This is a genomic window from Bacteroidales bacterium (assembly GCA_022647615.1).
Classification (GTDB): domain Bacteria; phylum Bacteroidota; class Bacteroidia; order Bacteroidales; family UBA932; genus Egerieousia.
In genome coordinates this window covers 1,787,818-1,845,488 of record JALCKZ010000001.1, presented here as the reverse complement: position 1 = coordinate 1,845,488, position 57,671 = coordinate 1,787,818, and the positions used below count along the sequence as shown (strand labels likewise).

General features: G+C 39.8%; 45 protein-coding genes and 1 pseudogene (1 of these 46 running past the window's edge). 24 read left to right on the top strand and 22 right to left on the bottom strand.

Annotated features, from left to right (window positions below):
- Positions 1-90 precede the first annotated feature (90 nt).
- Entirely contained in the window at positions 91-1,662 is a 1,572-nt protein-coding gene (gene mnmE / locus LKM37_08015; GenBank protein MCI1720930.1) for a tRNA uridine-5-carboxymethylaminomethyl(34) synthesis GTPase MnmE, read from the bottom strand.
- Between the two features lie 15 nt (positions 1,663-1,677).
- Positions 1,678-3,246: a 23S rRNA (uracil(1939)-C(5))-methyltransferase RlmD gene (gene rlmD / locus LKM37_08010; protein ID MCI1720929.1), complete on the bottom strand. Its 1,569-nt coding sequence runs from the start codon at positions 3,244-3,246 to the stop codon at positions 1,678-1,680.
- 83 nt (positions 3,247-3,329) lie between these two features.
- Here rlmD and LKM37_08005 point away from each other — a divergent pair, with 83 nt between their 5' ends.
- From LKM37_08005 to LKM37_07995, 3 genes are all read left to right on the top strand, one after another.
- Positions 3,330-4,883, top strand: a complete 1,554-nt coding sequence (locus LKM37_08005) for a glycosyltransferase family 39 protein (GenBank protein ID MCI1720928.1) — start codon at positions 3,330-3,332, stop codon at positions 4,881-4,883.
- Positions 4,884-4,926: 43 nt separating this feature from the next.
- A complete protein-coding gene (locus tag LKM37_08000; protein MCI1720927.1) occupies positions 4,927-5,313 on the top strand; it encodes a hypothetical protein in 387 nt (128 codons plus the stop codon).
- A 117-nt stretch (positions 5,314-5,430) separates the two neighbouring features.
- Entirely contained in the window at positions 5,431-6,705 is a 1,275-nt protein-coding gene (locus tag LKM37_07995; protein MCI1720926.1) for a carboxypeptidase-like regulatory domain-containing protein, read from the top strand.
- 149 nt (positions 6,706-6,854) lie between these two features.
- On the opposite strand, the gene LKM37_07990 is transcribed toward LKM37_07995, so the two are convergent.
- From LKM37_07990 to LKM37_07945, 10 genes are all read right to left on the bottom strand, one after another.
- Positions 6,855-7,958, bottom strand: a complete 1,104-nt coding sequence (locus LKM37_07990; GenBank protein ID MCI1720925.1) for a WYL domain-containing protein — start codon at positions 7,956-7,958, stop codon at positions 6,855-6,857.
- Between the two features lie 96 nt (positions 7,959-8,054).
- Complete coding sequence (locus LKM37_07985; protein MCI1720924.1) at positions 8,055-8,540, bottom strand: hypothetical protein; 486 nt, start codon at positions 8,538-8,540, stop codon at positions 8,055-8,057.
- A gap of 6 nt (positions 8,541-8,546) precedes the next feature.
- A complete protein-coding gene (locus LKM37_07980; GenBank protein ID MCI1720923.1) occupies positions 8,547-9,020 on the bottom strand; it encodes a hypothetical protein in 474 nt (157 codons plus the stop codon).
- Positions 9,021-9,120: 100 nt separating this feature from the next.
- A complete protein-coding gene (locus LKM37_07975) occupies positions 9,121-9,531 on the bottom strand; it encodes a hypothetical protein (protein ID MCI1720922.1) in 411 nt (136 codons plus the stop codon).
- A 279-nt stretch (positions 9,532-9,810) separates the two neighbouring features.
- Positions 9,811-12,132, bottom strand: coding sequence for a DUF262 domain-containing protein (locus LKM37_07970; protein MCI1720921.1), 2,322 nt, complete (start codon positions 12,130-12,132; stop codon positions 9,811-9,813).
- Entirely contained in the window at positions 12,122-13,915 is a 1,794-nt protein-coding gene (locus LKM37_07965) for a DUF262 domain-containing protein (GenBank protein ID MCI1720920.1), read from the bottom strand. The genes LKM37_07970 and LKM37_07965 overlap by 11 nt, the downstream gene beginning before the upstream one ends.
- Positions 13,916-14,582: 667 nt before the next feature.
- Positions 14,583-15,149 carry a hypothetical protein gene (locus LKM37_07960; GenBank protein ID MCI1720919.1) on the bottom strand — a complete coding sequence of 189 codons (567 nt, stop codon included), beginning with the start codon at positions 15,147-15,149 and terminating at the stop codon, positions 14,583-14,585.
- A 134-nt stretch (positions 15,150-15,283) separates the two neighbouring features.
- Positions 15,284-15,910 carry a porin family protein gene (locus LKM37_07955; GenBank protein MCI1720918.1) on the bottom strand — a complete coding sequence of 209 codons (627 nt, stop codon included), beginning with the start codon at positions 15,908-15,910 and terminating at the stop codon, positions 15,284-15,286.
- A gap of 191 nt (positions 15,911-16,101) precedes the next feature.
- Entirely contained in the window at positions 16,102-16,743 is a 642-nt protein-coding gene (locus LKM37_07950; protein ID MCI1720917.1) for a PorT family protein, read from the bottom strand.
- 92 nt (positions 16,744-16,835) lie between these two features.
- On the bottom strand, positions 16,836-17,432 hold the full coding sequence (locus LKM37_07945) for a porin family protein (protein ID MCI1720916.1): 597 nt from the start codon (positions 17,430-17,432) through the stop codon (positions 16,836-16,838).
- 631 nt (positions 17,433-18,063) lie between these two features.
- Here LKM37_07945 and LKM37_07940 point away from each other — a divergent pair.
- The 8 genes from LKM37_07940 to LKM37_07905 all read left to right on the top strand — a co-directional run bounded on the left by LKM37_07940 (position 18,064) and on the right by LKM37_07905 (position 27,779).
- On the top strand, positions 18,064-18,642 hold the full coding sequence (locus LKM37_07940; GenBank protein MCI1720915.1) for a hypothetical protein: 579 nt from the start codon (positions 18,064-18,066) through the stop codon (positions 18,640-18,642).
- Between the two features lie 41 nt (positions 18,643-18,683).
- Positions 18,684-20,369, top strand: coding sequence for a bifunctional serine/threonine-protein kinase/formylglycine-generating enzyme family protein (locus LKM37_07935; protein ID MCI1720914.1), 1,686 nt, complete (start codon positions 18,684-18,686; stop codon positions 20,367-20,369).
- Positions 20,370-20,375: 6 nt separating this feature from the next.
- Positions 20,376-21,821 (top strand): formylglycine-generating enzyme family protein, encoded by a 1,446-nt coding sequence (locus LKM37_07930; protein MCI1720913.1) that lies wholly within the window; start codon positions 20,376-20,378, stop codon positions 21,819-21,821.
- Between the two features lie 93 nt (positions 21,822-21,914).
- The gene (locus LKM37_07925) at positions 21,915-22,526 is read left to right on the top strand and encodes a nitroreductase family protein (protein ID MCI1720912.1); all 612 of its coding nucleotides are present in this window, start codon (positions 21,915-21,917) and stop codon (positions 22,524-22,526) included.
- Positions 22,527-22,578: 52 nt separating this feature from the next.
- Positions 22,579-23,919: a replication-associated recombination protein A gene (locus LKM37_07920; protein ID MCI1720911.1), complete on the top strand. Its 1,341-nt coding sequence runs from the start codon at positions 22,579-22,581 to the stop codon at positions 23,917-23,919.
- Positions 23,920-24,048: 129 nt separating this feature from the next.
- Positions 24,049-24,852 carry a 3-deoxy-8-phosphooctulonate synthase gene (gene kdsA, locus LKM37_07915; protein MCI1720910.1) on the top strand — a complete coding sequence of 268 codons (804 nt, stop codon included), beginning with the start codon at positions 24,049-24,051 and terminating at the stop codon, positions 24,850-24,852.
- Positions 24,853-24,935: 83 nt separating this feature from the next.
- A complete protein-coding gene (locus tag LKM37_07910) occupies positions 24,936-26,831 on the top strand; it encodes a PIG-L family deacetylase (GenBank protein ID MCI1720909.1) in 1,896 nt (631 codons plus the stop codon).
- Between the two features lie 39 nt (positions 26,832-26,870).
- Entirely contained in the window at positions 26,871-27,779 is a 909-nt protein-coding gene (locus LKM37_07905; GenBank protein MCI1720908.1) for a carbohydrate-binding family 9-like protein, read from the top strand.
- A gap of 28 nt (positions 27,780-27,807) precedes the next feature.
- Here the strand turns inward: LKM37_07905 and LKM37_07900 are convergent, their stop codons facing one another.
- Both LKM37_07900 and LKM37_07895 read right to left on the bottom strand, forming a co-directional pair.
- On the bottom strand, positions 27,808-29,055 hold the full coding sequence (locus LKM37_07900; protein MCI1720907.1) for a BamA/TamA family outer membrane protein: 1,248 nt from the start codon (positions 29,053-29,055) through the stop codon (positions 27,808-27,810).
- On the bottom strand, positions 29,055-30,191 hold the full coding sequence (locus tag LKM37_07895) for a hypothetical protein (GenBank protein ID MCI1720906.1): 1,137 nt from the start codon (positions 30,189-30,191) through the stop codon (positions 29,055-29,057). The genes LKM37_07900 and LKM37_07895 overlap by 1 nt, the downstream gene beginning before the upstream one ends.
- Before the next feature lie 199 nt (positions 30,192-30,390).
- Here LKM37_07895 and LKM37_07890 point away from each other — a divergent pair, with 199 nt between their 5' ends.
- From LKM37_07890 to LKM37_07865, 6 genes are all read left to right on the top strand, one after another.
- Positions 30,391-31,791, top strand: a complete 1,401-nt coding sequence (locus LKM37_07890; GenBank protein MCI1720905.1) for an arginine decarboxylase — start codon at positions 30,391-30,393, stop codon at positions 31,789-31,791.
- Positions 31,792-31,821: 30 nt separating this feature from the next.
- Positions 31,822-32,637 carry an RNA methyltransferase gene (locus LKM37_07885; GenBank protein MCI1720904.1) on the top strand — a complete coding sequence of 272 codons (816 nt, stop codon included), beginning with the start codon at positions 31,822-31,824 and terminating at the stop codon, positions 32,635-32,637.
- 105 nt (positions 32,638-32,742) lie between these two features.
- Positions 32,743-33,444, top strand: a complete 702-nt coding sequence (locus LKM37_07880; GenBank protein ID MCI1720903.1) for a response regulator transcription factor — start codon at positions 32,743-32,745, stop codon at positions 33,442-33,444.
- Positions 33,445-33,471: 27 nt separating this feature from the next.
- Complete coding sequence (locus tag LKM37_07875; GenBank protein MCI1720902.1) at positions 33,472-34,935, top strand: ATP-binding protein; 1,464 nt, start codon at positions 33,472-33,474, stop codon at positions 34,933-34,935.
- Between the two features lie 147 nt (positions 34,936-35,082).
- On the top strand, positions 35,083-37,857 hold the full coding sequence (locus tag LKM37_07870; protein ID MCI1720901.1) for a TonB-dependent receptor: 2,775 nt from the start codon (positions 35,083-35,085) through the stop codon (positions 37,855-37,857).
- Positions 37,858-37,928: 71 nt separating this feature from the next.
- Positions 37,929-39,407 (top strand): hypothetical protein, encoded by a 1,479-nt coding sequence (locus LKM37_07865; GenBank protein ID MCI1720900.1) that lies wholly within the window; start codon positions 37,929-37,931, stop codon positions 39,405-39,407.
- A 6-nt stretch (positions 39,408-39,413) separates the two neighbouring features.
- Here the strand turns inward: LKM37_07865 and LKM37_07860 are convergent, their stop codons facing one another.
- From LKM37_07860 to LKM37_07835, 6 genes and pseudogenes are all read right to left on the bottom strand, one after another.
- Positions 39,414-41,318, bottom strand: a complete 1,905-nt coding sequence (locus tag LKM37_07860; protein ID MCI1720899.1) for an ABC-F family ATP-binding cassette domain-containing protein — start codon at positions 41,316-41,318, stop codon at positions 39,414-39,416.
- 22 nt (positions 41,319-41,340) lie between these two features.
- On the bottom strand, positions 41,341-42,198 hold the full coding sequence (gene tatC, locus LKM37_07855) for a twin-arginine translocase subunit TatC (GenBank protein ID MCI1720898.1): 858 nt from the start codon (positions 42,196-42,198) through the stop codon (positions 41,341-41,343).
- Positions 42,199-42,360: 162 nt separating this feature from the next.
- Positions 42,361-42,546 (bottom strand): annotated as a pseudogene (gene tatA / locus LKM37_07850) (twin-arginine translocase TatA/TatE family subunit).
- Positions 42,547-42,613: 67 nt separating this feature from the next.
- Complete coding sequence (locus LKM37_07845; protein MCI1720897.1) at positions 42,614-43,045, bottom strand: acyl-CoA thioesterase; 432 nt, start codon at positions 43,043-43,045, stop codon at positions 42,614-42,616.
- A gap of 5 nt (positions 43,046-43,050) precedes the next feature.
- Positions 43,051-45,732, bottom strand: coding sequence for a calcium-translocating P-type ATPase, PMCA-type (locus tag LKM37_07840; GenBank protein ID MCI1720896.1), 2,682 nt, complete (start codon positions 45,730-45,732; stop codon positions 43,051-43,053).
- A complete protein-coding gene (locus LKM37_07835; protein MCI1720895.1) occupies positions 45,707-48,346 on the bottom strand; it encodes a valine--tRNA ligase in 2,640 nt (879 codons plus the stop codon). Before LKM37_07835 ends, LKM37_07840 begins: the two co-directional genes overlap by 26 nt.
- A gap of 128 nt (positions 48,347-48,474) precedes the next feature.
- On the opposite strand from LKM37_07835, the gene LKM37_07830 reads away from it, so the two are divergent.
- The 6 genes from LKM37_07830 to LKM37_07805 are packed head-to-tail and all read left to right on the top strand — an operon-like array spanning position 48,475 to position 53,812.
- Positions 48,475-48,789: a DUF3467 domain-containing protein gene (locus tag LKM37_07830; GenBank protein MCI1720894.1), complete on the top strand. Its 315-nt coding sequence runs from the start codon at positions 48,475-48,477 to the stop codon at positions 48,787-48,789.
- 14 nt (positions 48,790-48,803) lie between these two features.
- The gene (locus tag LKM37_07825; GenBank protein MCI1720893.1) at positions 48,804-49,685 is read left to right on the top strand and encodes an electron transfer flavoprotein subunit beta/FixA family protein; all 882 of its coding nucleotides are present in this window, start codon (positions 48,804-48,806) and stop codon (positions 49,683-49,685) included.
- 37 nt (positions 49,686-49,722) lie between these two features.
- Positions 49,723-50,742 carry an electron transfer flavoprotein subunit alpha/FixB family protein gene (locus LKM37_07820; protein ID MCI1720892.1) on the top strand — a complete coding sequence of 340 codons (1,020 nt, stop codon included), beginning with the start codon at positions 49,723-49,725 and terminating at the stop codon, positions 50,740-50,742.
- Between the two features lie 46 nt (positions 50,743-50,788).
- Complete coding sequence (locus LKM37_07815) at positions 50,789-52,567, top strand: acyl-CoA dehydrogenase family protein (protein MCI1720891.1); 1,779 nt, start codon at positions 50,789-50,791, stop codon at positions 52,565-52,567.
- 24 nt (positions 52,568-52,591) lie between these two features.
- Positions 52,592-53,176, top strand: coding sequence for an HAD hydrolase family protein (locus LKM37_07810; protein MCI1720890.1), 585 nt, complete (start codon positions 52,592-52,594; stop codon positions 53,174-53,176).
- Positions 53,177-53,221: 45 nt separating this feature from the next.
- A complete protein-coding gene (locus tag LKM37_07805) occupies positions 53,222-53,812 on the top strand; it encodes a Maf family nucleotide pyrophosphatase (GenBank protein MCI1720889.1) in 591 nt (196 codons plus the stop codon).
- A 12-nt stretch (positions 53,813-53,824) separates the two neighbouring features.
- Here the strand turns inward: LKM37_07805 and LKM37_07800 are convergent, their stop codons facing one another.
- Positions 53,825-55,807 carry a RecQ family ATP-dependent DNA helicase gene (locus LKM37_07800; GenBank protein MCI1720888.1) on the bottom strand — a complete coding sequence of 661 codons (1,983 nt, stop codon included), beginning with the start codon at positions 55,805-55,807 and terminating at the stop codon, positions 53,825-53,827.
- Positions 55,808-56,017: 210 nt separating this feature from the next.
- On the opposite strand from LKM37_07800, the gene pckA reads away from it, so the two are divergent.
- A complete protein-coding gene (gene pckA / locus LKM37_07795) occupies positions 56,018-57,622 on the top strand; it encodes a phosphoenolpyruvate carboxykinase (ATP) (protein MCI1720887.1) in 1,605 nt (534 codons plus the stop codon).
- Between the two features lie 32 nt (positions 57,623-57,654).
- Here the strand turns inward: pckA and LKM37_07790 are convergent, their stop codons facing one another.
- Positions 57,655-57,671: the 3' portion of an MBL fold metallo-hydrolase gene (locus LKM37_07790; protein MCI1720886.1), read on the bottom strand. 790 nt of this gene lie beyond the right edge of the window; the window shows 17 of its 807 coding nt (coding positions 791-807); its start codon lies beyond the right edge, outside the window — the gene reads right to left on this strand; its stop codon occupies positions 57,655-57,657.

Sequence of the window (57,671 nt, the reverse complement as noted above, 5' to 3'; positions counted from 1 at the left end):
CAAACGGTTTTATCCGAGAGTGACCAGTAAAAAGAACAGTACTCATTGTGAGTACTTTAACTATAGAATGTGATTGTTGTTAATCGGCAATTATTTCCCGATGCAAAAATTCTTAAAGATGTTGTTCAAAACATCTTGTGAGCTGACCTCGCCAACAATGGAGCCAAGGTGATAAACTGCTTCTCTAACTTCCTGAGCTATAAGTTCTGTGGAGATTTTGTCTTTTAACGCTGCGGCGGCTTTGTTTAGAGATTCTTTGGCTGCAAGCAGTGCCTGATAGTGGCGGGCGTTGGTGACAAGTGTCTGGGTACCCGTGTTTTGTGAGATTTTATTTCCTATTCCCGACAGATTTTTTTTGAGCTCTGCTAGACCTTGTATAGCTGTATTTATTTGATGCTCAGACTGCTGTGGCCTAAGAATTGTGCAGAGAACTTTAGCTTTTACTTTTTCCGATTTGCAGATAGAGGTAACTTCTTTTACAATAGTACTTTCTGACTTTATCAAATCACACTTATTAACCACAATCACAAGCTTTTGCCTCTTTGTATCTATGCGCCCGGCAATTGAGTGAATGCTCTGTTTGAAGTCATTTTCCCTTCCGCAGTCAAGCATAAGGATGACAACAGATGCCTCTTTAATCTTTTGCCAGGTTCTCTCAATTCCCATTATTTCAATGGTTTCCTGGGTATTGCGTATGCCGGCCGTGTCAATAAATCTGAAAACGGTTCCGTTGATATTCACGGTATCTTCTATTGTGTCCCTTGTTGTCCCTTGAATTTCAGACACAATTGCACGTTCCTCTCCCACAAGCGCATTCAGCAGGGTGCTTTTTCCTGTGTTAACAGCTCCTACAATTGCAACCGGAATACCGTTCTTTATCACATTGCCAAGCGAGAATGAATCTATTAAAGATGAGACCTTTACAGTGGTATCTTTAAGAAGTTGCGCAAAGTGTTTGCGGTTGGCGAATTCAACATCTTCCTCTCCAAAATCCAACTCAAGTTCCATCAAAGAAGTTAGGTTCAAAAGCGATTCTCTCATTTGCTTTAGCTCCTTTGAATAACCGCCTCTCATTTGCTGCATTGCAATATTGTGAGCCGCTTCAGTTTCTGATGCAATCAAGTCTGCAACAGCTTCTGACTGAGCAAGGTCCATCTTTCCGTTTAGGAAAGCGCGCTTTGTGAATTCTCCGGGTTCAGCCATCCTTGCACCAGCGGCAATAAGCATCATAATGATTTTATTCATTATGTAAGGTGATGCGTGGCAGTAAAATTCAACGCTGTTCTCTCCTGTGTATGAGTGAGGTGCGCGGAAAACGGTAACAAGTACTTCATCTAAAACTTGTTTGACTTTTTGTTGAGAACTCTTGTTCTTGAGTGGTGAAGTGTACTCTTTCTTATTAAGTTTTGCACTCTCATAAATAACGCCGTAGCGCATCACATAAGACTCTGAGCGTAAAAGCGATAGGGGCTTGCGTTTAGGATCGGTAGTAGGCGTGAAAATGCTGTCCGCAATTTTAATTACGTCAGGACCGCTCATTCTTATAATCCCGATAGCTCCTCTTCCTGAGGCTGTTGCGGGAGCACAGATGTTATCTGTATACCCAATAGCTTTTTCGTTATTTGCATTTATCGGTTTTATAGATTTTTTATTTACCCTCATATCAAACCTCTTTTATTATAAATCCTTCTTAATCCTCAGATTAACAACATTCTCCACGTGCTGTGTATGCGGAAACATATCCACAGGCTGAACTGCAATAATTTCATACTTTGCTGTAAGAATCTGTAAATCACGTGCCTGGCTGGCAGGGTTGCAGCTAACATAAACTATTTTTTCAGGCGCGGTGTCCAAAATTACCTGGGCAACTGACGGATGAATTCCTGCTCTTGGCGGATCCAATACAATTATTTGAGGCTGACCGTTTTGCCTTATGAATTCTGCGTTTAAAACATCCTTCATATCGCCGGCATAAAACGCGCTGTTTGTTATTCCATTAGCTTGAGCATTTATTTTTGCATCGGCGATGGCTTCTTCAACATATTCAATACCAACAACTTTCTTAACCTGTCGGGATAAAAACAGAGCAATTGTTCCGGTGCCTGTATATAAGTCATAGAGAATCTCATCTCCTTTAAGGTCAGCAAATTGGCGCACTACGCTGTAAAGTTTGTAGGCCTGTTCTGAATTTGTCTGATAGAATGATTTTGGCCCGATGCGAAACTTGATTCCCTCCATCTCCTCTGTAATAAACTCTTTTCCAGAGAAATGGATGCATGGAGTGTCACCAATAGCGTCATTCCCTTTGTCATTAAGGACATAATACATAGAGGTAATCTCCGGAAACTTCTTGCACGTAGCAGTCATAAGGTCTTCAAGGGCAGATTGTTCCTGTGATGATAGAGTGGGGGGCTGCGGGTTCTTCTTGCCTGGATTGCTGCCAGTTGCAGAGACGGCTGCTGAAGAAGAGCTGTCTGAGGCAGAGGCGGTTGCTGTATGGTCGTTTTTGCATGCTCCGGCAACAATAATCGTCATCAGCTCTCCAGTGCTGGATGTCCTGATAATCAGATTTCTCAGCAGCCCTGTATGTTCCCGTATATCAAAAAAGCTCATGTTATGTTCTATGGCATAAGCTTTTACAAATAATCTTATGGCGTTGCTTGGCTCACGCTGCAGCTTGCACTCTTTAATATCCAGCACTTTGCTGAACATCTGAGGAATGTGAAAGCCAAGGGCCAGACGCTCAACATCACTTAAAGTATTTACATCTTCTCCCTCCAGAATCCAACGCTTGTTGGAGAATGTATATTCCAGTTTGTTCCTGTAACACTGCGTTTTAGCAGAACCTATAATAGGCATTATGCTCCCCTTCTGAGAGGGTAGGGCGGGGGCTGTCGGGAGCTTCAAATGTCCTATCCTTATTAACTGGTCCTCCACCTGCTGTTGCTTGAATTCCAGCTGTTTATCATAAGGGAGTGCTTGCCAAGTACAGCCCCCGCAAATTCCGTAGTGCGGACAGAAAGGTTCTACGCGCATTGGGGATGGCTTAATCATTTTCACGACAAAGCCCTGCATGAAAGATTTTCTTTTGCGCGTAAGCTGCACATCTACAACGTCCCCAGGAATACACTTTGGCACAAAAAGCACTTTGCCGTCCACGTGCGCCAACGCATTCCCCTCTGCAGCAACTGCTTCCAATGTGACATTTGGTATAATTATTTGTTCATTATTTCTTTTCCTGCTCATAACGCACAAATTTAGTAAAAACTATTCTTGAGGGCTTTTTCTGATTGTGTATATTTGCGCACGCAAAATGATTATCAAATCCAATGATTTTCAAATCCAACATAAACAATTTCCTTGAGCCCAGAGTTCATTACGACAAGTTCAACATTTTTGTTCTTGCCGTAGTTGCTTTCTTTGCGTTTTTTGTCAATAGCAATGCAATACAACCGGACATCATGGAATGCCGCAACATTGTGACAGCCAGGGAAATGGTGCATGATGGCCATTGGATTAGGACTACGCTTAACGGGGAACCCCGCTTTGAGAAGCCACCGCTGCCTACATGGCTAGCCGCTGTGGCAGAGGTAGTTGCACCTGACAGCGTGCCGGCTCAGAGGGCAATGTCTGGGCTTGCCGCCACAATGATGATACTGTTTTTTTATCTTTTATGGCGTGATTATACTCGCGACAGAATGTTGGCATTTGTCTCATCCTTAGTGCTTTTGACCTGTTATAGCGTCATACTTATGGGACGCACGGCCACTTGGGATATTTATTGTCACGCTTTTGCAATGGGCGGTATTTACTTCTTGTTCAAGGGATTATATCTTAAACCTAACTGGCGCAGTTCCTTTGACGGACCTAAGATAGTTGAGAATACATATTATGTCTCTGCAGACGATGATGCTGCTAATCAGCAAGATAATTCTGAAAACAAAAGCTCTTATAAGTTCCTATATAGAAACATGTTACTTGCTGGACTTTTCTTTGGACTCTCTTTTTTGAGCAAAGGCCCAACCTCATATTATGGTCTGCTTCTGCCATTTGTAGCCGCGGTGCTTATTGTTAATTGCAAGCTGAAACGCAGCGGTGCAGATGATAATGTTAAAGTGTCTGATGGAGTGATTGATGTCCAGCCAGTTGAAGTTAAGAAAATAAAAATTTGGCCTGCAATTCTGATGATGATATTGGTTTGCGTTGTCATTGGAGGCAGCTGGTATTTCTATTTGTATTTATCTGATAAGCAGGAGCTTCTGAATGTTGCTGGAAAAGAGACAAGTGCCTGGACCGGTTATCACACAAGACCTTGGTGGTTCTATTATAAGTTCACATTTGAGACCGGTATATGGGGAGTGATGCTGATATGTGCGCTATTTTTTACTTATTGGAAGCATCGCGCAAAGGATATTTCGGTTTCCGGAGTACAAATTGGTAATGTAGATTCAAATAAATTTGCTTATAAAGAGTTCTGCAAGAAGTACTTAATGCCTCTGCTTTGGATGATAATAAGCCTTGTTCTGCTATCAGCCATGCCTGAAAAAAAGAAGCGATATCTTTTGCCGCTTCTTATACCAGCTTCATATCTAATTGGTTACTTGTTTATCTATTGGCAGGCATGTGCAAAAAGCGGCTTGTGGAGAGCAAAAGAAAATGTTGTTGGTCGCGACGGCGAAGTCTTGAGCAGCAGCAAGATGGCTTGGAGAAGCGGAAAGTTCTTTTTCAAATTTAATACAATTCTTATTGCAGCTGTTGTAGCTATTATCCCAATTGCCTGCTACATACTACTTTACAGCAAAGGATACAATATCAGGCGGCCTAATGGCAAAAATAGCTATCGGGATATATATAATATTTGCCTTTTTAGTCCGCTACATTAGACGTCAGCAACCCCTTAGGTTTCTTTATTTTACAGTTGTGCTGATGGCATTTGTGGAGATTTCCGTTTTACCTTATATCGGAAAAATCGTTGGGTATCAAGGCAATATAACAATGACCGCACTTCATACAATTCCTGAAGTGAAAGATATGCCGCTATACTACAATGCAGACACTCTTGCGCCGCGCGTAGAGGTAATTTACGACGTTCACCGCCCTGTAAGGCCACTAAATCTGCAAGATTCCTCCGCAGTACGCGCCGCTGCCCCTTGTGCTGTCCTGACACACAATGACTTCTGCAAAGAAGCATCTGCAGCCGCCATCCATGCCGTTGACACCTCCCGCATTGGCATCTTTGACAACAACCGCTGGCTCAAAACAAACCGCAACTACCGTCCGGAATTCGTCTACGTTGTCACGTTGCTTAAATAGCACGCCGTACTATTGATTAATACAGCGTAATACCGTGTAATACGACGTACTTTTGGGTAATACGCCGTTATTTTGGTTGAAAAAAAAGTGTATATTCGCATTAGGAGGAACAACACTATGAAATTTTTTAAGAGTACATCAATGTTATTGCTTGCACTCTTGGTGACTGCAGGCAATCTTTTTGCGCAGAATTATATACAGGTTATAGGCAAGGTGGAGGACGCAAACACCGCAAAGCCATTACATTATGCTTCTATAACTCTCATTGGTTCAAGTATTTCTAATGTTACAAATGCAGATGGCGTCTTTGTTTTGAAAATCCCGACAGCTAATTTTCATGCTTTGGATTCTGTTAAAGTGAGTTTTTTAGGTTATAACAGTGTTAAAATGTGCGTGTCTGATTTTCCGGAGGGAAAGACAAAGACCATTAAGTTGACTGAGTCATATATCAATCTTTCAACTATTTACATCCATCCTAATGATCCGCTCAGTCTGTTCAATCTGGTCTTTTCTCCGTCCAGCATAAAAAAGAATTACCCAAACGAGCCCTACGGCATGTTGGGATTCTATCGTGAGCTAGTAAAAAGAGGAAATAAGTATGCCTCTATGAATGAGGCAGTTCTGGACATCAAGAAGGCATCTTATACAAATGATTTTGTCTCTGATAATGCGGCAATTTACAAGGGTAGGGGAAGTGAAAATTCCAACATAAATGATACTATTATCATGAAATTGCAGGGCGGCCCTCTTTCTGCAATGTACACAGACATAATTAAATACCCGTTTATTGGAACGGATGTTTCATCTGCGCCTGACTATTATGATTTTGCTTTTGGCAATCCTATAATTGAGAATAATCATAAAATTTATGTCCTAAAATTTAATCAGAAAGACAGCGTCAAGAATGATTGCCTTTATAAAGGTGAGCTTTTCATTGATAGTGAGACGTTTGCGTTGTTAAAGGCGACTTTTTCAATGAATGTTGATGTCAAGGAAGATTCCTGGAAAAACTTTATTCGCAAGAAACCTGTAGATGCTACGCTTAAAGTTGAGGATGCTACTTATGAGGTTAATTTTAAGAAAGTTAAGGACAAATATATTTTTGATTATTCCAGAATGGAATTAAGATTCAGCGCCAAATACAAGCATCATTTGCTGAAAAACAAATATTCAATTGTAGGTGAGCTAGCTATAACTGATACTGATAATCCGGCAGGTCTTAATCTTAATCCCGACAGGAAAATCCGCATGAAGGATATTTTGTCAAAACGTGTCAATGATTTTTCAGATCCAAATTTCTGGGGACAGTACAACATCATACAGCCAGAAGAAAACATTCAGAGCATCATAAACAAAATCATCCGCCAGATGAAGCGGCAAGAAAACGATTAAACTTTTGCACGCCGTATTATTGGTTATTACGTTGTGATATCCGATAATACGACGTAATATTGGTTAATACGCTGTAATACCGTGTATAACGGCGTGCAGATTTATCACACAATTTATATTATGTTAAATAGTATTTAGCTCCCGACAGCCTATTGTTTAAGATATAAATCACTCAGCTCCTTCACCCACACTTTGACTTTATCTCTGATGTACGCCGGGGAGATTACTTCAACGTCTGCGCCGTGAGAAATTATTTCCTGCATTAGTTCATAAGAATTTGCCAGGCAATACTCGTAAATAGAAAAACTGTCGTGAGTCTCAATTTTCTTCTGAGAAAAATGCAGAGGCAATGTGTCAAAGTATTTGCATTGGTCCGCACTAACCTTTAAATGAATAATTTGAGGCTTTTCATCCGGAAGTACGGAAACTCCTATCGTGTTTGCAAAATATGCTTGGGCATCAAAACCAACTGGAACAGAGAACTTTATCTTAGTGTACTTTACATCTTTAATCCTATCCAGAGCATAAAGCCTGTTCCCGTTTACATATGGATTATACGCAAGCATATACCATCTTTGTTTGAATACTTTAATACACAATGGATTAACTGTTGCAGAAAACTCTTCCTCATTATCAAAACTCTGATACTTCATTTCAAGGGCGGTGTTTTTGTTCATGGAATTCATAATCACAGGCATATATTCCTGACCTCCCGGGACATCCTCAAACAAAATTCTATCCCTTATTTTCTGATTCTTGTTAATCAAATGATTGACGGTCAAAGACGTAAGTAGCCAAGATTTAAGGCCAGGCTTCATTATTTCATCACTATCTTCTATAGAATAAGTGTTATCCCGTCTGTTGCATTTAACAGAAACTCCAAACATTCTCTCTATTGCAATACGGTGATTATTAAACGTTCTCAGCGGCATCGTGTCATGCTTAGGGTTCAAATCATACTCTTCCCGCCACTCCTTGTCAATATCTTCAAACGTTATACATCCTTTATCCATAAGAAGTTGCACAAGCCAAACATACTTAAGAAACAACTCTGCGGCCGGAGTCTTGCTGGTCTCCTGCCCAACACGGTTCTCCGCTTTGTTTGCCGCGCTAATTCCACGATTATGCGCCATCCTTTTCCCATTACCTGCTTTTTTGTTTTCGCTCTCTCCGAAATTATCTCCCCCATTCAGCTCAGAAATCATTTTACGCAGCGCTTTGCCGTCAATCATTTCTCTATCAGACTTTTTCATAACTAAATTTTTAACTTTTGATATCACAAAGGTAGAAAATGCTTTTGCCAAATAAAAGCAAAAGGTATTTATTTACGCAGGCTGGATTTTGCAAAACTAACTGATTCCAAACATCTCCCGTTTAGCCGTATCAGTAAGATGTAAGACACCTGATCCATTCTGCTGCCCAGCACCCACATTCTTCTCTTCAATGCTCTTAATCTCAACAATTCCCCTCTTAAACAGAGTATGTGTCTCATTCCTAAGCGGCCCTTCAACAAGATTCCGCACAATATCATCCTCCTTCATAAATAGATTCATTATCTCAAAAATGCTCGTGCAATCGTCGTTATAATTAACAAACTTATTTGCCATAAACATCAGAATAACAAGAGGATAATTCTTACCAACATCACATAAAGTCAGTAACTCCACCGGCGGATTATGATATATCTCACCATAGATTTTTTTATTCACGTACTTGCATATTGGTTTATCTTTATATCTGTAAACCAGGTAGTTCAAGTTGTCACACATTTTTCTGACATGAATGCTTTTCTTAAAACATTTTTTTAGCTCCCGATAGAATTCCTTTGTTTTCATCTCATTCTATTTTACACTAACTAGTACCGCAACATTCATCATATCCCCTGCGCTCTCATCCTTCACCAGGCAAAATTTAAAATTGAAGTTGCACGGAAAATGTGAAGTGACAATCTCTTTAACTTCTTTGATTTTATTCACAGGCGTTTGTTCAGCAGAACATCTGACACACAGAACAATACCGCAAATATCAGAATTCTGCACATCCATCAGCTGATTGCTCAGCGCGTTGCAAGCTGCAATTGTAGCCTTGTTGTTCCCGATAGAACTTCCAACTCCTGCCCCTATTAGCCTGCCTTTGCTCAGAATGGTATAGATATCATTTGCTTCAGCGTCCATTATGGCCGGACACTTAATGTAGATAGAAATCAGCTTCTTTATAAAGCTGTAATTATTAAGCGGTTTCGGGATTGTAATAAACGTAATCTCCGCCGCTTCCGCCAATGTGGCGAGGATTTTATTTGCCGTTTTTCTTTTCATACTATCCATATATACGGCAAAGATGTCATTCGCTTACACCAAATCAAGGCAAAAAATAATCTCCGCATATTTTGCGGAGATTAGAACATTTATTCGCCGCTTATTTTTCTCCTAGCTGTTTTAGTTCCTCTGGCGAAAGTTCCTTTGAACCAATAGCTTTACCATCTTTACCATATCCTGTAATAGTACTTCCTTTCAGCAACACAAAAGCATCTGTTTGTACTCCAACAGGACGGCCAGCATTAACCGGCAAAGAAGTAATAAACTCTCCTGCATCATTGTAAATACGATACTCTGTGTTTGTGCCAATAACAAAGAAGTCGCTGCATGAAAGAGTACCCTGGTACGTGTTGTATAACACATCAAATAGATAGCATGTTTTTTTCTTTTTGATGCCAATATATGATATTTCAACTCGGCAGTAATACACATTTTTGTTAACTGCGCCTTCCGGATTGCTGAAATGCATTCCAATTTTTGTCTTTCCGACTTTAACTGATTCTATTTCCATAATATTTTTGTTTAAAATTTTTAGCCTGCTGTGTATAGTTTTCGGCTGTTCTGTAATAAATTCAAAGCAAAAATATTGTGTGCTTATGCTAAAGAAAAGCGCAAGCTAAAATGTTTCAAAAAAATTATTTCTGATTAAAATGGATGTTTTTTATATCGAAGATTTTTTGACCAGAGAATTTGGATGATTAGTTGGGTCACGACAGTGCATGAAAAAAGCGCCTCAGTGGAGGCGCTTTTGAAAAAATATTTAAATGATTAAAAGTCAGAATAATATGTGTTATAAAAAAACAGTTTTCAATAAACATTCAATCTTTTGATATACAGTATCTTTTTCTAAGATTTCTATTGTATAATGACACGTATTGTCATTCCAAATTAAATTATTTTCAACTGCGATTTTTTTTAGCGATTCGAGAGTGCGTTTTGCAAGTACATCTTGTTTTTCGCTTTCATCCTTTGCTTTCAAAAACAGATCAATGGTGTAATTATTAGAGTTAAAATATACTTTAATCACAATAATTTTGTCATTACTTATTTTTTTTTCAAACAATACGCATGTATGTTCATCTTCTTTTGAAGCCGGAGGGTAGGAAGTATTCCATCCATTAATAGGTATTAAGCTATTATTTGTTTTGTAATGCAAGAATAGTATGTACGAATAAAGTTCTGCATGGGGACTACTAAGACGTTGTTGTGATATGAGAATGAATGAATTTTGCCATTTTTGAATGTTTTTCTGTTTGCAATAATCCAATAATCCTGGCATACTAACAAAGTAATACCATACATCTGATTTATTTTTATAATTATTAATCATTGTTTCACATTTCACGCCATCTATCAAATTGTCAAAGAAATCTTTGAATTTATCCACATTATCATTTATCAGCGTATGCCAGTCTGTCAAATCCCATCCAAAAGAAAAGTTTGTATATCCCTTGAAAATACGAGGATAATCTTTTAAACCTATTGTGAGCAGCGCTCGTCTGAGAATATCGCTGCCATGACCATTATTAGTGAAAATCTCTCTAAACTTACTGTCATATTGCAGGAAATTATCGAGATTGAAGCCACCATTGGAAGATGACCATCTTATTATTGGCATAATCTCACCATTCCAAATAGGATGTTCCTGAACATTCCAAAATGCCTCCTCTACTTTAGTGCGATTATCTAGGTGCTTTAGTAGTATATCGAATTTATGCTTTTCTTCTTCGGTGAGAATCTGTTTTGAGACGTCGTTGGCATGTTTTAAAAGTGAAACGATATCTCCTTTTTCAAGTAAATCAATGATTCTTATTGCTTCCCTAGTTAAAGCGTTAACTGCCTTGGAAACATCAGATATCCTGATAAGATTTTTAAAGAATTCATATATGCGGCGGGCATTACGATGAAAGTCTAATCCAGTAACTTTATTAATATTCAGATAGACAAACTTCAATAAAGGCAAAAGTACAAAGCATTGATTCTGACCAATTGCATATAGTTTGTTTACGTCATTGTTAATAGACGGGGAAAGTAAATCATTGACAAATATAAACTCGCTGCTTCGCTCATCAATCCATTTCAGTGCCTTCCAATACGTGTAAATTGTTTCAAAAGAAGTAGTCTTATATGGAAACCCAGATTTGTTTTTTCCCTGAAGGATTGTTTGCGCAAGCCATTTGGTGTCTTTGGACTGCATATTTTTCGGCAGTTCAACATTGACTTGTTCTATGACTGATATCCATCTCATAAATTCAGCTAACCCTGCATCAGCAGTATCGTTGGATCCCTGACGTCTACGCCAGAACCATGTTTCTATCTCTTCCCATTTTTCAGCTACATCATTGAAAGATTTGTTTATCTCAGCGTTTATAACTAGAGGTTTCAGATTCTGAGTTGCCGAAAGTGACTCGCCAGTAGTATTGATAACTACAAATGTTTCTTCACCGTTCTTACGGTTTTCCATGTTGAAATAGAGAAATGTAACATTGTTGAGTAGCCATTTGCCAAAAGAGCAACACCATGTTTCATTTTTATTTTTGAGCAGCGATTCGATGATACTAAGAGCCCTTAACATACTCTTTATGCTTGGATCAAGATTGTAGTCGCTGAAATACCAGTCGCAGTCCTTGATGCTTTCAACCGTGTCTTTGTTTCCGATAAAAAACTTGAGAACAAGGTCACTCATAAAATAGTGTGAGGTTTCGCGGATGTAGTAATTCAGATATGGTCCCTTGTCATCTTGTTTATTCTCAAAGTCATAGATGAGATTGTAACATAACTTATTATTCATTTTTTTATTGAGCATTCCTAACAAAAGGTATAGCGTTGTAAGACGTTGTTGACCATCACAGAGTTGGATATGATTTGTTGGCACCTCGTAGCCGTAAAACAATCCGAGGTTTAATGTTCCCTGTGTGTTCTGGGAATCGGAATCGTATTGCTCTATCAGATTATTCACAAAATCAGTTACTAACTCACCTTTTTCCGTGGAAGCATCATCTCCCCAACAATAGTCCCGCTGCAAATCGGGAATGATAACTTTTTTATCGCCCGAGAACAAATAAGAAAGAGTGTAGGTCTCTCCTGTTTTTAAGTTTATCTTATTTGCCATAATAAGTTTTAAATTTTACTAATGTCTCGTATTTGTTCATTGCAATAGATTTTCCGTCCCATGAGGAATTGGCAAATTTATAGATAGTATGAAGCATTTGGCGGCTTTTAAAAATTTCTTTTATTCTTTTGTCCACAATATTGCCATTTTTATCGTATTGGGGATATTTAAAGAACATAGATTTTTTATCATCAAACGAACAATTCTTGAAAGAGGAATTATCATCCATGTACAACAGTACCAAGTTGCCAATACTATGTTCACTTGCCGTAATTACTTTATCATTAATATTACAAGTACAATCGGAACGGCTTAAATATGAAGGACCAGTAATGATGTTCTGCGGTAATTCAACTTCATTGCCATCAAAATATTTATTCTTGCCGTCGTTCTGCTTTTCCTCATGATATACTTTTGATTTGGGATAAATATGCTCAAGCGAACGGCCACGGCTATCTTTCCTATCCCAAATAGAGAAGTCAAAAGGCCTTCCTTTACCTTCATCTTGTAGGTTGTCTTCATCTATATTTAGCCTTAGTAATAAGCGGAATGCTTGTTCTGCATTTTCATTATAGAGATTATTGCTTTCAAGAATCTGATAAATCTCTTCGAACTTTTCATCAAATTTATCGTTACAGTTATCGATAATCATTTTGTGGGATAAACCGAGGAACGAGTATTTGTAATACTGCCTTAGTTTCTCATCTGTGACCTTGGTTCCTATTGAATAGATATCTGTCGAAGATGTCTTATCACCGAAGAAATACCATTTTATAAAATTATTTATGTCATCGTTACCAATGACTCTCATTATGGCACCAGTCAGATTGTATGTTATTGGATTATTGAAAGTATCCTCAAAACGCTTTTGTAAGCGTCTTAAACCATCGAATGTCTTTTTTGCACATGCAGGTTTCTGCAGATTAAAGAATTTGTGCTTAAAACTATTAAATGTCAATACATCGTTTCTCCAACTCTGATATGTGGATATTAGTAGCCCCATCGCATTATCTACTTTAAAGAATGCTTTTACATCTTCTCTATTCCACCATTGAAGCCATTTATCCCACTCTCGGGCATATCGGCCTCGGAGTACATTGTTATCCCATTCAATAGCATGTTTTTCATTATCTTCTTTCTTCTCGAAATCATCACAGTTGAGTGATGCTAGGCGCAATAATTCTGCCTTAATTAATTCTTCTGATTTCATTTCAGCTTTATTGCCATTCATCATTGAAAATACCTTGGTGGCTTTATCTTCCGGAATATTGATATAAAGAAATTTTACTTTATCGAGAAGGTAATTTAAAAATTTTGATTTTTTATCGGTATTAAATCCATTCAGTTGTGTTGATATTATTCGCAGGGTTTTCTTAAAATAATAAATGTCTTGGAAATCTTCATGATCATTTTCATCTATTTGGGATAAGTCTAAATTTTCCAAGAATTTATTTGACTCTTCGCGAATCTTGTAGCTTATTTTGAAATCATTATTATTATTGTATCCTAAATATTTTAACATGAGATAAAAGAGGATGGTTCGTTGTTGTCCGTCAATCAATACGATGTGCTCATTATTTTCTGATACCGTTATCCCTTGAATGAAAATATCCGAATCAGTGTTAAAGCCTGGAATTAATGTATCTTTAAGCATATAGGTTACGGAGTCTACATCAGAGCCTTTCTTGCTCTTCCCCCAGACATAGCCTCGCTGGTACTTCGGAATGACAAACGTCTTTCCCTTTTTTATATACTCCCTCATTGTAATTGTTGCATCATCCATCGTTTTCTATATAATATTTTTGTTTATGTTCCTCAAATTTACCCAAAAATTTCCTACCCTATTCAACCAACTGCAAACCTATCAAAGAGATATGCCAAACAAAGGTTTTAAGGGATACCACATTATTCGGCAGAAGAAAAAACAAATTGAAAAAGTGTAATTATGAACCAAAGAAAACACTTTCTTCAATATCAAGCATGAATTTATATACTTGAGAATGCTAATGTGATTGTGATTGCAGTTGCGATTGTGGTCATATAGTATTGCTGGGGCGTTGCGGATGTTATGTGTCAATATGTTGCAAAAGTTGTGTTTTTATAAAAACACAACTTTCATAACTTGCTTATTATTAAGTTATCCAGAGCTCCAGTAACTTGCAGCTTATGTACTCTCTGCGCCTTGAAGAAAAATCATTTCGCCAGAAGCTGCATATTCGCTATGCTCGCATGCAGAACATGCCGCCAAGTTTGCATGTGCCGCTTTGCGTCACATGCGTACGGCCCGGCACAAAGCACCGTGCCGTTTTGGGGTTTAACGCGCTGTCGCGCGGAGATGCACGCTCCCTACGGTCGCGGGCCTTCGGCCTTGGGAATATCCGGTCGCGGCTACGCGGCTTTGCCGCTCCGCTTGGAAACATCAGGTCGCGGGCCTTGTGCCGAGTCATGTTTTACCTCACAAAAACTGTCGGGAAAAAAGTACAAATCACCAGCCAAGCTGTGCTAATGGTGATAGATGCGTTAATGTTTGTGAATCTGTCTATCAGATACTTAGCCTTCATGGTGTAAATTTCTGTGTTGCTGCTTTTGAAGAGAACGCGGACAGAAAGGACTTCATCAAAATGAGAACTAGCAAATTTTGTGAGGCGTGAGGCAAGAATATTTGAAACTATAAAGGTCGCGATAGTAACTACTATTAGCTTTGTAATCAGATTTGATTCAGAGCCATCACCGTTTGAAAGGAGATAGAAGCCGGCTCCAATGCAAATCAAAATCCCGATATATTTGGCAATGCCAACTAAATGGTTGCGCTCTTTTATTTGTGCCGTTATTACTGCTAACAGAATAAATTCCCCTATTCCAAATGAGTCCCAGAATTTTTCTGCATGGAAGATTGTTTCTGATTGAAAGGCACTTGAGAATGCCATTAAAATAAGGCCTGCAATTGAAGCGGCGGCAAATGCGCAAATTTCAAAGTTGGCTATCAACCAGCTTTTTGTGGTTACTTGTTGTTGCATAATTTTGTGATGTTAAGTTGTTATTGTGAGCAAAATTATGCTTCGCTTTTGCCAAATGATGGTTGCTGAAAAACAAAAAAATAACAGGCTGTTGGCCTGTTATTTTAACCTATTTTATTTCTAATAAATATTCCCTAGAAGTTATAACCTAGTGAAATAGTAAATGTCTGGTTCTTGGCTTTGACATCATCCCTTGCAATGTTGATTAGGCTTCTTTCAAATCCGGCACCAAGATAGAAATTGGAATAGACTACGCCGGCTCCTACTCTAAAACCAAAGTCTGAACGTTTTAAATTATCATCGCTGAAAGTGTCTGTTTCATCAGATGCCCCTGCAATGGTTACTTTAGATTTTCCTCCAACGCCCAATCCGTAGTATAAACCTGCAAATGGCTGAATTGCAAAGCCGTCATTAAGTTCAAGATTGTAACCTAGAAGTGCGGGTACTTGTAAATAATACTCATTAACGTTAACTTTTCCCTTAACGCCAGTTGTTGCAGTAGCAGTTTCTTTTCCGCCTTTCAGATTACACATTAAGCCTGTCTCAATAAATAATGGAACTGATTTAGAAAAATTAATCTGATCTACAACTCCAACGTTGAAGCCTGTTTTGTTATCTGATGTATTAGACTTGCCATCACTTTTAGTAGATAATTTTGAAAAGTTAACTCCGGCTCTGACTCCAAAGTGGTTGGAAACCTGTGCATTTGAAAATGTTACGCTTGCCATTAGAGCAATTGCAATGATTAATAATTTTTTCATTTTTAATTCTTTAAAGTTTTTAATTCAATAATTTGTACAATTATTTTGAGGCGCAAAAGTACAAAAAACAAGGAAAAATGTCTAACATGACGCCATGTTTTAGTACATGTGCCGCTCTTTTTGGAGATGTGGAACAAAAAAAATAACAGGCTTTTTTGACCTGTTATTTTTTATTACCTATTTATTATCTTCTAGAAGTTATAACCTAGATTGAAAGTGAATGACTGATTTTTCACCTTTCCTTCATCTCTGTTGATTTTCAAAAAGCCTCTTTCAAATCCGACACCAAGGTAGAAGTTTGATATAACCACACCTGCGCCAACTCTAAGTCCAAAGTCAGAACGTTTAAAACCATCATCTCCAAATGAATCAACTTTTTCCTCAATAGTTACGCCATGACTTGTTCCGGAAAGTTTTGTTTTTCCTGCTATTCCCAAACCGTAATATAGACCTGCGAATGGCTGAAGTGTAATATTATCACCGGCAGGAATATCATATCCCAAAAGTGCAGGGACTTCCAGATAAAATTCATTGATTTTTACAGACATGTCAACGGCAGGCGTGCTAACGCTAACATCACATTTTCCGCCTTTCTGTTGGAACATTAAACCAGTTTCAACAAACAATGGAGTTGATTCAGAAAAACGAATCTGATCAACAACTCCTACTTGAAAACCAGCTTTGTACTTATAATCGGGATCATAGCCGCCATAATCTCCAGTAATTCTGGAAATATTTACACCCGCTCTTACTCCAAAGTTGTTAACTTTTTGAGCGTTAGACATGGTTACACTTGCCAACAAGGCAATTGCGATGATAAATAATTTTTTCATAAAATTTGTTTTAGGTTGTTTGATATATCAAATATAATTAAAAATGAGACAATTAGCAAATATAATCCCGCTAAAATTCTGATTGGTAGTGTTTAGAAGTTGTAGCCAAGAGAAATAGTAAACACCTGGTTTCTACCTGTGCCCTCATCATTGTTGATTTTTATTAGGCTGTTTTCATAGCCTGTGCCGATGTAATAACATTTAATTGCAACGCCAACACCAACTCTTAAACCAAAATCAGAGCGTTTTAGTCCATCAGCTCCAAATGTGTCAACTTTATAGCCTGAGCTGTCTTTAACTTTTCCGCCAATGCCTAATCCATAGTATAGGCCCGCAAATGGCTGAACTTTTACCAAATCACTGGCAGGAATGCTATATCCCAAGACTACAGGGATTTGCAGATAGAATGAATTCACAGTAAGCTTTTCATCCTTAACCTTGAAGCCTTTTTGTTCAAACATCAAACCTGTCTCAACATACAATGGAACATTCTCAGAGAAATAAATTTGATCAATAACTCCTGCGTTAAAACCAACTTTTGAATCAGTATTTGCGAATATAACGTCATAGTGTCCTGTAAGCTTGGAAATGTCCATACCTGCTCTAATCCCAAAATGATTAGAAACCTGTGCATTTGAAAACGTTACACTTGCCATTAAAGCAATTGCAATGAATAGTACTTTCTTCATTTTTAATTCTTTAAAGTTTTTTATTCAATACTTTGTACAAAAATTTTTGTGGAACAAAAGTACAAAAAATAAGGAAATTTGACCAATAAGCATGTATGCTTGGATAGTGAAACCGAACTAGCCCTATAACTTGTTAATTTATAGATTATCCTCAAAAGTCTCTGTTTTAAAACTGAGACTTTTAGGGGTATTCTGATAATCAGATAATTAGATGAATAGCTCATTTAAATAGAAATAAAAAAAATAACAGGCCCAATGACCTGATATTTTTTACTATGCAATCAAATTATTTCATAAATTTGCAAAGAAATATATAAATAGCGTTAGCTATTGTTGTGTGAAAACGAAATTGCCAAATTGTTCTTAACGATGCACAAAACAATAGGAACGTCTTGCGTTTATGGCGCAGGCGTACTTATTTGCATCTTGGCGTTTGGCAATGCCAGTTTTTAGATAAGTTTGCTTGCGCCATTTTTCATGTTTCACGGCTCCAAATATAAATTTTTAATTATTGGAATTCATGCAAACTTCCGGCAATTTTCCTGTCCATTTGTTCCATCCTTTTTATCCAAACAGTCAACGAATATGTTTAGGTTGTATCTTTGTAAGAGACAATCTAAACTTAAAAATCATGATACTTTCACAAATTACACGCAGCAAGATGGAAAAAGTCTTTGGCAGGGAAATTAGGTATTCATCTGATTATGAATGCTTGGCAATGGACATTGAAGAGAGAATTCATGAGCACATAGGTGTGAATACTCTTAAGAGATTACTTGGGGATATTCCTGCATCAAATGAACCACGCCTTGCAACTTTGGATATTATTGCTCAATATTTAGGTTTTCCTAATTGGGATATTTACAGTATGGAATTCAACAAGGGGGGTAATTCAGAGTTTAGCAAGAAACTTAATGTGAAGGGAGGAACCGTTTTTGAACTTCATTCATCAGAGTTAAAGAAGTTACAAAAAATAGAGATTCAATATTATCCTGACAGGCAACTTATCCTTGAGTATTTGGGAGATGATACTTTTAAGGTACACAAGAGCGTAAACAGTAAACTTGCCATGGATGATACGTTCAAAGTATCAGTGTTTTACAAGGACTATCCGCTTTTCTTGCCATCTGTAAAGAATAAAAACGGACAAGAGAGAGGCAATTTTACAGCTGGAAAAATTTCCGGACTAACATATATTAATATTTTGTAAAACAGGCTGTCGTTATTTGTTATGCTGAAATTAGTGTGGTTATGCTCAATGGTAATAAGAAGTTTAAGGATAGCAGTTATATAGTTGAGCCCTCTGGGTTCGGCCACAGTGTTATTGAGGGAATCCCGGTTGGTAAAACAAGCGGGGTTTCTCTTAACGGAATGCAGAGCTCTCTTATCTCAACAGGCTCTACATCAGATTCTTGGAAGATTTGCATTTCCGGAAGGTGGTATTTTCTCAAAAGACCAAAGAAGCAATATGCGGATAATCCAAAGTATTTGGAATGTTTTGAAAGAGAGTTCCAGATAGGATATCAGCTTAATAATAAGCATATTGTAAGGTACATTACTAAGGGACATGATGAGGATGGCGTTTATATCCTGACAGATTTTATTGACGGAGTTACCCTCACAAAGTACATTGCGGATAATCCTAACATGCCTCAAAAGGAGATGCGGAGAATAATCATGCAAATTGCTGAAGGTCTTGAATATATGCATGAACACCAGGTTGTGCATTTTGACCTTAAGCCGGAAAATATCATGATTACCTCAATGGACCATAGCGTCAAAATCATTGACCTTGGCTTTTCATATTCAAATTGTTACAAGGCCATTGGCTGCGGAAGCAAACTTTATAGTTCTCCTGAACAATTTTTGAATCCGGAAACTGCAGACCTTAGAAGCGATATATATTCTTTTGGTGCAATTATAAGGTTTCTAGAGAGTTATGGACATTTCAATGCCGGCGCAAAATATACCGGCAGATACAGTGCGGTTGTACGCAAGGCAATGCAGCGTGATAAAGAACGTCGCTATAACTCCATAAATGAAATGGTTGCTGCTATCAAAGGCACTGTACGCAAAAGTCTTCTCTCTATCTGCGCGCTCATGCTGATTTTCATTGTCTTATGCATGGCGTTTCCAAGAATTTCTGCGCTTACAATTTCTAACAAACATGCACTGTCGGGAATAAAAAAAGGGGCGGAAAAGGTTACTTTCAGAATAAAAGGAGTGCCATTTACTTTTGTAAAAGTGGAAGCGGGCACGTTTGCGATGGGCAGTCCCTTAACTGAGGCACATAGATACCCTATTGAATCTCAGCATTATGTGAAGCTTACTAAAAACTTTTATATTAGTACAACAGAGATAACGCAAAGACAATGGAGCGCCGTTATGGGCTATAATCCATCTTATGTTAAAGGGAGAAGTTTCCCTGTTGAGTATGTCAGCTGGGATGATGTTTGCGGAAGAGGAGGCTTTTTGGAGAGAATAAATGCCGCTTTTGTAGGTGTTGGAACTTTTAAGCTCCCGACAGAAAGTCAATGGGAGTTTGCGGCGCGAGGCGGTGTAAAAAGCAAAGGGTATATTTATAGCGGCAGCAATGATTCTAATGAAGTTGCCTGGCATGCAGACAATTCAGGAGGCAAGACTCACCGCGTTGCAGGCAAGATGCCAAATGAACTTGGCATTTATGATATGAGCGGAAATGTGAGCGAGTTATGCTCAGATAAATTTGCTCATAATTATCCCGCAGGTACAAAAGAGAATCCGGTGGTAGATCCGACAGGTCCTGATAAATCATTGGCTGTTATAGGAAGAGGAGGAGATTTTAATAAAATAGATAATCTGTCAAAATATGATTGCAGAGTTGCAGACAGAGGATATGTGGAAACGTCATATAAGGCAAAAACATTGGGTTTCAGGATAATATATGTTATCAAATAAAGGACTTTGGGAGAGAAAGTAAACATATCAGGAAAGTGGTATTGGCTAAGACGCCCACGCAAGTCCGGCGGTGATGTTGGCTCAGATTTAAAGCATTTTGAGGAAGAATTCAAAAATGGCTACATCATTAATTCTCCTTACGTTGTAAGGTATATTTGCAAGTGCAAAGATGAGACGGGAGATTACATTCTGGAGGATTTTGTTGATGGAGACCATTTGATAGATTTTCTTGCTAAACAAAGGTTTACATCTGCCGAACGCAAGAAAGTTACGGAGCAAGTTGCAAGTGCAATGGAGGTACTTGAAGGGTGCGGAATCCCCTGCTCTTCTGTCTCTGCAAATGACGTAATTATTACTTCTATTTACCATGATGCTGTTGTGGTTAGCTGCAACGGACGTGATGAAAAAAGATCCGGCGTAAATGAAATTGCTTTTAAAATCATTAAAGCTGCGCGTGCAAAGTGCCGCAAAAATTTGAAAAAGAATAAGGCTGGCTGTAATGAAGATGACAAGCCTGCAAACACATCTGTAGTTAACTTTTGGTCAAAGTACCGCTCTGCTATTCTGACAATTGCCTCGTCATTTGTCATTGCAGCATGCTGCTTCCTGTTCTTTGTTTTACCTGTTATCAGGCCAAAAGCAGTTTCCTATATAAACGGTAAAAAACTATCGGGAATAATAAATGGAGCAGAAAAAATTTCTTTAAGAGTGCATGGACAATATTATGATTTTGTGTTAGTTAAAGCCGGAACATTTTTGATGGGCGGCTTGTTTGAACAGCACTTGGGAAATGTGAACGGAACAATGATGACCAAAATTGCAAACGCTCCTCACTGGGTAAAAATAACTAGAGATTTTTATATTGGGACAACGGAAGTTACTCAGAAACAGTGGATTTCCGTGATGGGCAATAATCCCTCTTATGACAAAGGGAAAAACTTGCCTGTGGAAAACATCTCATGGCTAGAGGTATGCGGCAGCAAGGGATTTCTTAAAAAGTTGAATAACCTCCATTCCGGAAGAGGCTATTTTAGGCTCCCGACAGAGAGTGAATGGGAATTTGCAGCACGCGGCGGCATTAAGAGCCGCGGATATATTTTCAGCGGCAGCAATAATCTTGATTCCGTTGCATGGAACTCAGGAAATTCAGGAGAGAAAGCCCATCCTGTTGCTCTATTAAAGCCCAATGAGTTAGGTGTTTATGACATGAGCGGGAACGTTTGCGAATGGTGCAGTGATAATGTTTGGCTGTATTCCCCAAATACAAAAGAAAATCCATACGTAGACCCGCAAGGCTCTCCCAACCTGAGCCTCAAGGTATTGCGCGGTGGCAGCTCTTTTCATGTAACTTATGATTCAAAAGATAAAGGGTGTCTGGTCTCATTCAGACACGTAGACTCCCCCATTGAGCACAAAACTTACTTTGGAGTTCGGCTGGTTTTTATTCCCTAATCTTTAAATTTTTGGAATAAATTTTGAGTTATATTTACTCCAGATTTTGAAGCATACGTGTTTCAACTACCAGAATTTAAATACACAAAAAATATGAAAAAAATTACAATTCTAACACTGCTAATAGCTGGTTTCCTTGGTGTTATGCCTATTGCTGCAAATGCGCAGAGTGCGCAAAAATGCAATAATTCAGAAGCTGTCCTTAACAATATCATGACCCGCACAAGCATTAGAGCGTACCAGGATAAAACAGTTGAAAAAGAAAAGGTTGAGAAGATTTTGAGAGCAGGAATGGCTGCTCCTTCTGCAATGAATAAACAACCTTGGGCATTTGTGGTTGTAACCAATAAAGAGCTGCTTACAAAGATTGGTTCAGAACTGCGCAATGCCGGCATGACCGCTAAAGCACCAATGGCAATTGTGGTCTGCGGAGATAAAAACAAGATGATTCCCGGCAACGGAAAAGATTTTTGGATTGACGATTGTTCAGCTGCAACAGAAAACATTCTGCTAGCTGCTCATGCGCTTGGACTTGGAGCCGTTTGGACAGGTTTCTATCCTGATCTTGAGCGCTGCGGTAAGTTGAGCACTATTTTAGGACTATCAGATAATCTGATACCTCTTAATGTAATCCCGATGGGTTATCCTGCGCAGAATCCTGCCCCAAAGGATAAGTGGAAACCGGAGAATATTATAGAGAAGTAAGTTTGGAGCTTTGTGCCGCAAATGACTGACAAAAAAGATTAACTTTGCGGAGATGAGTGATGAGAATGTAAATATTGCAAGCGGTAACCGCATTCCGCTGGCGGAGCGCATAAGGCCCAAGAGCTTAGAGGACTATGTGGGCCAGGAGCATCTTGTAGGCAAGGGCGCCATCCTGCGGAATATGATTGATACCGGGAATATTTCGTCCTTCATTTTGTGGGGCCCTCCTGGAGTTGGAAAGACAACGCTGGCCTATATTATTTCCAAGCAGCTCAACCGTCCGTTTTTTTCTTTATCTGCGGTAAGCTCTGGAGTTAAGGAAGTTAGGGATGTAATAGCAAAAGCTAAGGATAAAAATTTATTCTCCCGACAGACCCCTATTCTTTTCATTGACGAAATTCATCGTTTTAGCAAATCTCAGCAAGATGCGCTGCTTGGCGCTGTAGAAGACGGTACTATTATTCTGATTGGTGCAACAACGGAAAATCCTTCATTTGAAGTGATTAGCCCATTATTGAGCCGCTGCCAGGTATACGTGCTGAAAGAGTTAACTGTCGGGAACTTAGACACTTTGCTTACCCGCGCCCTTGAAAAAGACGAATACCTTAAAACTCTCAATATTAAGGTAAAAGAGAAAGAGGCTCTGTTCAGATATAGCGGCGGTGATGCACGCAAGTTGCTGAATGTCTTGGAGATAATCACAAGCACTTATGAAACGTCACAGACGGACAGTGCAAAATCAGGCAAAAAGAAAACTGTGCTCGTCATTGACAATGAACTTGTAACCAATAGGTTGCAGGAGAACATGGCTATGTATGACAAGAACGGAGAGCAACATTATGATATAATTTCCGCTTTCATAAAAAGCATGCGCGGTTCCGATCCTAATGCTGCAGTTTATTGGATTGCAAGGATGTTGAAAGGCGGAGAAGATCCTCTGTTCATTGCGCGACGGATGGTAATACTTGCCGCAGAGGATATTGGCCTGGCAAATCCAAACGCGCTTCTTCTTGCGCAATCAACGTTCGCAGCTGTTCAGCAAATTGGGCTTCCGGAGGGACGCATTCCACTTACGGAGTGTGCTATCTATCTGGCAACCAGCCCAAAGAGCAACTCTGTCATTACTGCTATTGACGGTGCTACAGCTTATGTAGAACAAACTGGTGATTTGTCTGTTCCGCTGCATCTAAGGAATGCCCCTACCAAACTCATGAAAGAACTTGGGTACTCAGACGGTTACAAATACGCGCATGAATACGCGGGCAATTTTGCAGACCTTGAGTTCTTGCCCGATGAGATGAGCGGTACCAAAATCTATGATCCGGGGGAGAATAAGAAGGAAGATGAGATTCGTCAGAGAATGAGGCGTTTCTGGCCTAAGTATAAATATTAAGCACTACACTCTCATTTCAGGCAATAGCATTAATTGACTCTAATTTGGCATATTTCGCCATAATGCTTTTTACGCTGTTTTTATAAAGTATATTTTGTAACTTTGCGGCGTATGGAAAAATCTTTAAAAATCGGCAATGTAAAGGATTACAAAAACGGAATGTTTTTTCTTATTGCCGGCCCTTGCGTAGTTGAGGGTGAGGAGATTACATTTGAGATTGCTAAAAAGCTAAAGGAAATCACTGAGAAATATAAGGTGCCTTTCATATTCAAAGCATCTTATAAAAAAGCAAACCGTTCCAGCATATCTTCATTTACAGGGATTGGTGATAAAGAGGCGCTTACAATACTTCAAAATATTAAGAAAGAATTGGGCGTTGCAATAGTTACAGATATTCACAGTGTGCAGGAGGCTGATATGGCAGCCTCTTATGATGTTGATATGTTGCAGATTCCAGCATTTTTGTGCAGACAGACTGAATTGCTTGAGGCTGCTGCAAAGACGGGGAAATATGTGAATATTAAAAAGGGACAGTTCTTATCCCCTGAATCAATGCAGTTTGCAGCAAAGAAAGTTACAGATTCCGGCAACATGAAAGTTGTTCTTACTGAGAGAGGAACGACATTTGGATATAATGATTTGGTTGTAGACTTCAAGAGCATTCCAAAAATGCAGAAGTTTGGATTTCCTGTAGTTCTGGATGTTACGCACTCTTTGCAAAAGCCCAATCAGACTAGCGGAATAACGGGCGGAGAGCCTTGGCTTATTCCACATATTGCAAAGGCGGGACTTGCCGTTGGTGCGGACGGATTGTTTATGGAAACTCATCCTTGCCCCGAGCATGCAAAGTCAGATGGTGCAAATATGCTGAAACTAAGTTTAATGGAACCTCTTATTGAACAGCTGGTTACATTAAGGAAAGCTCTTAAGTAAATTGCGGTAAAGTAAAGTGAAGTGAAAAAACTATCTGGATAAATCAATATATAATCTGGATAAAAATATAAACACAATATAAAATGTTTCTAACATCAAGTTTTTCAAAGAGGTATGAAAAATTACCTGTAACCATCTTCAATGAGGCCACTGATGCGGCCAAAATTGTTGTGGAGGATATTATTAAAAAATCACAAGAGAAGGCAAAGAAAGGAGAGAATCTGGTTCTTGCTTTAGCATCTACATCTGCGTGTCTATCAGTTTATGATGAGATGATTAAGGCCGTTAAGGCTAAGAAATTAAGCTTCAAGAATATTGAAGTGTTTGACATGGATGATTATTACCCTTTGGACCGCAATGAGTTGCAAAGTCATTACAGATTTATCAAAGAGTGTTTGGTTGATGAGGTTGACATACCCGCAAAGAACGTCCATTATATTAAGAGCAATAAGATGGATGATGTCCAGAAATATTGCAAAGGTTTTGAGGATGAAATAGCAAAGGCCGGAGGCATAGACGTTTTGATTACCAGCAACATGGGAATGAATGAGCCTGCTTCTGCATACAACTCTGAAACCAGAATGATTGCGCTTAACTACTCTTCCAGAGTGGCTGCAGCAAGTGATTTCTTTGGCGTAGAGGATGTTCCCTATTATGCTATTACAATGGGAATTGCAACAATTCTTAAGTCAAAGGAAATTTATTTTCTAGCTTGGGGAGAAGGTTCCGGAAATGCAGTAAAGTCTTTGGTAGAGGGTGAAGTTGACAGCATGAATCCATCATCTTACCTGCAGGAACATAAGAACATACACGTTTTCATAGATAACTCTGCATCAGTCAAGCTTACAAGAATTGATACTCCTTGGCTTACAGATAAAGTTGAGTGGACTCCTTATCTTATTAGAAAGGCCGTGTTCTGGCTTTGCAGAAAATTGAACAAGCCTATTCTTAAACTTACAGATAGAGATTACAATGATAATTTGATGTCAAATCTTGTCACCACAAAAGGTCCTGCAAGCCAGATTAACATTAAGGTGTTCAATGATTTGCAGCACACGATCAGCGGCTGGCCTGGTGGAAAACCAAATGCAGATGATTCTACCCGTCCCGAGCGCGCCAAACCTTATCCAAAGAGAGTTGTTGTATTCAGTCCGCACCCTGATGATGATGTAATTTCCATGGGCGGTACTCTTGCCAGACTTTCTGAACAAGGACATGACATTTACATGGCTTATGAAACAAGCGGCAACATTGCTGTTTTTGATCATGATGTTGTAAGATATTTGGATTTCATTAGAGAGAGCGCCGGCCTTTTTGGATTCTCAGATGAGAAAGCAAAGAAGCTTTTCACGGACATTAAAGCTGCCCTTGCAAAGAAACATCCCGGTGAGGCTGACCCAATGATTGTCAGACAGATAAAGACGGTTATCCGCCGCGGTGAAGCACGTTCTGCCTGCCGTTACCTTGGAATTCCTGAGAGCCACGTTAACTTCCTTGCATTGCCTTTCTATGAGACCGGCGGTGTCAAGAAAAATCCTCTTAGCAGAAAAGATATAGATATTGTAAAGAAACTTTTGGAGAAAGTAAAGCCTCATCAGATTTTTGCTGCTGGTGATTTATCAGATCCACATGGAACACATAGAGTTTGTTTCCAGGCAGTTATAGCTGCATGTAATGAGCTTAAGAAGGAGTCATGGTTTAAAGATTGCCGTCTTTGGATGTACAGAGGCGCATGGCAGGAGTGGGATGTTGCAGAGGAGGAGATGGCTGTTCCATTGAGCCCGGAAGAGGTTAAGATTAAGAGAGATGCAATCTACCGTCACCAGTCTCAGAAGGACTATCCATTGTTCCCCGGTTCAGATGCACGTGAATTTTGGCTGAGAGCGGAAGAGAGAAACCACAATACGGCGGTAATATTTGACAAGCTGGGAATGGCTGAGTACCAGGCCATTGAGCTTTTTGTTAAATACAAATTTTAATCCCGACAGGTTTACTTTAGTTAGATAAAGAGTTCTTTTATGAACAAAATAGTTAAATCATTAATGCTCCTTGCGGCGCTGCTTTCTTTTGGAAGCGTAAATGCAAGGGGCATTTATGTTCTTAATAACCAAATAGATATGAATACTAAAAAAATCAAGGCTGCTGACAAAACATTGAATACAAATAAAGAAGTTGTGCGCAAAACCTATAAAGTTAAACATGTGAAATTTGCTGCGGCTTCCCCTACTTTTTTGCAGATTAATAAAAAGTTTGAGAGTGAAAAAATAGAGTCCGCCGCAGTAGATGTTGTCAACTGGCCAAAGGCTAACGGAGATTACAAACCTGTCGCGAGCTTTAAGATAATGTACACGGATACAGACATTTATATCCAATACAACGTTAAAGAGAAAGCACTTAAAGCTGTATTTGATAAGGATGAGGGTGCGCAGCCTTGGACTGATGACTGTATGGAATTTTTTATTAAGCCGTCTGATAATTTAGAGGATTCTCTCTATTTTAATCTGGAAATGAACTGCATAGGTCATGGTTTGCTTGGCATGGGCGAAGGGAGAAAAGATAGGCATAATGCGCAGCCGGAAGTAATGAAAATGATTCGCAGATTCTCAACTTTGGGAGATAGCGCCTTTGGTATCAAAGAGATAGAGAAGGAGAACGCACTTGCATCTAATAGAGTTAAAGATAATGATGTGTGCATTACGGGAGATAAATTAGATGAGTATGAATGGACTATGGTGATAGTTCTCCCTATCAAATTAATATGCGAGGATGGCGTTAAAGCTCTGAAAGGCAAGAAGGTAATGGGCAACGTATATAAGTGCGGGGATAAAATGCCTCAGGCTCACTATCTTACATGGAATCCGATTGGAACTCCCAAACCGGATTATCACAGACCTGAATATTTCGGGTATTTTAAATTTGAAAAATAATCTTTGAAAAGGCTTTTGCATCAGGCTATTAGAATGGATAGCCGATGCCAAAGCTGAATTCAAAATTGTTGTGTTTGAACCAGCTGCCTGGCCCTTTCCAAGCAGATGCCGCAGGGTCAAATGTCTTAAATCCAAGGTCCAAGCGCAGCAGCGCAAAGCTCAAATCCAACCTCAGACCTATTCCGCAATCTAGTGCGATATGCTTGTAAAAGTCTTTGCCTCTGAATATTCCGGCGTAGTCTGTTTTCTCGCCTGTGGCTGAATCTGTGCCGCGGTCAAACGTCCAAATATTTCCGGCATCAGCAAACAGTGCGCCCCTCAAAATCCAAAACATTGGAAATCTATATTCAACGTTAGCCTCTAGTTTAATATCTCCAGTCTGGTTTGAAATTCTCCAAGCCGTATCTATTTGCGCATAACCTGGGCCTAAAGTCCTTGGCTGCCAGCCTCTTAAATCATAAGCTCCGCCGCCCCAGAATAATTTCTCAAAAGGAAGAACGGATGAATTTCCATAGCCTCTGCCAACTCCGCCAAGCAATCTCATTGCAACCATGTGGCTCTTGTTCTGTCCCAATTTGATTGTATATACTCCCGACAGTTCCATCTTGTAATATTGAGAATAAGGTGAGTGCCATATCAGTTTTTCTCCATATTCATTATGAGCAAAGTTCTTGTCAAACAGGCTGATTAAGTTGCCGCTCAAATCCAGCGCATATCTGAAATAAAAGAAACTGTGTGCAGGATTTGTAGATGCGTCCGTAGTAAAGTAGACATTGCCACCTACTCCAAGGTCAAAATGGTCTTTATATGAGTTCCTTAGGAATGGGTCATTGAGCTTGTTATAAAATGTTGAGTCCAGGTTATACAGTTTTACAATGTTGGCCTGAATCAGATTTGCTTTGAAAAACCACTTGCCGTACGCAGTCCAAGTGTAACCGTAACTTGCAGATATAATGTTTCTTGTGTACTCCGGACGTTTTTGGTAGCTATATGCGGTTATTATTTCCGTACGAGGAATTGTTTTAGACTGAAACCAGCTGTCGGGAGCTAAAAGGAAATTCGGGACACTCAGAGAGGTGCTGATTCCCAGCTCAGTAGAGTGAACATTGCTGTTAGGTTTAAACTGAAAATCACCCATCACGCTGACTGAGAATAACTCGCCTCCTCTAAATAAATTCTTGTGATAATAAGAGAGTGTCGGGGAAATACCAAACAACCCGTTTGAATTTGTGGAGCCTTGCAGATTAACTTTATAACCCTGTAAAGTATTTGCCATCAGTTTATGTCTGTTTTTACCTTTGATGAATCTATCTCTGTAAGTCCTACGTTTACGCTGGAGAACAGCCCCATTGAACTGAATCTCTGATAAGTAGAGGATACATTGTCTACATTGTATTTTTCTCCGGGCCTTATCATGTTCATTCTGTTAAGCACTTTGCGCCTCAAAAGCAGCGTGCTGCCGGTCTTTTTGTTAAGGCCTATTACATTGATGCGCCTGTACTTGATAGTATCAATTTGAGAACGTATAACTGAAATCATGCTGTCTCTTCTTGCAATCTCAACAGAATCAGTAGATTTTGGCATCCTCATTCTGCGCTGGAAATTTCTCATTGGAGCTATGTAGACATCTCCGAAAGTGTAAACCCTATGCGGCTTTGCCTCTTTAGGCGTTTCATTGCGGGTAAAGTCTTCTATTGCTATATTCAAGTGAGCCAGACCATCATGAGATAATGTATCACCCTTGTAAAAGAAGTAATTTTTTGTAAAACCATAATAGCCTCTATTTCTGTACACAAGCGACATCCTTGCCGATTCTTGTTCCAGCAAATCTTCAGATAGGATTTTTCCCCTCTTTATCAGACTATTACAAGTGTCGGCGAGCATGATTTTTAAAAGAGCAGTATCCTTAATTGAGTATAAAATGCTGTCAATTATATAGCGCCTGCCGGGATAGACAAAATATGTTACGTGAGTCTTTTTATTTTGCGTCTCTATGGAATCTCTTATTTTAGAGTTGTAATATCCCTTGAACTGCAAGTGGTTAACCATGTTAGTCTTGGAACTTTCCACAAGGTCAGGATCAAAAATTACAGGTGCCTGTCCAATTTTCTTGACAAACTTGTCCCACCCTTTGCCGCTGCCGTTGCCTGAATTATAGATATTAATAAAGGGGTTAATTCCAAGAACAGATGAGTTAGGTGTCTGCTTGATATATTTCTGCAGGTCAGATATGCTCTCCTTCTGCCCAAGCCTGCTTAACAAGGCTCCTGAATAAGAAGGAGTATTCATTATCTCTATCTTATTGCTCCTAAGCAGACTCTGGTCATTGGGTATCACCCTGGTCATGCTGCAAGATGCCAGCAGCATGCTGCCCGCAGCCAAAACTACGTATATAGATTTTCTAATCTCCATTTACCGCTCCAAATTTAGATAAAAAAGATGAAAATACCCTGTCGGGAGAATAAATAGAGAGGGTTTGTAAAATATGCATCAGAAATTTGCGCATTCCTGTACAAATGCCTGCTATTATAAATATATTTGTCACCGATTTTAAATCCGAGTGATTTAGATTGCTGAATTTTTATAAAAGTAACTCACTTACATTTTCAAAATGAAAAACAAGTACATAGATTTGGTTGAGCAGTCTTTTGACTGGCCGCAGGATGAATTTAGAGTAGAAGATGACAATCTTTTGTTCCATGAAATTCCAATGATGGATATCATTGAACAATATGGAACTCCTTTGAAACTCACCTATTTGCCAAAGATATCCAGCCAGATTCAGAGGGCAAAAAGAATGTTTAACGTTGCCATGGCCAAGGTCGATTACAAAGGCTCTTACAACTATTGCTACTGCACAAAAAGCTCTCATTTTTCATTTATTCTAGAAGAGGCGCTTAAGAATGACATATTCCTGGAGACATCTTCTGCATTTGATATCAATCTTATTGATTCTCTGTACGATGAGGGAAAATTGAAAGAGGATATGACAATTGTCTGCAACGGTTTTAAAAAGGATACTTACATAGAAAACATATCTGAAAAAATTAACGGCGGATGGAAGAATATTATCCCGGTTATGGATAATATGGGTGAGTTTGATGACCTTGATTCACATATAAAAGTTCCCGCCAAGCTGGGGATAAGAATTGCATCTGAGGAGGAGCCAAAATTTGAATTTTACACAAGCCGGCTGGGCATAAGGTATTCAGATATACTCCCTTTCTATAAGGCAAAACTTGCTAAAAGCAAGAAGTTTACATTAAAGATGCTGCACTTCTTCATCAACACCGGAATTAGGGATAATGCCTATTATTGGAATGAGCTGGCAAAGTGCGTGAATGTATATTGTGACTTGCGCGCAATATGTCCGGAACTTGATTCTCTAAACATCGGAGGCGGCTTCCCTATCAAAAATTCTCTTGTTCAGGATTACGAATATGAGTACATGACTGAGGAGATTGTATCCCAAATAAAAAATATTTGCAAGTCCCGCGGAGTTGCGGAACCAAACATTTTTACAGAATTTGGAAGTTTTACAGTTGGAGAAAGCGGCGCAACTATTTTTCAGGTTTTGGATTGCAAGCAGCAGAATGACAGAGAGCGCTGGTATATGGTTGACAGCTCATTTATGACCACATTGCCAGATACTTGGGGTATTAAGCAGAGGTTTATTTTGCTGCCTATAAATAAGTGGAACTGCGAATATCAACGTGTTTTCCTGGGAGGATTAACGTGCGATTCACAAGATTACTATAATGCTGAAGCTCATGCAAACGCCATCTTCCTTCCTGTTGTGGAGGGCCGTCATGATGAAGAGCCGCTGTATATTGGTTTCTTCCATACAGGTGCATACCAGGAGTCTATTGCCGGATACGGCGGAATTCAGCACTGTCTGCAACCCGCTCCAAAACACGTAATTATAGACCGGGACGAGCACGGCGAATACTTCACAAAACTATTTAGCAAAGAGCAGTCTTACAAGAGCATGCTAAAGATTTTAGGATATTAATCCAAGTCATAATTTTGTTAATTTTGCTCCATGCAATTGTCAAACAAGCAAATAAAAGATATACGCGCACTCCAGCGGAAGAAATTCAGGCAGGAGACAGGCCTATTTGTGGTTGAGGGTGAGAAACTTGTGGAGGAGGCGCTGCATTCAGGCTTTAATGTAAGAGATGTGTATAAATCTTCTGAGATTGGAGATGAGTGCATGGCGCGCATAAGTTCACTTTCTACCCCTTCACCTATTCTTGCAGTAGTTGAGCAAAATAAACAGCCTGAGATTAAAGCATTTATAGCGTCGTTGTTAAATAACTCCAATGAGTGTTCAGAGGAAAAATTCCCGCTTTGTTTAGGTCTCGACAGTGTAAAGGACCCGGGAAATCTTGGAACAATAATCAGATTGGCAGACTGGTATGGCATTAACGCAATCTTTGCATCTGAAGATACAGTAGAGCTTTATAATCCAAAAACAGTACAAGCCACCATGGGCGCAATATTCAGAACTACAGCCATATATAGTAATCTTGCGGAGACTGTAAAGGAGTTTGAAAATGCCGGTTTGCCAGTTTACGGAACCTTTCTGGATGGAACTCTCATCTTGGGAAACAACTGCAATCAAAGCAGTTGCAACAGCTCAACTAATTATATAAAAAAGCGCGGATTGGTAATTATGGGGAGCGAGTCTTTTGGAATCTCCAAAGAGATTGAAAATCTGATACCTGCAGAAAATAAATTATACATCCCATCATTTGGAAAAGACGGCAAAATGAAGCCGCGCAAAGAATTTGCAACCTCAGAGTCTCTTAACGTTGCAACCGCAACAGCCGTTATCTGTCAGGAATTCAGAAGATAATTATTACAAAAACGTTATTACTTAATTAAGTTGAGTGTAAAACAACCATTATGGATGTTTTTTATGTTTAAATTCGCGATAGTTATTAAACAAGCGTGAAGACCTATGGACAAAATCAGAATATTGGTTGTAGATGATGAGGCTACTCTGTGCCAGGCAATTAAGTTCAACCTGGAAGTTGAAGGTTATGCCGCTGATACGGCTTTAAGCGCAGAGGATGTTCTTAAAAGGCCGGCGGCTGAACTCACACAATATTCTCTTATTCTGCTGGATGTGATGATGGGAGAGATTAGCGGCTTTAAGATGGCTCAGATTCTTAAATCCAGACCGGAAACCTCAAAGATTCCCATTATATTTTGCACGGCAAAAGACACAGAAGATGATATGGTTGCGGGGCTGGATATGGGAGCCGATGACTACATTTCCAAACCATTTACAATCAGGACATTGCTTGCACGCGTAAAAAGCGTTTTGAGAAGAACGTCTCCGCACGCCGATATCCATAATGACCTGCTGGATTATGAGACTATTCATATAAACCTTAATAATAAAACTTGTACTGTTGACGGTAATGAGCTGGTGCTCACAAAGAAAGAGTTTGAAGTTCTTGTCCTGCTCTTAGAAAACAGAAATAAAGTCTTATCCAGGGAAGAGATACTTTCTAAAGTATGGGGAGATGACGTTGTGGTTGTAAACCGCACTATTGATGTGACTATCACAAGATTGCGCAAGAAGATAGAACCATACGGAGATTGCATTGTCACCCGCTATGGTTACGGATACATTTTTGAGGAGAGAGAGAAATAAAACAGGCTTTACTTTTATGTAATAGCAATGCGGAAGAAAAATAGACAAATACGTGAAACGCTGATGTTTGTGCTGCTGCTATCTGTAATCTGGATAGCAGCTACCGTCTTTGTTTTTTTCCGGTATTCAAGTGAAAAGCGTTTTAAGGAGGATATGATGAATGCCTCTCTGCAAAGTGTAAATGAGCATGTTGCAGAAATTCTCGGCGACGGTAATAATTACCATTTTGTTCCGCAGGATGATAGGTTTTTCTCCTCTTTGGATAGCAGCTTTAAAGATATAAAGAGAATTTATCCCGATATCCGCATCACAATTATTGAGTCTAATGGCAAAGTTATATATGATTCTTATGAGGGAGCCAAATCTGCCCAAATGCAGAATCACTCATCAAGGCCTGAATTCAGAGATGCAATGAAAAGCGGAAATGGCTTTATTGTGAGGAGATTATCAAAAACCACATCAGAAAATTATTTTTACTCCGCAACAAAAATTGAGCATAATTTATCTATCGGGAAAAAGATAATCAGCGCTCCATATATAGTAAGGAGCGCTCTGCCCTACTCTGTTTCTCTGCAAAAGACTTTGAGCCTTGGTCACTCGTTTGTTTGGTTTATTGCCGGCATGACGTTGCTGCTTAGCCTTATGGCCGTGCTGGTTATAGGGCGCATCAGAAAAGATTCTGAGGAAATTGAGTATCAGCATAATAAGGCAATGCGGGAGGAAGAAGAAAAAATCAGAATAAAGAAGCAGCTCACAAATAATATTAATCATGAACTTAAAACTCCTGTCAGCGGCATAAGTCTTTGCCTGGAGACAATGCTGCGCAATCCAAATATGACGGAGGAGCAGAAGCATGATTTTCTTGCAAAGAGTTACTCGGAAACGCAGAGACTCAGCTCTTTACTGCAAGATGTTTCTACTATTACCCGCATGGATGAGGCACCTGATATGATTAAAAAAGAGAGACTTTATTTGAGCAATATTATCAGAGAAGAAGTTGCAGCTGCTAATCAAATGATTATTTCCAGGCAACATACTGCTGCCGGGACATCCTTAAACTCAGATAGTTCCGATAATATTCCAGGCTCTGATAAATCTGCAATGATTAAAATTCACCTGGTTAATTTAGAGAGCAAGCCGCTTGTAATGTACGGCAATGACTCTCTGCTGCGCTCAATTTTCAGCAATCTGTTAAACAATGCAATTTCATATTCATCTGGAACTGAAATATATATCAAATTAGTAAAAGAGACTCCCGATAAATATTTCTTCTCATTATGGGACAACGGGGTTGGCGTAGATAGTGAGCATCTGCCACATTTGTTTGAGCGTTTCTACAGAGTAGACAAAGGACGTTCCCGCAAGGCCGGCGGAACAGGACTTGGGCTATCCATTGTTAAAAATGCCGTTATAATTCACGGCGGCACAATCACAGTAAACAATTACGTACCAAGCGGTTTGCAATTTGATTTTTCTTTTAAGAAGCAATAATTGAACGTCTTTCCACAATAAATGAAATATTGCCGACAATCTGTTTGTAATATTTTTTATACATTTTTATCACTCTCTTATAACATTGCCGTAACGGTCATGTAATAGTTGCGGCGTTCCTTTGCGTCTGTAAAAATCAACTAACAGATGGACGAGGATATCTATAGTTCTAAAACATTTAAGCGGGAGTTTATTGTTTTTGGATTAGTATTGCTGGCATGCATACTAAGCGCAATCGCAGTTTTTGCAGACAAACAAAATGTCTCTTACCATATAAAAGGTATTGTAAGAGATTCTACATCAGGCACTCCCATTGCCGGAGCAGCAGTAGTGACAGAGAACAAAAAGTTCTATTCTGTTGCGGATGAGCAGGGTCGTTTTGAGGTTCCTATAAACCGCCAGGGTGTCTTTACATTATCGGTCACAATGATGGGATATAAAACCGTAACATTTAGAGCGGAGGCCGGGGCAAAGGATATAATTATTAATATGGTCCCGACAGCTGAATCAATTAACGCTTTGGTTGTTAAGGGAGTAAAAAGGGTCAGCGGAGACATTGGAGTTGTTCAGGCAATGAAATCCACCAACGCAGTTGTGAGCGGAGTATCAGGCAAAGCAATAGCAAACAATCAGGACAGAGATGCAGGTGAGGTAATCAGAAGAATCCCGGGAATCTCTATTATAAATGATAAGTTTATTATTGCAAGAGGCTTGTCCCAGAGATATAACAACGTTTGGATTAACAATGCGTCAACCCCTAGCAGCGAGGCAGATACGCGTTCATTCTCTTTTGATATAATCCCTGCCGGACAGATAGAAAACATAATGATTGTCAAGTCTCCTTCGCCTGAACTTCCTGCCGATTTTTCCGGAGGTTTTGTAAAGATTTCCACAAAAGACACGCCTGAGGAGAAACCATTTTCAATCTCTTACAGCGCCGGAATAAACACCTCTGCACACTTCCATAACTTTCTCTACAACAATGACGGGAATGGTCCGATAGACATAAATAACAATGAGAAAATCTGGAAGATTAAAAGCCACCGTCCTCTGCCTGACCAAAGGGTTTCCGCCTCATTTGGCAAATCTTTTAAACTGCAGAACAACAGGGAGTTTACAATCATAGGCGCAATCAACTGGAGCCTAACTTCCAAGTCCTATCTTAATATGGAGAACTCAAGATTTGGGGTTTATAACAAAATAGAAGATAAGCCGGAATACTTATATAAGTACACGGACAATCAATACTTGAGAACAAACAAAATAGGAGCTCTTTTAAACTTTGCATATATAAGAGCAAACAGCAGATACTACTTTAGAAATATCTTCAACAGAATAGGAACTTCCAAGTATACTAAAAGAGATGGATGGCAGAACATTTCTTCATTATACCTTCAGGAAAAAGCAGAATATGACCACTATACAAGAAATTCCTATAGCGGCCAGGTCTCAGGTGTGCACGATATTTTAAATGGTAAAATTGATTGGGAAACGGGATATTCTTATGCAGACAGAATTCAGCCTGACAGAAGGATTATTAACCGTGAGCAGAATGATTTAGTTGGAGACCCCTACTATGGCATGCTTGGAATAGACCAAAATAACATAGAGAGATGCTCTACAAAACTCCATGAAAATATCGGTTCGGCAGGAGTTAATTATTCCCAATCTTTTCTTAATAATAAGAATCACGATGGTAACGTCTTTGAGCTAAAAGCCGGATTATATGGAGATTACAGAGAGAGAAAATATAACACAAAGGATTATTACTACAGATTCATTGAATCAAATCTGCCGGCAGACTTCAAATATGGAGATGTTGTAAAAGACATAATGCAGCCAAAAAATTTTGGAGAGGACAAACTATACCTGTATGATGATTCAGACAACAGAGATAATTATAAAGGACACAACACATCATTAAATGGCTATGCCGGGTTTGGATTAAATCTTAACAAGATTAAAGTTTATGCCGGAGCCAGATATGAATATTATAAGATGGACCTTATAAGTTACACTCGTACAACAGGTTCCGACACCAAAAAAAGAACATACACATATAATGATCCATTCCCTTCCGTTAACGCTTCATACTCTTTTGATGAGCGACATTTGCTGCGTGCTGCATACGGAATGTCAACAAACCGACCTGAATTCAGAGAGATATCATCTTCCGTTTATTATGATTTTGACCTGTTTAGCGATGTTAAGGGAAATCCCGATTTAAAAGCTGCATATATGCAAAATGCAGATATAAGATATGAGTGGTATCCATCTAATGGAGAAATAATCTCTATAGCAGCATTTTACAAGCATTTCAAAAATCCGATAGAAACAACATTTCTAGATGCCGGAGGGAGCTATACATATACTTTTGAAAATGCCGACAAGGCAAATTTATACGGAATTGAGGCTGAGATTAAAAAGAATCTGGGCTTCATAGGTGCTGAGAATCTGGATGTTTCATTGAATGCCGCATGGATGAAGAGCCGCGTTAATTTCTCCAGCGGCAGCATGGAACATAACAGACCAATGGAGGGGCAGTCCCCCTATCTGATTAACGCAGGAGTCTTTTATAAATATAAAAAGGCAGGACTTTCGGCCGCAGTACTTTACAATAGAATTGGAAAAAGAATTGTAGGCATTGGAAAGACTGATGTTAGCGCAGGAGGTACAATAGACAACAATATCCCGGATATGTACGAGCTGCCGCGCAACCTTATTGATATTGCGCTCAGCAAATCTGTCGGGAGCCATATAGAATTGAAACTCAGCGCAAAAGATATACTAAATGAATATGCTGAATTCTGTCAGTATCCAAAATACACTAATGATAACAGCAAGATAGTATCCAGAAAAGAGATTACTAAAAAGTTCAAGCCGGGGAGGGAATTCATTGCCGGAGTTGTCCTGAAATTTTAAGAAAAATTTATCAAGACCATAATATATAACATAATAAAACGACTTATTAATTACTTAAAAATTAATTGATTATGAGAAAAAATTTTTTGATGGCATGTGCAGCTGCAGCAATATCCGTATTTGGAATTGCTTTAAGCAGCTGCAGCAAAAGTTCTAATGACGCTCCTATTACGCCCACTGACAACCTGGACCAAATCTTGTTTTCAAACAGGACTCAAATAGGAAACGGAGATGCTGAATTTGAGATAAAAGGAAATTATACGCTTCCAAAAGGAACATATACAATGAAGGGATGGTGCTACATTACTGACGGGTCTACGCTGACAATACCGGCAGGTACAATTATCAAAGGAGATAAAGCTACAAAGGCATCACTTATTGTAGAGAGAGGTGGAAAGATAATAGCTCAAGGAACTGCTACAGAGCCAATTGTATTTACTTCTGCACAGCCTGCAGGAAGCAGGAAACCCGGAGATTGGGGCGGAGTTATTATTTGCGGAAAAGCCAAAAACAATCAGACAGAGATGATTATCGAGGGTGGTCCAAGAAGCAAACACGGCGGCAATGACGATGCAGACAATTCAGGCGTATTCAGTTATTGCAGAATTGAGTTTGCAGGTTATCCATTTGCAACTGACCAGGAAATCAACGGTCTTACAATGGGTTCCGTAGGAAGCGGAACAAAGATTGACCACGTGCAGGTTTCATACTCTAATGATGACTCTTTTGAGTGGTTCGGAGGCAGCGTAAACTGCAAATATTTAATTGCTTACCACGGATGGGATGATGAGTTTGACACAGATAACGGTTTCTCGGGAAAAGTGCAGTTCTGCCTTGGAATCAGAGATCCAAAAATTGCTGACCAATCTGCATCTAACGGTTTTGAAAGTGATAACAATGCTAACGGTACAACTGCTACCCCATTTACCTCATGTGTATTTTCTAACATGACAATTATTGGCCCGGCAGTCCAAGATGCCTCATTTGCAAACACTTCCACTTTTATTGATGGTAACGGAATGAACCCTAACAACGGTTCAAGGTTGGGACAATTCCAGGCAGCAATACAGATTAGAAGAAACAGCCACCTATCTTGCTTTAACTCCATTTTTGCAGGATACCCTGTCGGGATACTAATAGAAAACGATAAAGGCTCTGCTACTCAGAGCGCTGCAACAGCCGGCACATTTAAGATTAACAATGTTATTCTTGCAGCATGCACTATTTTGGGTAGTGATAAAAATAAGAGTTTTCTAGACCAGTATTCAGATAACGGCAGTACGTTGGACGCTACAAAAGAGTCATTCTCAAGTACTTTCTTTAAATCAATGACAAGTGATAAATACTATTCTGATTTCTCTTTGTTAAAACTTTCATCATCTGCACAATATGCGCCTCAGACAGGAAGCCCGCTTTTAAATGCGGCAGTATTTACAGACGCATTGCTTAACGGCATGGATAAGGTAACTTACATTGGCGCATTCTCCGGTCCTACAGACACTTGGATGAACGGCTGGACAAACTTCGACCCTCAGCACACTAATTATTAGGATTAATTATTCACTTAATTTCATCCATTCCTCCATCTTGGAGTCACGCATAGATTTAATTTTTTGATATTCCTCTGATAGTTTAGTTAGCTCCTCCGGGGTGTGAATGGCTGAAAGTTCTATTTCAGTTTCTGAGAGACGGTGATCGAGATCTGCGATTTCATTTTCGCACTTCTCGATCTCTTTTTTCTTCTTGCGCGCCTCCTTGCTTTCTGCTCTAAACTGCTGGGAATCAGTTGAACTGTCGTTCTTTTTGCACTCTGCAATCTTTGTATTCTCCTTGTGTTCAGCAACTTCACGCTCTTCTCTGTTATGCTCAAGGTACGCCTGAATACCGCCCAGGTGCTCGCGTACGCGTCCGTCCTTAAATTCGTAAACCTTGCTTACAAGACCGTCCAGGAAATCTCTATCGTGAGAAACAATTATAAGAGTTCCGTCATAACTCAGCAGCGCCTGCTTAAGAACATCTTTGCTCAAAAGGTCCATGTGGTTTGTCGGCTCATCCAAAGCGAGCAAATTATAAGGCTTTAAAATCAGCTTTGCCATAGCCAAACGCGCCCTCTCGCCGCCGCTTAAGACTGCAACTTTCTTATCAATATCCTCTCCTCTGAACAAGAAGGCCGCAAGAATATCGCGCAGCTTAGTACGCACATCTCCTACGGCTATTTTATCCAATGTACCATAGACAGTATCGTTCTTGTCAAGTATATCTTCCTGGTTCTGAGCATAGTATCCGAGGCTCACATTGTACCCTAAAGTTGCGCTTCCGGTTATAGGAGTTAACTGATTGGTTATTACCTTCATAAGCGTAGTTTTACCCTCTCCGTTGCGCCCTACGAACGCTACTTTCTCCCCCCTCTCTACAACTATGTTAACATTGTTCACAATTGTTTTATCTCCGTAACCAATCTGCGCAGAGTCTGTCTTAAAAACCACATTTCCGCTCCTTGGCGCGGGAGGAAATTTTACGTTAAGAGTGCTTGTATCCTCCAGGTCAACTTCAATTCTGTCCAGCTTATCCAGCGCCTTAATTCTGCTTTGAACCTGGTTGCTTTTTGTTGGCTTATATCTGAACCGCGCAATGAAATCCTCCGTTTTCTCAATCATTCTTTGCTGGTTCTCATAAGCCGCCCTCTGCTGTTCCATTCTCTCTTTGCGCAAAATCTTGTATTTGCTGTAAGGGACATCATAGTCATAAATTTTACCCAGCATAATCTCAACAGTTCTCTTGGTGATATTATCCAGGAATTTCCTGTCGTGAGAAATAAGAACTACTGAGCCTTTAAAGTTTTTAAGATAGTCCTCAAACCACTGAATTGACTCAATATCAAGGTGATTTGTAGGCTCATCCAATAGCAGCGCATCTGGTTTTGAGAGTAAAACTTTTGCCAGTTCTATTCTCATGTTCCAGCCCTGGCTTAGCGTATTTGTCTGTCTGTCAAATTCTTCCTCTTTAAAGCCAAGTCCAAGCAAAACTCTTTCTGCCTGCACCCTGGGAGGTTCGCTCTCCATCATAAGAGAACGATCTGTATAATTGTTAAGGTCAATAATCAGTTTTTTATAAGCCTCTGAATCATAATCCGTTCTGCGGCCAAGCTGTTCGTTTATTTCTTCTATCTTTTTATGGATATCAAACAAAGAATTAAACGCCTGCAGAGTCTCCTCCATAACGCTTTTATCCTTAGCATGTTCCATCTGCTGAGGCAAATAACCAAACTTGATATTTTTTGATGTTAATACAGAGCCGCTCGTAGGAGATTGTTCTCCAAGAATTATCTTAAGAAGAGTGGATTTCCCCGCACCGTTTTTCCCAACAAGACCAACCTTATCATTGTCATTTACGTGGAAATTAATGTCATCAAGGAGAGTATAACCTCCAAAAGCAACCGTTAAATTTGTAACTGTAATCATCTATCTCCCCCTCTTTATATAATTACTTAACACCTTTATCACCAATTGTTTCCGCCACATCCGCATCTTCATCTTCATCTTCATTTTCATCATCGTCAGCATCCTCTTTTTTGCTCTTGCACATTGCAATGCTTATTTCATACAACGCATATAGCGGCAGGTCTACTGCAAATAAAGTAAACGGATCTCCTGACGGAGTAATGCCCGCAGAAACAATAAGCAGGATTACAAATGCATGCTTGCGGTACTTCTTGAGCATCTGCTTGTTAATGATGCCAATTTTAGAAAGTATTGCGGCAAGGATTGGGAACTCAAACACAATTCCCATTATCAATATCATTGAGACAAACATATTGATATATGAGCGCAATGAGATTGTATTTACCACATCCGTACTTACTTGATAAGTTCCCAAGAACCTGAGCGTCAGAGGAAAAACAAGGAAATACCCTACAAGCACACCTGTATAAAAAAGCAGGCCTGCAAAACCGAATGCTTTTTCAACTACGTGTTTCTCCTTGGGATACAATGCCGGACGGACAAATGTCCAAAGCTCATAAAATAAATAAGGCATTGCTATGAGCAAAGAGACATAAAATGTTGTGCTTATATGAATAAAGAACTGCGCAGGCAGGTCAATATTAATTATTTGCAGTTTGTAATCCGGGAGAGGATTCTGATGCAGCAAAGCAAGAATATAATTTATACCTCTGTATAAAATGAAGTCATTATCTACCGGACCAAAAACTATCCTGTTGAAAATAAACGTCTTGGCAGAGAACAAAAGACACATAAGCACAATCAAAACTATGATTGGGCGGAATATCACCTTGCGCAATTCGTCAAGGTGCTCCCAGAATGTCATGTCCCCTTCTGCCATTGCTAAAAAACAGAACGCGCAGCAAAGGTCTGCGCATTCAAGTGAAAGAAAGTTTGTTTTAGGTAATTACTTATTAACGGTACTGTCTGTGTGTGAGTTGTTTGCACTACCGTTCAGGCTGCCGTCATCAGTGATATCTTTTTTGATATTATTTATTGTACCCTTAACATCATCTGTATTAATCTCATCCTCAACGCCTTTAACACCATCTTTAAAACTCTTTACACCCTTGCCAAGGCCCTTCATAAGTTCCGGGATTTTCTTTCCACCAAAAAACAGAAGAACTACCAATGCAATAATCAGAAGTTCAGGCAATCCAAAATTTTGAAAAATCAATAGATGATTCATAATGCGTATGTTTTAATTATTTTATATCTCTTTTATCAGAGGCCAAAAGTACCAATATTTTTCAATATTATAACCCAATTTGGTCATCTTTGGGGTAATATGCAGCAAGTTTTTCCAGGACAACTTTTGGGACTCTTGTTGGTTTGCGTGTAACAGAATTAATTACACCAATTACCACAGTGGCATAGCACACAAGCTCCCCTTTTTGATTATAAACCCTCTGGTCATCAATAAATTTTGCAAGAGGCCATTTGGTAAGAGTAGTTACAACCTTAATTTTTTCTCCAAATTTAACAGGGGCCTTATAATGAACATCAATAGAAACTATCGGGAACATAATATGCTGCTCGCTCTCCATCAAATCCACCGGCACTCCCAGCTTAGCCATCATATCGCTCCTTCCGCACTCAAAATATCTTATATAATTAGAGTGATGGACAATACCCATAAGGTCTGTCTCATAATATCTTACGTCTAGTTCTAATTCTGATGTGTACATAATAATTATCTTTTCTTGCGCAGGTTGCGTCTTAAAATCAACCTCTTTATTTCTCCAATCCAAAGAACTGCAGAAGTTATTAAGAATAAATCCAGAAGGAGATTAAATGATAAATGCTCCGTTCTAAAAACCTTTCCGCCAAACTCAACTATTATCACCTGTAATAATAATATAATTGACGTGATGGCAAGAAAAGGCTTATTTTCAGAGAGTTTTGAAAATGCAGATTGCGTGCTTCCAAGCGCCCTGGCATTAAAAAGATTCCAATACTGCATCAATACAAAGAAAGTGAAAAACTCCGTCAGCTGAATTGTTGTCAAATCAACAAAGTACCCTGCTTCATATTTTTTTAAAAGAAGAAACAATAGGGAGACAACAAAAAATCCTATTCCATATCCAAGTATTCCCTTCAGCATCTTTTTTGTTATGATGAAATCCGTCATCTTTCTTGGCTTTGACTTCATTACTTCTTTCCTGGAAGGTTCTGTAGCCAAGGCAATTGCAGCAAACGTATCCATTATCAGATTTACCCACAAAATCTGCGTAACCTTTAAAGGAAACTCAATTCCAAGCATTGGTCCAAATAAAGCTGTTAGCAATGCCGCTACGTTTACGGTCAGCTGGAAATATATAAACTTCTGTATATTAATATAAATGGAGCGTCCCCACTGAACGGCCGATACAACGCTGCTGAATGAATCATCAAGCAAAATAATATCGCTGCTCTCCTTTGCAACAGCAGTTCCGCTTCCCATGGCAAGTCCGACATCTGCGTAGTTTAAAGCCGGAGCGTCATTTGTTCCGTCACCTGTAACCGCCACAACTTCACCTTGTTGCTGCAACAGCTTTACAAGACGCATCTTATCGGCGGGACGGGCCCTTGACATTACCTTAATATCTTTAATCCTCCTAAGAGCCTCTTCATCTGACAGTTTCTCAAAATCACCTCCCGTAATACAGTTTCTGTCGGGAGTATCTTTATCATTCCAAAGTCCGCTCTGCTTTGCTATTTCAATGGCAGTCAATGACGTATCACCTGTAACAATTTTAACTGCAATGCCGGCGTCAACGCACTCTTGCATTGCAGCTGGGACATCCTCTCTGACAGGGTCAGCTATAGCGGCAAAACCATCATATATAAACTCCCTGCTCTCCACAAGTTCCTTAATATCAACGTTCGCCTGAGACGCATCCAAATAGCAATGCGCAAAAGCAAGAGAGCGCATACCCTTGTTCTGGTACTTTCCAATCTCCTTTAGCAGTTCATTCTCAGTAACTTCGTTCTCAAAATGGTGTTCATCTTTATGTAAAATAACTTTATTGTCTGCGGTCATTTTGCATTTGCTAACAAGCGTTTCGGGAGCTCCCTTTATATATAGACATATTTTATTCCCGACAGAAAGTCCTTCTGCAGAACCAATTACATCTGTGCTGTTGTATGAGCAAAGAGTTGCCATATATTTTGTAAGGGTGCTGAAAGGAATTCTTTGAATCTCCACGCTATTCTCCCTTAAGCTCATATAATCATATCCGCTCTCCGTAATATGCATTAATAGAGCACCTTCCGTCGGGTTGCCAATTACTCCGGAGTTGTCCAGAAAAGCTGTACTGTTAACTGAAATTGCTGCGGCAAAATCTGCGCTCATCCTTACGGAACAATAGTGAACTTTCATTTTATTCTGTGTCAGCGTACCCGTCTTATCTGTACAAATAACCGTTGCCGCACCCATTGTTTCACATGCATGCATCTTTCTAACAAGCGTATGCTGCGCCGTCATCTTGCGCATACTATAGGCAAGACTCAGGGTAACGCTCATTGGAAGTCCCTCAGGTACAGCCATTACAATAAGCGTAACGGCCACCATGAAAAATTCTAGAAGCTGCGCAAGATTATCAACCGTCGGGGCAAGCGTGAGCTTTCCGACAATCAAATCTCTTGCAATAAGTATTACAAAAGTTGCTGCGGCAATCCACATTCCAACCTTTCCAATATAAGCACCCAACTTTGTAAGTTGTTTGCTTAGAGGTGTTTCAGCCCCCGTTATTTCACTTGCCTGACGTGCCGTCTTTCCAATTTCCGTAGAATCGCCAACGGCAGTTACTTCAAATACTCCATCACCCTCGCTAACCGTAGTGCCTCTGTATACATAATTAGGAGAGTATGCTCCGTCAAAATCCTTAACCTCTTTTGCTGTTTTGTTAGATGCTTTTGACTCTCCGTTTAATGAAGACTCGTTTACCCTCAGTTCCATTGATTCCAGCAACTTTCCGTCAGCCGGAATTTCATCACCTGTCGCAAGTACAACTACATCACCTACAACAATTTCCGTCTTTTTAATTTGTGTTACAACTCCGTTATTTCTTATGACTTTAATAAGATCGCTATCATTAATCTTATTAAGTATGTCAAACTCTTTGCCTGCCTTATACTCATTGAAAAATGAGATTGTAGTTGCAAGCAAAATTGCAAAGACAATTCCAAGGCTCTCAACCATAGAGCCTTCAAAATAACCGGTTATTAATGATAATAATGTTGCGACTAGCAACACTTTTATTAAGGGATCCTTAAACTTGCTGAAAAATAATTTCCATCCGCTTTCCCTTTTGGCAGGAGTAAGGTTGTTTGAGCCATGCTTCTGTCTGCTCTCTTCTACCTCACTGTTACTTAAACCTTTGTAATAGTTCATTTAAATTATTCAGTTTTGTTTGAGCGTCGCTCTGTTTCTTCTTCTCTAAATCTACAACTTGCGCAGGTGCGTTCTTAACAAAGTTTGCGTTGGAAAGCTTCTTCTCAACCGATGACAGGAACTTAGTATATCTCTCTATTTCCTCTTTTATCTTTTTAACTTCTTCCTCAGCATTTACCTTTAGCGGAACAAAGAACTCTGTTGTTCCAACCATGAAATTCATACCCTGCATTTGCTTGTCAATATCGCGCACAAGTTTTAGGCCAGAAACATTAGCCAGCTTCTCAATTACAGGGGCAATTTTTACATCATAAGGTTCCTTAACATATAATTCAACGGCCTCCTTAGGAGAAATTCCCCTGCTTTGGCGGATATTACGGATATTCATAATTGTCTGTTCTGCAGCATCAAACATAGAGAGCATCTCTTCAGAGAATTTTCCCTCAGCCGGCATCTGCTGCAACATAATTGTCTCACCCTCTTTGCGTTCAGCCATATTCTGCCACAGCTCCTCCGTAATAAACGGCATAAACGGATGCAGCATTTTAAGCAGAGCGTCAAAGAAACTCATTGTCTTATCGTATGTTACACGGTCAATCTTTGCGCCGAAGGCAGGTTTCACAGCCTCAAGGTACCAGGCGCAGAAATCATCCCAGAACAGTTTATAAACTGTCATTGTAGCATCCGCAATTCTGAATTTATTAAAGTGATCATTTATTATCGCGACAGATTTATTCAGTTTCCCTTCAAACCATTCCATTGCTAAATTAGCTGCCGCAGAAGGTTTTGCGGCCTCATCAACTTCCCATCCTCTGGTAAGTCTGTATGCATTCCAAATTTTGTTTGCAAAGTTTCTCCCCTGCTCAACCTGGCTCTCATCAAACAAAATATCATTGCCGGCGGAAGTACATAACAACATTCCAATTCTCACTCCATCAGCACCATACTCTTGCATTAATTTTATCGGATCAGGTGAATTTCCAAGTGATTTTGACATTTTACGTCCAAGTTTGTCCCTTACAATTCCTGTAAGATAAACATTATGGAACGGAACTTTGCCGGTAAACTCATCTGCGGCCATAACCATCCTTGCCACCCAGAAGAACAAAATTTCAGGAGCTGTAATCAGGTCATTAGTAGGATAATAGTATGCTAAATCTTTATTAGGTTTCTTATCGGGGAATCCCGGTTTCTCAGGGTCAAAAACAGAAATTGGCCACAGCCAGGAAGAGAACCATGTATCCAAAACATCGTCATCCTGTTTTAGCTCCTCCTTCTTTATGTTTGGATTAATCTTCTTTGCCGCCTCAAATGCCTCATCTAAGGTTGGTTCAACAACAAACTGGCCATCAGGCAAATAATAAGCAGGTATTCTTTGTCCCCACCAAAGCTGCCTTGATATGCACCAGTCTCTTACCGTCTCCATCCAGTGGCGATAAGTGTTTTTATATTTCTCCGGAATCAATTGGATTTCTCCGCTCTCAACTCTCTTAAGAGCCTCGGCAGCAAGCTTATCCATCTTAAGGAACCACTGAAGGGAAAGACGCGGCTCAATTACTGCATCCGTCCTTTCCGAATGCCCAACAGGAGACATATAGTCCTCAATTTTCTCCATATTGCCTGCATCGTCCAGCATTTTAACAATCTTCTTGCGTGCGACAAATCTGTCTTCTCCAACAAGAATCTGCGCCTTATCGTTTAAGCAGCCATGCTCATCTATAATGTCCAGAACGGGAAGATGATGACGCAAGCCAATTTCGTAGTCATTGATATCATGGGCTGGCGTAACCTTCAAACATCCTGTACCAAAGTCCATTGTAACATAGTCATCCTCTATAATAGGAATCTCCTTATTGATTAAAGGGATTAGGATTTTCTTGCCCCTTAGATTATGATACCTCTCATCATTTGGATTTATGCAGACTGCAGCATCCGCCATTATAGTTTCAGGACGGGTGGTAGCAATTATTATATACTTATCTGTTTTCTTGCCGTTATCGCTGATGAAATATCTTAAGTAATAAAGCTTTGAATGGGTGTCTTTATGTATAACCTCCTCATCCGAAACAGCCGTAAGGCCTACCGGGTCCCAGTTAACCATTCTTACGCCTCTGTAAATCAGACCCTTCTTATAGAAATAAACAAATGTATTAATTACGGCCTTGCTAAGCGGCTCATCCATAGTGAATTTAGTACGGTCCCAATCACAGGATGCTCCCAGCTTTTTTAGCTGCTCCAAGATTATTCCGCCATGTTCTTCTTTCCACGCCCAAGCCTCTTTCATAAATTCGTCGCGAGTAAGAGAAGTCTTCTCAATCCCCTTCTCCTTTAGCCTTGCAACTACCTTAGCCTCAGTGGCTATAGATGCATGATCAGTACCAGGCACCCAGCAGGCATTCTTGCCTGTCATTCTCGCACGGCGGATAAGGACATCCTGCAAAGTATTATTCATCATGTGGCCCATGTGAAGCACGCCAGTAACATTTGGAGGAGGAATTACTATAGAATAGGCCTCTCTCTCATCTGGTTCTGAATGAAAAAATTTGTGTTTTAGCCAATAAGCATACCACTTGTCTTCTGTCTGAGCAGGATTGTACTTTGCCGGAATCTCCATATAAATACCTCTTAATAAAGTTAATCTAAGCAACCTGGAATAATTACCCGGTTGCATTGCGGCAGCCTGTTTTTATGGTCTGCCACATGGGCTGCAAAGTTAATAATTTTAAGTATCTTTGCCGCGTTATGGAGAATGATAATAAACTAAACATTGAGCTTAGCCCGGAAGTGGCAAAAGGCTCATACTCAAATTTGTCTATTATTACCCACTCGTCCAACGAGTTCATAATAGATTTTGTAAAGATGTTGCCGGGCATACCTAAGGCTATTGTAAGCGACAGAATTATAATGACTCCGGAGAATATCAAGCGCTTGTATCATGCACTTGGAGAGAACATTGGAAAATATGAGTCTAAATTTGGAGCGATACAGCTGCACGATGCCGAGCCGGGAGTGCCTAATATCCCGACAGGTTTTAACAACCCTAATGTAAAATCATAAAAATATTATTATAGATGAGCAAAGAATTTAAGATTGTTGTACTGGCCAAGCAAGTTCCTGATACTAGGAATGTTGGCAAAGATGCAATGACACCGGAAGGAACTGTAAACAGAGCGGCTCTTCCGGCGATTTTCAACCCGGAAGATATGAACGCCCTAGAGCAGGCGCTTAGAATAAAGGATAAGTTCCCAGGTTCTAAAGTGTTGATTCTGACCATGGGCCCGTTCCGCGCTGCGGAAATTATACGAGAAGGATATTTTAGAGGCGCCGATGGAGGCGTACTTTTAACTGACAGAAGATTTGCCGGAGCTGATACTTTGGCAACTTCATTCGCAATCTCTCAAGCTGTAAAGAAAATGAATCCGGACATTATTGTCTCCGGAAGACAGGCAATTGATGGTGATACCGCACAAGTTGGTCCGCAGGTTGCCGAGAAAATGAATATTCCGCAGATTACTTATGCAGAGGAGATTACAGATATTGCAGAGAATAAAATAACTGTTAGGAGAAGACTGGAGAGAGGAATTGAAATTGTCACTTCCCCTCTTCCTTGTTTAATAACAGTTCATGCAACTGCGGCCCCTTGCCGTCCCAGAAATGCAAAATGTGTTCTTAAATACAAGTATTCCAGGACAATACATGAAGAGCAAGATGCTGCTAATGCAGGCAAATACCTTCTTTCCACAGATGAAAAACCATATTTGAGAATTCAGGAATGGACTGTAGATGACGTGGGCGGAGATGAAAGCAGCTACGGATTTGCAGGTTCTCCTACAAAAGTTAAAAAGGTGGAAAACATTGTGTTTAAGGCAAAAGAGGCAAAGAAGCTTACAGGCTCTGACGCAGATGTGGACTCGCTGATTTCAGAACTAATGGCCAATCATGAAATTGGTTAATGTTTAACACGTTTATTAATTAAGAGAATTATTGAGTATGAATAATATAATAGTATTTATAGAAACTGACGGCGGAAAGCTTTGCGATGTCAGCTTGGAGCTTTTAACAAAAGCGCGTTCTCTTGCGGAGCGTTTAAATGTTGATGTTGAGGCGCTTCTTATTGGAAGCAATGTTAGCGGACTTGTTCCTGAATTATATCAGTACGGTGCCAAAGTAGTTCATCTTGCAGATGACCCGAGATTGGAATTTTTCCGCACCTTGCCTTACGCTGCAATTACAATAGAGTTGTTCAAAGAACAAAAACCTCAGATAGCTTTGTTTGGTGCTTCCAGTATTGGAAGAGATTTGGCCCCAAGAGTTTCCAGCGCTTTAAAGAGCGGACTTACAGCAGATTGCACATCTCTTGAGATTGGCGACCATGAGGATAATAGAAGCGGAAAAAAATACACAAATCTTCTTTACCAGATTCGTCCCGCTTTTGGAGGCAACATTATTGCCACCATAGTTAATCCGGAACACAGACCTCAGATGGCCACGGTGCGTGAAGGTGTGATGAAGAAAGAGCCCATGGCTAAACCAGTTAATGGTACAGTACATAAAATTGACACTGCAAAGATACTGATTGACAGTGATTTTGCTGTGGAGATTATTAAGAGAGAAATTGAAGAGAAAAAAATTAACATCAAAGGTGCTCAGATAATTGTTGATGGCGGATATGGCGTTGGAAGCAGAGAAAACTTCAAACTGGTATTTGACCTGGCAAAAACTCTAGGCGCTGAGGTTGGAGCAAGCCGCGCAGCTGTTGACGCAGGCTTTGCAGATAATGACAGACAAATTGGCCAAACCGGAGTTACAGTAAGGCCAAAACTTATTATATGTCTGGGAGTTAGCGGCGCAATTCAGCATACTGCCGGAATGGATCAGAGCAAAATAATAATTGCAGTTAATTCTGATCCTGAAGCCCCTATTCATAAAATTGCAGACTACTCCATTATTGGAGATTTGAACGAGGTTGTTCCTAAAATGATTGCCTCATACAAGAAACACAGCAAATAATTAGGAGAGCTTAATTCATTTAATGCTAATAAATTAGAAAAACATTATGGCAAATTTTTATAAAGATAATACAGACCTTAAGTTTCAGTTTTCCAATCCTTTAATGAAGAGGATAGTTGAACTTAAAGAGAACGGATATAAAGATTTTGGAAAGTATGATGATGCTCCAAAAAACTTTGAGGACACCATTGATTCTTATGACAGAGTCATGGATATTATTGGTCAAATCAGCGGAGACACTATTAACGTAAATGCAGAACAGGTTGATATTGACGGGCCTGTATGCAAAGACGGTAGAGTGACTTATGCGGCAGGCACCAAAGTAAACCATGACACATTAACTAAAGCCGGAGTATACGGAATGTCACTTCCGCGCTGCTATGGCGGCTTGAATCTATCCATGGTTCCGTATGTTATGGCTGCTGAGATTGTTGGACGCGCAGATGCAGGATTTGCAAATATCTGGGGATTACAGGATTGCGCAGAGACAATTTGGGAGTTTGCATCACAGGAGATAAAAGATGAATTTCTTCCAAGAATCAAGAATGGAGAGACCTGCTCAATGGACTTAACTGAACCCGATGCAGGTTCTGATTTACAAGCAGTTTCTTTAAAAGCCACTTTTGACGAGGCAAAAAACACTTGGACGCTTAACGGAGTTAAACGTTTCATTACCAATGGCGACGCAGATATTAAACTTGTTCTTGCCCGTTCAGAGGCTGGTACAACAGATGCGCGCGGCCTTTCATATTTTGTATATGATAAGAAATGGGGCGGCGTAAATGTCAGAAGGATAGAGAATAAGCTTGGCATACACGGTTCCCCTACCTGCGAGCTTGTATTCCACAACGCTCCCGCAAAACTTATCGGAGACCGCAAGATGGGACTTATAAAATATGTAATGTCTCTGATGAACGGAGCTAGGTTAGGCGTTGGCGCTCAGAGTGTTGGAATTTCAGAAGCAGCCTATCGCGAGGCTCTTAAATATGCTAATGAAAGAGAGCAATACGGCAAGAAAATTATTGAGTTCCCGGCTGTTTATGAAATGCTTGGAATAATGAAGGCCAAACTTCAGGCAAGCCGTGCAATTCTTTATGAGACATCCAGATGCGTAGATGTATATAAAGCCATGAACTCTCTTCTTTCTCCCGACAGAAAATTCACTCCTGATGAGAGAAAAGAGAATAAGAAATATTCAAAGTACGCAGATATGCTTACGCCGCTTTTAAAGATGACTTCCAGTGAATTCTGCAATCAGAACGCTTATGATGCAATTCAAATTCACGGAGGCAGCGGCTATATGAAAGAGTATCCGGTGGAGAGACTTTACAGAGATGCCAGGATTACTTCTATATATGAGGGAACATCTCAGCTTCAAGTAGTTGCAGCACAGAGATATGTAACAAACGGTTCATACCTGGAGATGATTAAAGAGTATGAAGCACAGCCAGTACAAGTTTCTGCTGAGGTTGAAGCCGCTTGTCCCGGAGCACAGAAAAAGCTGGAAGCGCTTAAAACAAAGCTTGTTGCAATGACAGAGCAGTACGCAAAAGCTGTTGCGGATGTTGACGGCAAGGGTGATGAGTATATAGATTTCCAGGCTCGCAGACTTTGTGAAATGGCAGCATATATTATTGAGTCTTACCTGCTTGTAATTGACGCACAGCGCAGCGCAAGTTTCCTGGATTCAGCAGAGATTTTTACGGACAAGACAGAATCCTGGAACACAGAACGTTATAATTACATAGAAAATTCTAATCCGGAAGAGATTCTAAAGGGCTTTAAAAATGTCTCTGCAGATTTATCCAAGCTGGACGTAGAATAATCCACAATTTTAAACGGCATCTTAATGAATTATAAGATTAAGCTTAAGGGTATCAAGGGGTTTGCATTTGATGTAGATGGCGTATTTACCACCGGCAGCATTATCTGCCTGCCCGACGGGGATTTAATCAGAACGTACAATGCAAAGGATGGCTTTGGACTTAGAATGGCTTTCATGAATGATTACAAAATAGCCATCATTTCCGGCGGCGAGAGCGAGTCTATTAGAAAACGTTTTATGCCAACATTGGCAAATGAAGTTTATATGGGCTCTCGCAACAAAGTCCCCACTTTCCTGGAATTTTGCAAGAAGTATGATCTTAAGCCAGAAGAAGTTGCATACGTTGGAGATGACCTTCCCGATATTCCTGTGCTTCAAATTTGCGGTCTTGCGGTATGTCCTGCAGATGCAGTTGAAGAGGTTAAAGCGGTTTGCGATTATGTCTCCCTTTATAGAGGAGGCAAGGGTTGTGTAAGAGATTTGGTTGAGCAAGTGCTTAAAATTCAGGGAAAATGGGAATTTAATCCAAGTCATTATAAGGATTGGAGAGAGAAAAGAGATGAGGCCTTTGAGGAGATGTACCACAAAGGCAGGCCGGCAGAAGAATAAGTATCCCGACAGGCTCATTACCAGCCTATTGTAAAGCAAATTGCAATGTATTATTTAGCGGAAAAACTCAAGGACAAAAAGGTTATTCTTGCTTCAGCATCTCCGCGCAGGAAAGAGTTGCTTGGAGGTCTTGGAATTCCTTTTACTATCGGAAAGGTTACAGACTACAATGAGACCTATCCCAAAGATTTGGATGTCAAGAGAGTACCGCAATATATCTGCAGGCAAAAATCACTGCATTTTTCCCGTCCGCTAAAAGAAAATGAAATAGTTATTACCGCCGATACAATTGTAGTATTGGATGGTAAAAAAATCGGCAAGCCAAAGGACAGAACAGACGCAGTAAAGATGCTGCGCAAATTAAGCGCCCACAAGCACACAGTTGTTACTGGCGTATGCATAAGAGACTGCAAACATCAGAAAAGTTTTTCTGCCACATCTGACGTTTGGTTTGGGGAGATTAACAATGATGAAATCAACTGGTATGTAGACAATTACAAACCTTATGACAAAGCTGGTTCCTATGGCGTTCAGGAGTGGATTGGCTACATCGGCATCCTTAAAATCAACGGGTCATTCTACAATGTTATGGGTCTCCCTATTCAGAAATTATATCGGGAGCTTCTGAAATTCTAAATTCTGTGCAAACTACTTATTGCTCAAAAACAGATTATTGCTCTCAATCCTAATTTGCCCATTATCAATCATTTCCCTTAAGACTTTCAAGTACAGCTTTTCATCTTCCGCTCCTAGCTGCTGAATATCTGAAACAGTTGCCGGAGCCTTGTGTTCATTCATGAATTTTAAAATGTGAGCAGCTGCAACTTTTTCTGACATAAGAGGATGCAGGGCATTGCGCCTGGCAAGACAGACATCGCAAACGCCGCAGTCTGATGTAACGGGTTGAGAAAAGTATTCAATAAGAAATCTGCTCCTGCATTTATCATCCTCCTTTGCATACTCTATGATACTGTCAACTCTACGTTTAAGCTGCTCTTTGCGGCGCTCAAATCTTTGCTTGTCTATATAGAGATTATTCTCCGTAAGTCTCTCATTCTTAAATATTATAAGCGGAGTCTTTATTTGCGGAATATAGCGCAGCACATGTTTTTTGGAAAGCGCTTTAAGTTTTGCAACCACATTCGCCTCTGTATCATGAGTTACTTTAGCAATGTAAGCCTCATCAATTACAACAAGTTTGGAGAATAATCCGGGATACAAACGCATCACTGATTTAATGAACGTATCCATAACCTCGCTCTTTAGCTGAAGATTATAAAGTTCATCCCTATCCACCTCAAACATTATTTTTGGAGGATTATCAATTTCATCCGTCAGCTCCCAGTACCCTTCCTGTTCAATGTATTTGATTGCGTAGTAAGCACTTGTGGCATTTAGCCTATACTCTTTTGCAAAGTCTTGCAACTTAAATTTTCTGGCAGAATCCCCCCCGCCTTCATAAGGAATTTTTAGGAAGGCGAATACATTCTGGTAAATCTGTGCAATGTAGTCCAAGGAAGGGAAAGAAATATTATGTATTTGTCTTAAACGGCTAACATCGCTTTTGTTCCAAAGCAGTACAGCCCAAGCCTTTAGACCATCTCTTCCCGCTCTTCCTGCCTCTTGAAAATATGCCTCTACGGAATCCGGCATATCATAATGCACTACAAATCTCACATTTGCCTTATCTATTCCCATGCCAAAAGCATTGGTCGCCACAATAACTTGAGTCTTGCCGCGTTTCCAATTATCTTGCCTCTCTGACCTGGTCTCTTTTCCCAGCCCCGCATGATAATATTCTGCCGAAATACCACCGGAAACCAGGAAATCTGCAATTTCAACACATTTTTTTCTCTCCCGACAGTATATAATTCCCGACACTTCGGAGGGACTTGTAACGGTTCCGGCAGCATTACCATCGGCGCTATTTGAACTATTTTGTCTCAAATAATCCTCCGTAATACCTTTGCATATCCTTAGCATTGTTCCGTACTTGTCATCAGTCTCCCTAACAATATACGCAAGGTTTTTACGTTGGAAACCTGTTGATATTACGTTTCTTCCATGGAAATCCAGCTGTGTCATTATATCCTCCGCAACCTCTTTTGTTGCCGTTGCAGTAAGCGCAATTGTAGGGACATTCCCTATCAAATCTTTTATCTCTCTGATTTTCAGGTATGCAGGACGGAAATCATACCCCCATTGAGAAATACAGTGCGCCTCATCAACCACCAAATAATTGATGTTCATTTTTGTGACGCGTGCCTGAAATATCTCTGTTTGAAGACGTTCCGGAGATACGTAAAGAAATTTATAATCTCCGTAAATAGCGTTATCAAGAGCAACATCAATTGAGTGCATGCTCATTCCGGAGTAAACCGCAATGGCCGGGATTCCTCTATCATTAAGGGCCTGTACCTGGTCTTTTATCAACGCAATTAATGGAGATATTACAAGGCATAATCCATCTTTTGCCATGGCCGGCAGCTGGAAACATAATGACTTGCCTCCGCCGGTTGGCATAAGTACAAGAGTATCAGTTCCGCTCTCTATGGATTTAATTATCTCCTCTTGCTGCGGCCTAAAACTCTCATACCCCCAGTACCTTTTAAGTATCTCTATATTAAGCATATAATAACTCCAGAAAAAACCTGTCGCGACTATAAAAATACAACACAATGCAACCTGTTTGCAAATTTAGCAAAAGGTTCCTACAACAAATGCCGATTTTTAGGAAATAGGCATTAAAGTTGTATATTTGCGCGCGAATCCGGGAGGGGATTTTACCTCATATTTCCTCACGGAAACAGCATAGAAATTATTAATTAATCTTATAAGGTTATGGCAAATATTGATTTAAGCAAGTACGGTATCAAGGATGTCAAAGAGGTTCTTTACAATCCTTCATACGAGACACTGTACAAAGAGGAAATGCAGCCGGGACTTACCGGTTATGACAAAGGACAACTAACTGAGCTTGGAGCAGTTAATGTAATGACGGGAATCTACACAGGACGTTCTCCTAAGGATAAGTTCTGGGTAATGGATGAGAAGTCAAAGAATACAATCTGGTGGACTTCAGATGAATACAAGAATGACAACAAACCCGCTTCTGAGAAGACATGGGGCGTTCTTAAGGATCTTGCCAGAAAAGAGCTGTCCGCCAAGAAGTTATATGTAATGGATACTTACTGCGGAGCTAATAAGAACACCAGAATAAAAGTTAGATTTATTATGGAAGTTGCATGGCAGGCACACTTTGTAAAGAACATGTTCATCCGTCCAACTGAAGAAGAACTTAAAAATTACGGAGAGCCTGATTTTGTAGTACTTAACGCATCCAAGGCAAAGGTTGAGAACTATAAGGAACTTGGTTTGAATTCAGAGACTGCTGTTGTATTCAACATCACTGAGAAAATGGAGATTATCCTTAATACATGGTATGGCGGCGAGATGAAGAAAGGTTTGTTCTCTTATATGAACTATCTTCTTCCTCTACAGGGAATTGCAGCAATGCACTGCTCTGCTAATACTAATGATAAAGGTGAGACTGCGATATTCTTTGGACTAAGCGGCACAGGAAAGACAACTCTTTCTACGGATCCTAACAGAGCTTTGATTGGTGATGATGAGCACGGCTGGGACAACGACGGAGTATTTAACTTTGAGGGCGGCTGCTATGCAAAAGTTATCAATCTGGATAAGGAGGCTGAGCCTGATATTTATAATGCAATTAAGAGAGACGCTCTGCTTGAGAACGTTACAGTAGATAAGAACGGCAAGATTGACTTTGCGGATAAGAGCGTTACGGAGAACACAAGAGTTTCCTACCCTATTTATCACATCAAGAATATTGTAAAACCAATCTCCAAAGCCCCTGCTGCTAAGAAAGTTATCTTCCTTTCAGCTGATGCATTCGGTGTTCTTCCTCCGGTTTCTATTCTTGACCCTGAGCAGACTAAGTATTATTTCTTGAGCGGCTTTACTGCAAAACTTGCAGGAACAGAGCGCGGCATAACAGAGCCAACCCCTACATTCTCAGCATGTTTTGGCGCAGCATTCCTTTCATTGCATCCTACTAAATACGGAGAGGAGCTTGTTAAGAGAATGAAACAGAGCGGCGCAAAGGCATATCTTGTAAACACGGGATGGAACGGAACAGGAAAGAGAATCTCTATAAAAGACACAAGAGGCATTATCAATGCAATCTTGGACGGTTCTATAGATAAGGCACCTACAAAGGTTCTTCCTTATTTTAATTTCAGAATCCCGACAGAACTTCCTGGAGTTGCAACAAATATCCTAGACCCTAGAGATACTTATGCAAACGCTCAACAGTGGGAAGTTAAGGCTCTGGATTTGGCAGGAAGATTCATTAAGAACTTTACAAAGTTCACTTACAACCCTGCAGGCAAGGCCTTAGTTGAGGCTGGTCCTAAACTATAATGCAAGTCTGTAACTATCGGGAATAAAGATAGTTATAAAGAATATAATT

Coding starts and splice junctions, on each gene's coding strand:
- LKM37_07925 (MCI1720912.1), top strand. CDS start 21,915: ATGAAAAAAATTACAATTCTAACACTGCTAATAGCTGGTTTCCTTGGT.
- LKM37_07835 (MCI1720895.1), bottom strand. CDS start 48,346: ATGGAGATTCCGGCAAAGTACAATCCTGCTCAGACAGAAGACAAGTGG.
- LKM37_07990 (MCI1720925.1), bottom strand. CDS start 7,958: ATGAAAAAGTCTGATAGAGAAATGATTGACGGCAAAGCGCTGCGTAAA.
- LKM37_07960 (MCI1720919.1), bottom strand. CDS start 15,149: ATGCAACAACAAGTAACCACAAAAAGCTGGTTGATAGCCAACTTTGAA.
- pckA (MCI1720887.1), top strand. CDS start 56,018: ATGGCAAATATTGATTTAAGCAAGTACGGTATCAAGGATGTCAAAGAG.
- LKM37_07890 (MCI1720905.1), top strand. CDS start 30,391: ATGAAAAACAAGTACATAGATTTGGTTGAGCAGTCTTTTGACTGGCCG.
- LKM37_08000 (MCI1720927.1), top strand. CDS start 4,927: ATGGCATTTGTGGAGATTTCCGTTTTACCTTATATCGGAAAAATCGTT.
- LKM37_07950 (MCI1720917.1), bottom strand. CDS start 16,743: ATGAAAAAATTATTTATCATCGCAATTGCCTTGTTGGCAAGTGTAACC.
- rlmD (MCI1720929.1), bottom strand. CDS start 3,246: ATGAGCAGGAAAAGAAATAATGAACAAATAATTATACCAAATGTCACA.
- LKM37_07970 (MCI1720921.1), bottom strand. CDS start 12,132: ATGGCAAATAAGATAAACTTAAAAACAGGAGAGACCTACACTCTTTCT.
- LKM37_07975 (MCI1720922.1), bottom strand. CDS start 9,531: ATGGAAATAGAATCAGTTAAAGTCGGAAAGACAAAAATTGGAATGCAT.
- LKM37_07885 (MCI1720904.1), top strand. CDS start 31,822: ATGCAATTGTCAAACAAGCAAATAAAAGATATACGCGCACTCCAGCGG.
- LKM37_07980 (MCI1720923.1), bottom strand. CDS start 9,020: ATGAAAAGAAAAACGGCAAATAAAATCCTCGCCACATTGGCGGAAGCG.
- LKM37_07865 (MCI1720900.1), top strand. CDS start 37,929: ATGAGAAAAAATTTTTTGATGGCATGTGCAGCTGCAGCAATATCCGTA.
- tatC (MCI1720898.1), bottom strand. CDS start 42,198: ATGGCAGAAGGGGACATGACATTCTGGGAGCACCTTGACGAATTGCGC.
- LKM37_07985 (MCI1720924.1), bottom strand. CDS start 8,540: ATGAAAACAAAGGAATTCTATCGGGAGCTAAAAAAATGTTTTAAGAAA.
- LKM37_07805 (MCI1720889.1), top strand. CDS start 53,222: ATGTATTATTTAGCGGAAAAACTCAAGGACAAAAAGGTTATTCTTGCT.
- LKM37_07840 (MCI1720896.1), bottom strand. CDS start 45,732: ATGAACTATTACAAAGGTTTAAGTAACAGTGAGGTAGAAGAGAGCAGA.
- LKM37_07945 (MCI1720916.1), bottom strand. CDS start 17,432: ATGAAGAAAGTACTATTCATTGCAATTGCTTTAATGGCAAGTGTAACG.
- LKM37_07920 (MCI1720911.1), top strand. CDS start 22,579: ATGAGTGATGAGAATGTAAATATTGCAAGCGGTAACCGCATTCCGCTG.
- LKM37_07870 (MCI1720901.1), top strand. CDS start 35,083: ATGGACGAGGATATCTATAGTTCTAAAACATTTAAGCGGGAGTTTATT.
- LKM37_07895 (MCI1720906.1), bottom strand. CDS start 30,191: ATGGAGATTAGAAAATCTATATACGTAGTTTTGGCTGCGGGCAGCATG.
- mnmE (MCI1720930.1), bottom strand. CDS start 1,662: ATGAGGGTAAATAAAAAATCTATAAAACCGATAAATGCAAATAACGAA.
- LKM37_07900 (MCI1720907.1), bottom strand. CDS start 29,055: ATGGCAAATACTTTACAGGGTTATAAAGTTAATCTGCAAGGCTCCACA.
- LKM37_07800 (MCI1720888.1), bottom strand. CDS start 55,807: ATGCTTAATATAGAGATACTTAAAAGGTACTGGGGGTATGAGAGTTTT.
- LKM37_07910 (MCI1720909.1), top strand. CDS start 24,936: ATGTTTCTAACATCAAGTTTTTCAAAGAGGTATGAAAAATTACCTGTA.
- LKM37_07825 (MCI1720893.1), top strand. CDS start 48,804: ATGAGCAAAGAATTTAAGATTGTTGTACTGGCCAAGCAAGTTCCTGAT.
- LKM37_07820 (MCI1720892.1), top strand. CDS start 49,723: ATGAATAATATAATAGTATTTATAGAAACTGACGGCGGAAAGCTTTGC.
- LKM37_07905 (MCI1720908.1), top strand. CDS start 26,871: ATGAACAAAATAGTTAAATCATTAATGCTCCTTGCGGCGCTGCTTTCT.
- LKM37_07940 (MCI1720915.1), top strand. CDS start 18,064: ATGATACTTTCACAAATTACACGCAGCAAGATGGAAAAAGTCTTTGGC.
- LKM37_07815 (MCI1720891.1), top strand. CDS start 50,789: ATGGCAAATTTTTATAAAGATAATACAGACCTTAAGTTTCAGTTTTCC.
- LKM37_07830 (MCI1720894.1), top strand. CDS start 48,475: ATGGAGAATGATAATAAACTAAACATTGAGCTTAGCCCGGAAGTGGCA.
- LKM37_07965 (MCI1720920.1), bottom strand. CDS start 13,915: ATGGATGATGCAACAATTACAATGAGGGAGTATATAAAAAAGGGAAAG.
- LKM37_07880 (MCI1720903.1), top strand. CDS start 32,743: ATGGACAAAATCAGAATATTGGTTGTAGATGATGAGGCTACTCTGTGC.
- LKM37_07875 (MCI1720902.1), top strand. CDS start 33,472: ATGCGGAAGAAAAATAGACAAATACGTGAAACGCTGATGTTTGTGCTG.
- LKM37_07955 (MCI1720918.1), bottom strand. CDS start 15,910: ATGAAAAAATTATTAATCATTGCAATTGCTCTAATGGCAAGCGTAACA.
- LKM37_08005 (MCI1720928.1), top strand. CDS start 3,330: ATGATTTTCAAATCCAACATAAACAATTTCCTTGAGCCCAGAGTTCAT.
- LKM37_07995 (MCI1720926.1), top strand. CDS start 5,431: ATGAAATTTTTTAAGAGTACATCAATGTTATTGCTTGCACTCTTGGTG.
- LKM37_07935 (MCI1720914.1), top strand. CDS start 18,684: ATGCTCAATGGTAATAAGAAGTTTAAGGATAGCAGTTATATAGTTGAG.
- LKM37_07810 (MCI1720890.1), top strand. CDS start 52,592: ATGAATTATAAGATTAAGCTTAAGGGTATCAAGGGGTTTGCATTTGAT.
- LKM37_07860 (MCI1720899.1), bottom strand. CDS start 41,318: ATGATTACAGTTACAAATTTAACGGTTGCTTTTGGAGGTTATACTCTC.
- LKM37_07845 (MCI1720897.1), bottom strand. CDS start 43,045: ATGTACACATCAGAATTAGAACTAGACGTAAGATATTATGAGACAGAC.